At 47.4% G+C, this 57671-nt stretch carries 44 protein-coding genes (2 of these 44 only partly in view); 22 read left to right on the top strand and 22 right to left on the bottom strand.

Annotation, left to right across the window (positions count from 1 at the left end; translation table 11 throughout):
- Positions 1 to 1078: the 3' portion of an OmpP1/FadL family transporter gene (locus ACY2RR_RS09160; RefSeq protein WP_490107830.1), read on the top strand. The gene continues 236 nt to the left of window position 1, outside the view; 1078 of the gene's 1314 nt are visible here — the last part of the coding sequence; its start codon lies beyond the left edge, outside the window; its stop codon occupies positions 1076 to 1078.
- Positions 1079 to 1148: 70 nt separating this feature from the next.
- Here ACY2RR_RS09160 and yaaA read toward each other — a convergent pair whose 3' ends face one another.
- Complete coding sequence (yaaA, locus tag ACY2RR_RS09165; protein ID WP_490107831.1) at positions 1149 to 1925, bottom strand: peroxide stress protein YaaA; 777 nt, start codon at positions 1923 to 1925, stop codon at positions 1149 to 1151.
- A gap of 1240 nt (positions 1926 to 3165) precedes the next feature.
- On the opposite strand from yaaA, the gene ACY2RR_RS09170 reads away from it, so the two are divergent.
- The gene (locus ACY2RR_RS09170) at positions 3166 to 4971 is read left to right on the top strand and encodes an AMP-dependent synthetase/ligase (protein WP_490107832.1); all 1806 of its coding nucleotides are present in this window, start codon (positions 3166 to 3168) and stop codon (positions 4969 to 4971) included.
- 64 nt (positions 4972 to 5035) lie between these two features.
- Here the strand turns inward: ACY2RR_RS09170 and ACY2RR_RS09175 are convergent, their stop codons facing one another.
- The 8 genes from ACY2RR_RS09175 to pyrC all read right to left on the bottom strand — a co-directional run bounded on the left by ACY2RR_RS09175 (position 5036) and on the right by pyrC (position 14896).
- Positions 5036 to 6172: a trypsin-like serine peptidase gene (locus ACY2RR_RS09175; RefSeq protein ID WP_490107833.1), complete on the bottom strand. Its 1137-nt coding sequence runs from the start codon at positions 6170 to 6172 to the stop codon at positions 5036 to 5038.
- 113 nt (positions 6173 to 6285) lie between these two features.
- Entirely contained in the window at positions 6286 to 7689 is a 1404-nt protein-coding gene (locus ACY2RR_RS09180) for a PhoH family protein (RefSeq protein ID WP_490107834.1), read from the bottom strand.
- A 338-nt stretch (positions 7690 to 8027) separates the two neighbouring features.
- Complete coding sequence (locus ACY2RR_RS09185; RefSeq protein WP_490107835.1) at positions 8028 to 9569, bottom strand: ShET2/EspL2 family type III secretion system effector toxin; 1542 nt, start codon at positions 9567 to 9569, stop codon at positions 8028 to 8030.
- 97 nt (positions 9570 to 9666) lie between these two features.
- Complete coding sequence (locus tag ACY2RR_RS09190) at positions 9667 to 11337, bottom strand: hypothetical protein (protein ID WP_490107836.1); 1671 nt, start codon at positions 11335 to 11337, stop codon at positions 9667 to 9669.
- A 71-nt stretch (positions 11338 to 11408) separates the two neighbouring features.
- Positions 11409 to 12728, bottom strand: coding sequence for a Na+/H+ antiporter family protein (locus ACY2RR_RS09195; protein WP_490107837.1), 1320 nt, complete (start codon positions 12726 to 12728; stop codon positions 11409 to 11411).
- Between the two features lie 181 nt (positions 12729 to 12909).
- Positions 12910 to 13041, bottom strand: a complete 132-nt coding sequence (locus ACY2RR_RS09200; RefSeq protein ID WP_490107838.1) for a hypothetical protein — start codon at positions 13039 to 13041, stop codon at positions 12910 to 12912.
- A 165-nt stretch (positions 13042 to 13206) separates the two neighbouring features.
- The gene (rnt, locus tag ACY2RR_RS09205; protein WP_490107892.1) at positions 13207 to 13809 is read right to left on the bottom strand and encodes a ribonuclease T; all 603 of its coding nucleotides are present in this window, start codon (positions 13807 to 13809) and stop codon (positions 13207 to 13209) included.
- 55 nt (positions 13810 to 13864) lie between these two features.
- A complete protein-coding gene (pyrC, locus tag ACY2RR_RS09210) occupies positions 13865 to 14896 on the bottom strand; it encodes a dihydroorotase (protein WP_490107839.1) in 1032 nt (343 codons plus the stop codon).
- A 188-nt stretch (positions 14897 to 15084) separates the two neighbouring features.
- Between pyrC and ACY2RR_RS09215 the strand changes: the two genes are divergently transcribed.
- The 7 genes from ACY2RR_RS09215 to arsB all read left to right on the top strand — a co-directional run bounded on the left by ACY2RR_RS09215 (position 15085) and on the right by arsB (position 24313).
- A complete protein-coding gene (locus ACY2RR_RS09215) occupies positions 15085 to 16134 on the top strand; it encodes a hypothetical protein (RefSeq protein ID WP_490107840.1) in 1050 nt (349 codons plus the stop codon).
- Positions 16135 to 16282: 148 nt separating this feature from the next.
- Positions 16283 to 17515, top strand: coding sequence for a saccharopine dehydrogenase family protein (locus ACY2RR_RS09220; protein WP_490107841.1), 1233 nt, complete (start codon positions 16283 to 16285; stop codon positions 17513 to 17515).
- 176 nt (positions 17516 to 17691) lie between these two features.
- Positions 17692 to 19008, top strand: a complete 1317-nt coding sequence (locus ACY2RR_RS09225; RefSeq protein WP_490107842.1) for a YopJ family acetyltransferase — start codon at positions 17692 to 17694, stop codon at positions 19006 to 19008.
- Between the two features lie 76 nt (positions 19009 to 19084).
- Positions 19085 to 20632 carry an amidase gene (locus ACY2RR_RS09230; protein WP_490107843.1) on the top strand — a complete coding sequence of 516 codons (1548 nt, stop codon included), beginning with the start codon at positions 19085 to 19087 and terminating at the stop codon, positions 20630 to 20632.
- Positions 20633 to 20693: 61 nt separating this feature from the next.
- Positions 20694 to 22763, top strand: a complete 2070-nt coding sequence (locus ACY2RR_RS09235) for a prolyl oligopeptidase family serine peptidase (RefSeq protein WP_490107844.1) — start codon at positions 20694 to 20696, stop codon at positions 22761 to 22763.
- An 83-nt stretch (positions 22764 to 22846) separates the two neighbouring features.
- Entirely contained in the window at positions 22847 to 23158 is a 312-nt protein-coding gene (locus ACY2RR_RS09240; protein WP_490107845.1) for an ArsR/SmtB family transcription factor, read from the top strand.
- A 132-nt stretch (positions 23159 to 23290) separates the two neighbouring features.
- A complete protein-coding gene (gene arsB / locus ACY2RR_RS09245) occupies positions 23291 to 24313 on the top strand; it encodes an ACR3 family arsenite efflux transporter (protein ID WP_490107846.1) in 1023 nt (340 codons plus the stop codon).
- 63 nt (positions 24314 to 24376) lie between these two features.
- Here the strand turns inward: arsB and ACY2RR_RS09250 are convergent, their stop codons facing one another.
- Together ACY2RR_RS09250 and ACY2RR_RS09255 are read right to left on the bottom strand one after the other, a co-directional pair.
- The gene (locus ACY2RR_RS09250; RefSeq protein WP_490107847.1) at positions 24377 to 25759 is read right to left on the bottom strand and encodes a DUF1501 domain-containing protein; all 1383 of its coding nucleotides are present in this window, start codon (positions 25757 to 25759) and stop codon (positions 24377 to 24379) included.
- Positions 25756 to 27468 carry a DUF1800 domain-containing protein gene (locus ACY2RR_RS09255; protein WP_490107848.1) on the bottom strand — a complete coding sequence of 571 codons (1713 nt, stop codon included), beginning with the start codon at positions 27466 to 27468 and terminating at the stop codon, positions 25756 to 25758. The genes ACY2RR_RS09250 and ACY2RR_RS09255 overlap by 4 nt, the downstream gene beginning before the upstream one ends.
- 160 nt (positions 27469 to 27628) lie before the next feature.
- Here ACY2RR_RS09255 and ACY2RR_RS09260 point away from each other — a divergent pair, with 160 nt between their 5' ends.
- Complete coding sequence (locus ACY2RR_RS09260) at positions 27629 to 28912, top strand: RING finger protein (protein ID WP_490107849.1); 1284 nt, start codon at positions 27629 to 27631, stop codon at positions 28910 to 28912.
- Positions 28913 to 28943: 31 nt separating this feature from the next.
- Here the strand turns inward: ACY2RR_RS09260 and ACY2RR_RS09265 are convergent, their stop codons facing one another.
- From ACY2RR_RS09265 to ACY2RR_RS09275, 3 genes are all read right to left on the bottom strand, one after another.
- Entirely contained in the window at positions 28944 to 29795 is an 852-nt protein-coding gene (locus tag ACY2RR_RS09265) for an ABC transporter ATP-binding protein (RefSeq protein ID WP_490107850.1), read from the bottom strand.
- A 45-nt stretch (positions 29796 to 29840) separates the two neighbouring features.
- Positions 29841 to 30842, bottom strand: coding sequence for an ABC transporter permease (locus ACY2RR_RS09270; protein ID WP_490107851.1), 1002 nt, complete (start codon positions 30840 to 30842; stop codon positions 29841 to 29843).
- Positions 30843 to 30953: 111 nt separating this feature from the next.
- A complete protein-coding gene (locus ACY2RR_RS09275; RefSeq protein ID WP_490107893.1) occupies positions 30954 to 32291 on the bottom strand; it encodes a CmpA/NrtA family ABC transporter substrate-binding protein in 1338 nt (445 codons plus the stop codon).
- Between the two features lie 607 nt (positions 32292 to 32898).
- On the opposite strand from ACY2RR_RS09275, the gene ACY2RR_RS09280 reads away from it, so the two are divergent.
- The gene (locus tag ACY2RR_RS09280) at positions 32899 to 34113 is read left to right on the top strand and encodes an argininosuccinate synthase (protein WP_490107852.1); all 1215 of its coding nucleotides are present in this window, start codon (positions 32899 to 32901) and stop codon (positions 34111 to 34113) included.
- A 145-nt stretch (positions 34114 to 34258) separates the two neighbouring features.
- Complete coding sequence (locus ACY2RR_RS09285) at positions 34259 to 35188, top strand: hypothetical protein (RefSeq protein WP_490107853.1); 930 nt, start codon at positions 34259 to 34261, stop codon at positions 35186 to 35188.
- A gap of 48 nt (positions 35189 to 35236) precedes the next feature.
- On the opposite strand, the gene ACY2RR_RS09290 is transcribed toward ACY2RR_RS09285, so the two are convergent.
- From ACY2RR_RS09290 to ACY2RR_RS09315, 6 genes are all read right to left on the bottom strand, one after another.
- Entirely contained in the window at positions 35237 to 35359 is a 123-nt protein-coding gene (locus tag ACY2RR_RS09290; protein WP_490107854.1) for a hypothetical protein, read from the bottom strand.
- 16 nt (positions 35360 to 35375) lie between these two features.
- The gene (locus ACY2RR_RS09295) at positions 35376 to 36737 is read right to left on the bottom strand and encodes a sensor histidine kinase (protein WP_490107855.1); all 1362 of its coding nucleotides are present in this window, start codon (positions 36735 to 36737) and stop codon (positions 35376 to 35378) included.
- Positions 36724 to 37404 carry a response regulator gene (locus tag ACY2RR_RS09300; protein WP_490107856.1) on the bottom strand — a complete coding sequence of 227 codons (681 nt, stop codon included), beginning with the start codon at positions 37402 to 37404 and terminating at the stop codon, positions 36724 to 36726. The genes ACY2RR_RS09295 and ACY2RR_RS09300 overlap by 14 nt, the downstream gene beginning before the upstream one ends.
- A 147-nt stretch (positions 37405 to 37551) precedes the next feature.
- Positions 37552 to 38199: a MarC family protein gene (locus ACY2RR_RS09305; RefSeq protein WP_490107857.1), complete on the bottom strand. Its 648-nt coding sequence runs from the start codon at positions 38197 to 38199 to the stop codon at positions 37552 to 37554.
- 377 nt (positions 38200 to 38576) lie between these two features.
- On the bottom strand, positions 38577 to 39221 hold the full coding sequence (locus tag ACY2RR_RS09310; RefSeq protein ID WP_490107858.1) for a YfdX family protein: 645 nt from the start codon (positions 39219 to 39221) through the stop codon (positions 38577 to 38579).
- A gap of 371 nt (positions 39222 to 39592) precedes the next feature.
- Positions 39593 to 41218 (bottom strand): FGGY-family carbohydrate kinase, encoded by a 1626-nt coding sequence (locus tag ACY2RR_RS09315; protein WP_490107859.1) that lies wholly within the window; start codon positions 41216 to 41218, stop codon positions 39593 to 39595.
- A gap of 308 nt (positions 41219 to 41526) precedes the next feature.
- Between ACY2RR_RS09315 and ACY2RR_RS09320 the strand changes: the two genes are divergently transcribed.
- On the top strand, positions 41527 to 42072 hold the full coding sequence (locus tag ACY2RR_RS09320; protein WP_490107860.1) for a pilin: 546 nt from the start codon (positions 41527 to 41529) through the stop codon (positions 42070 to 42072).
- A 60-nt stretch (positions 42073 to 42132) separates the two neighbouring features.
- Here ACY2RR_RS09320 and acs read toward each other — a convergent pair whose 3' ends face one another.
- On the bottom strand, positions 42133 to 44106 hold the full coding sequence (acs, locus tag ACY2RR_RS09325) for an acetate--CoA ligase (RefSeq protein WP_490107861.1): 1974 nt from the start codon (positions 44104 to 44106) through the stop codon (positions 42133 to 42135).
- A 194-nt stretch (positions 44107 to 44300) separates the two neighbouring features.
- Here acs and ACY2RR_RS09330 point away from each other — a divergent pair, with 194 nt between their 5' ends.
- Together ACY2RR_RS09330 and ACY2RR_RS09335 are read left to right on the top strand one after the other, a co-directional pair.
- The gene (locus ACY2RR_RS09330) at positions 44301 to 47738 is read left to right on the top strand and encodes a hybrid sensor histidine kinase/response regulator (RefSeq protein ID WP_490107862.1); all 3438 of its coding nucleotides are present in this window, start codon (positions 44301 to 44303) and stop codon (positions 47736 to 47738) included.
- Between the two features lie 85 nt (positions 47739 to 47823).
- Complete coding sequence (locus ACY2RR_RS09335; protein ID WP_490107863.1) at positions 47824 to 48912, top strand: hypothetical protein; 1089 nt, start codon at positions 47824 to 47826, stop codon at positions 48910 to 48912.
- Between the two features lie 23 nt (positions 48913 to 48935).
- Here ACY2RR_RS09335 and ACY2RR_RS09340 read toward each other — a convergent pair whose 3' ends face one another.
- Positions 48936 to 49592, bottom strand: coding sequence for a response regulator transcription factor (locus ACY2RR_RS09340; RefSeq protein WP_490107864.1), 657 nt, complete (start codon positions 49590 to 49592; stop codon positions 48936 to 48938).
- Positions 49593 to 49747: 155 nt separating this feature from the next.
- On the opposite strand from ACY2RR_RS09340, the gene ACY2RR_RS09345 reads away from it, so the two are divergent.
- The 7 genes from ACY2RR_RS09345 to ACY2RR_RS09375 all read left to right on the top strand — a co-directional run.
- A complete protein-coding gene (locus ACY2RR_RS09345) occupies positions 49748 to 50902 on the top strand; it encodes a protein kinase family protein (RefSeq protein WP_490107865.1) in 1155 nt (384 codons plus the stop codon).
- A 183-nt stretch (positions 50903 to 51085) separates the two neighbouring features.
- A complete protein-coding gene (locus ACY2RR_RS09350; RefSeq protein WP_490107866.1) occupies positions 51086 to 52144 on the top strand; it encodes a hypothetical protein in 1059 nt (352 codons plus the stop codon).
- Between the two features lie 153 nt (positions 52145 to 52297).
- Positions 52298 to 52567, top strand: a complete 270-nt coding sequence (locus tag ACY2RR_RS09355; RefSeq protein ID WP_490107867.1) for a DUF4212 domain-containing protein — start codon at positions 52298 to 52300, stop codon at positions 52565 to 52567.
- Positions 52568 to 52569: 2 nt separating this feature from the next.
- Positions 52570 to 54375: a sodium:solute symporter family protein gene (locus tag ACY2RR_RS09360; RefSeq protein WP_490107868.1), complete on the top strand. Its 1806-nt coding sequence runs from the start codon at positions 52570 to 52572 to the stop codon at positions 54373 to 54375.
- 94 nt (positions 54376 to 54469) lie between these two features.
- Complete coding sequence (locus ACY2RR_RS09365) at positions 54470 to 56323, top strand: putative nucleotidyltransferase substrate binding domain-containing protein (protein WP_490107869.1); 1854 nt, start codon at positions 54470 to 54472, stop codon at positions 56321 to 56323.
- A 6-nt stretch (positions 56324 to 56329) separates the two neighbouring features.
- Positions 56330 to 56941 carry a 3'-5' exonuclease gene (locus ACY2RR_RS09370; RefSeq protein WP_490107870.1) on the top strand — a complete coding sequence of 204 codons (612 nt, stop codon included), beginning with the start codon at positions 56330 to 56332 and terminating at the stop codon, positions 56939 to 56941.
- Positions 56942 to 57005: 64 nt separating this feature from the next.
- On the top strand, positions 57006 to 57671 hold the 5' end (the start) of the coding sequence (locus tag ACY2RR_RS09375) for a sensor histidine kinase (RefSeq protein ID WP_490107871.1). The gene runs 1290 nt beyond the window's last position; the window shows 666 of its 1956 coding nt (coding positions 1-666); the start codon lies at positions 57006 to 57008; its stop codon lies off the right edge, out of view.

The raw sequence follows: 57671 nt of genomic DNA on the forward strand, positions 1-57671 counted from the left end.
TCTTGGCGGAGCATTGATTGTTCCTAAGGGGGAGCTGTCGGATTATTCAGCAACCTTGGGGACTAACAGGGTGCCGGGTGATAATGGCGAAGACTTTGTATCTCCTGTCTTTGTTCCCGGGGCTTACTATGCCCATATACTTGATGAAAAGTGGTCATTTGGTGTGGGGGTTTATGTGCCTTTCGGGCTGGTTACTGATTACACCAGGGATTTTGTTGGCCGCTATCTGGCTAACAGGTCGGAGCTCATCAACATCAATATTCAACCTACTGTGAGTTATAAATTTTCTGATCAGCTAAGTGTTGGGGTGGGTGTTTTTGCTTCTCATGTGGATGGAACCCTGACTCAACAGGCTCCTCATCCTGCTATTCCCGGAGCAGAATTGAAATCAACAGTTCAGGGAGATGACTGGCAGGCAGGTATAAAGATTGGTGGCCTGTGGGATAATGGTACAACCAGTGTAGGTGTGGCTTGGACATCTAAAACAGACTTCAAAATGAAAGGCTCCGCGAAACTGGAAGGAACTGGTGTTTATGCGAAGTCTGATGGTCACCTGAAACTGAAGCTGCCAGACATGTTCGAAATTGGTGGTAGCCATAAGCTTACGGAAGATTGGACCATCGTAGCCGGGGCTTTATGGACGGGCTGGAGCAGCTTCAAAGAAATTAAGGTGGTTGCCGATGAGCCTTTCTTAACTGTGCCTAAAGGCGGGACGATAAGCTATGTTCCGGAAAAGTGGGATGATGTCTGGTCGTTCTCAATCGGTGCTCGTTATCAGTTAGACCCACAATGGTTGCTGCGGTTTGGTTATGCCTTTGATGAATCACCTGTTAAAGATGAATATCGTACAGCACGTATTCCGGACACAGACCGTAACTGGTTGACTGTGGGAGCACGCTTTACTCCCAGTGCTCCATGGATTATTGATATGGCTTACGGTTACCTGATTCCTAAAACTGAAAAGGTAAATGAGGTTGCCCACAATGGTGATGGTTCAGAGAACAGAGCACTCACCTATAAAGGTAAGTATAAAATGAGTGCTCATATTGCGATGGCATCGCTGACTTATCAGTACTGATTGCTGCTTTTTAATCTTGCTTCACTCACTGTGCTCTTTGGGTAGTGAGTGAAGCAGGGTTTGATAAAAACTACTCGGCCTCATCTCGAGTGAAAACCCAGTTCTTATCGTCGCTCATATCTGCATTAAAAATATAACCACCGTAGCTAAACTTCTTCAGTGCTGCAGGCTTAGTCACTTTCTTATCAATAATGTAGCGAGTCATAAGACCGCGGGCTTTTTTTGCATAGAAACTGATTATTTTGTACTGACCGTTTTTAAGATCTTTAAAGACTGGAGTAATAATATCGGCCTCCAGTTGTTTGGGTTTTACGCTCTTAAAATATTCATTGGATGCGAGGTTAATTAAGATGTTGTCATTCTGGTTTGATAACTCAGAATTCAGAGCATCAGTAATAGTATCTCCCCAGAAGGTATACAGATCTTTGCCTCGTTTATTGGCAAATTTGGTGCCCATTTCCAACCGGTAGGCCTGCATAAGATCAAGAGGGCGAAGTAATCCGTAAAGCCCGCTCAAAATACGGAGATGGTTCTGGGCAAATTCGAAGCCCTTTTTATCCAAGGTTTCTGCATCCAGCCCAGTATAAACATCGCCTTTAAAGGCCAATACCGCCTGTTTGGCGTTATCTGGGCTGAATGGCGTGCTCCAGGCTTCAAAGCGAGCTGCGTTTAGCCCTGAGATTTTGTCGCTGACGCCCATCAGTTTGCCGATTTGGGCTGGGCTCAAGTCACGAAGCTGTTCTATAAGTTCCTGTGAATGCTCAAGAAAGTCCGGTGTTGTATGAATATCTGTGGCTGGAGCCGTATCGTAATCCAGCGTTTTTGCAGGTGAAATGACTATCAGCACATCAGACTCCCTATAGTCTTAAAAATTGTTATCCCGCTCATAGTATTCCCTGAAGCATTGATTCTCCAGTTATAGGAGCTTGGATATTTTCAAGGGGTATCCAAAGGCTTGTTAGAAATACTAACCGTACTGTTAGTTACTAAAAGCTAACTTTGTTGGATTCTAGTCTCCATAAGAGTTGCTTTAAAGTTGGATGCCCTATGGAAAGCTCGGTAGATGCCAGGAAAAGATTAACAGCACAAAAATCAGCCTCCGCTGGTAACAGCCATAAAAAAAACAGTAAGCCTGCAGGAAAGGCCTTCAGGCGAAGTGTCAGCTGTGAAACGGGCAACGGAAGAACTTCAGAGGTAAAAGCCGATAAAAGCTGGGGTTCATATATCTGGGATTGCGGCGCCCTTGTTCTCCGTAAAATCTGTTCACCTTATAGCTCTTATCAAGCGTCTAAATATTATGCCGAAGGCATGAGGCTGCAGAAAGAAATGCTGATAGCTGCTGATGAAGGGTTCGCGTGTCGTCAGACATGGGGAGCAATAGATGCTTACCGTATGGCCTGGGAGTATAAACACCCTCTCGCAGAGCAGCGTCTTGGCGATATGAATGAATGGCTTATCCAGGATCTGAAAGCTATGTTGAAGCGTTATCGGAGAGCCAAAAGAAGGCGGGATCCTAATGCTCTCCTGTATATACCCTGGGAGAAGATCCAGAGTTACAGAACTGTTTATCAGCCCTCAGACTCAAAAACATCCGCAAGGCTTTCTCGGTGCTTTTTTAAAGTTTCGAAGGCGTATCTTGATGCGTGTCGGGAAACCAGAAATCCTGAGCTAAAGTTTCGCTTGCTGAAGTATGCGCTGAAGTGTGCTGACAAATGCAATCAGTTTCATGGTTTGCATCACGTGAATATAAAGAGAGAAAAAGCAAAGGCATATGAGTTAGCGTCTAAAAAAACAAAATCCCTTACGAGGAAACAAAAGTACCTTCACTCGGCTGTAAACCTGATTGGGGAAGCAAAACACGATATGACTGTTCTTTGTAAAAAAGTGCGGAGGCAGCAGCGAGAGTTGCGTAGTTTATGTGCAAGAGTTAAACACGCATAAAAGGAATCAGTATTTTTGGCAGTCAGGAGCCTTGTCTCCAATTGTTTCTTTTTGTTTCAGCAGGTGACATACCGTATTGACCGCTGCCCCTCACCAATAGAGACTCCTCCTCTACATTTTGGCCAGAAGTAACAAGCGCCTGCTTTATGTCTCAACTTTCCAGTTATCACCTTGTCAGTCTGCTGCGTGAACGTATCAGCAAGTATCAGAACCGTCCTGCTCTTTGTTATGCAAATAGCAGTGATGGACAGGATATCAGCTGGACTGAACTTGGAGTGCAGGTCGAAGAGCTCGCCCTTGCCCTGATAGCTGCAGGGCTTGAGGTGCAGGGTAAAGCTGCCATCTTCTCCCGTAATATGCCGGAGTGGACGATTGCTGACCTTGCCACTCTCTGGTGTCGGGGTGTTTCTGTTCCTATCTATCCAACCAATACGGCCAAGCAGGCGGCTTACATAATTAAGGATGCTGGCGCCCGTATTTTGTTTGTGGGTGAACAGGAACAGTTTGATGCTGCCCTGGAAATCAGTTCCGAGAATTCAGAGTTGGAACGCATCATTGCCATGGATGCCAGCATTGATCTGCGTTCTTGTGACAAAGCCTGCCACTTGCAGGAGTTTGTGAACGCCCACGGAGGTCGTGCAGAAAGAGCTGAGCTGCAGAGTCGCCTTGAAGCCGTGTGTATGGATGATCTCCTGACACTGATCTACACCTCTGGCACAACCGGTGAACCCAAAGGGGTTATGCTGGATTACACCAATATGGCAGCGGGTTTTAAGTCACACGACAGCCGTTTAACGCTGACAGAAGGTGACGTCTCCATCTGCTTCCTGCCTCTGAGCCACGTGTTTGAAAGAGCTTGGACCTATTACGTACTGTATCGCGGTGCGAAGAACGTCTATATGCGGGATCAAACTGACATCAAAGAAGTGATGGCAAATGTTCGCCCAACAGTTATGTGTGCTGTGCCCCGACTCTACGAGAAAATGCACACAGCTATTCTTGCGAAGGTTGAAACAGCGCCGACCGGAAAGAAAAAACTGTTCAAATGGGCTGTTGGTTGCGCTGAAAAGCGTTTTCTTCTGGAACAACAGGGAAAAACAGCTGGGCCATTCCTAAAACTTTCCTGCGCCATTGGTGAAAAACTGGTTTATTCCAAACTCCGTGCCGCAATGGGCGGGCGGATACGCTACTTCCCATGTGGCGGCGCACGCTTGGCTGATGATATTAACCTGTTTTTCCAGAGTATCGGTATTCACATCAAAATCGGTTACGGCTTGAGTGAAACCACGGCTACAGTTTCCTGCTATGAAGATTCCGGCTTTAAGTTTGGGTCAACCGGTCAGCCACTTCCCGGTGTTGAAATGCGCATTGGTGAAGAAAATGAAATACAGGTAAAAGCAGATACGGTGATGCGTGGCTATTACAACAAGCCAGAAGCCACTGCAGAAGCCTTTACCGAAGACGGCTGGTTCCGTACCGGTGATGCAGGCTTCATTGATGAAGCCGGTAACGTCGTTATGACCGAACGCCTGAAAGATCTGATGAAAACCTCTGGCGGTAAATATATTGCGCCGCAAGTGGTAGAAGGTGCTCTGGTTCGGGATCACTTTGTTGAACAGGTGGCTATTGTTGCCGATGCCCGTAAATATGTGTCTGCCCTGATTGTTCCTGCTTTCGAAGCTTTGGAAGAATACGCGCACTCCATTGGCGTAAAGTTTGAAGACCGTATGGAGCTTCTGCGTCACAGTGATATTCAGGAGATGTTCCATAAGCGACTGGAACAACTGCAAAGTGAACTGGCCCGTTTTGAACAGGTTAAAAAGTTTACTCTGCTAAACCGTGAGTTCTCTTTAGAAAAAGGTGAAATGACGCCGACTCTGAAACTGCGCAGAAAGGTGATTATGGAGCGCTTCCGTAAAGAGATTGAAGCCATGTACCCCGGCCGCCACTAAAACCAAGGCAGGGAACACAGCATAAAAAGGGCTGATTACACTCAGCCCTTTTTATTTGTGAAAACTACTCACAGCCAATGCCGGTAATTTTGTGGGCTTTCAGAAAGCGAGCAAAATTCCCTTCCGAAAGAAAAGCCGGCCCAATCATATTAGTGCTTTTGTCATCATTCATAATCACCCCGGTCAGGCTGCTGCTGACAACCAAACCATCATCGCTGTTACTGTCTGGTGCGCTAAACAGGAAAGGCCCACCACTGGCACCTTCTCCTAACTCCTTGCCGTTGTATACAACAGTCCAGGCTTTGTTTTTTTCTGCCAGAGGATCGGTGTCAAAGGTTACGTCTTCAATAGTCACCGGGGTCATATAGAGTTCATTATTCGCGCCGTAATCAGCGCCGTAACCAATTTGGAATCCATCTCTGGGTTTCCACTCTGTTCCTCCTCTTTTAAAGCAATGCAGAGGATTACCAGAGCCGGTGGCACTGCCAGAAGGAATGCCCAGAAGCACATAATCAAAGCCGGCATCAATGGCATTATCCCTGTCTTGTTCTGAAGGGTGACGAACGCCTGCGGTTCCCAGATCAATGGCCTTTTCATAGTTCTTGTTATGGGCAATCCATACCGGTTTCACTTCATTCAAAAACATGCCCCGGTCAAAAGCCTGGTACCAGGTAATCTGTGAAGCACGATATTCACTGTCAAAACAATGGGCAGCAGTTAATAGCAGCTCTGGGGAGAGAAGGTGTGCAGAGCAGGTAACAACTTCATCACCCTGACGAATGACAAGTTTACCGCTGTGGATAAAAGGTGCTTTGTCGAGTGGAGCTTTTTGTGGGAGCGCGGCATCGGCCTGCTTGCCTTTGTTCCGCTTCCCTTTTTTGTGCTTCATGGCCACAGGCTTGGTTTCTAAAACCTGATGCAGTGCCAGTGCTAACTCGGGATTGTTCTGTTTGCTTTGAGGTAGCCCAACAAAGCTCAGCCCATGTTTATCAAAATGGTCACTCAAGTGTTTGTGCAGATGGTTTTCTTCCAGCGGGTCAATGCCTGTTTGAGAAAGATGGTTGTTCATATCTGCAAGGCTGATATGTCCATCGGCCAGCTTTTGAACCATGGCATTAGGAGTGTCTGCCGGAGCTTGCCCAGACGCTGCCAAGGCCACAGTGGAAGTCGATAGCACTTTTAGAAAACCGAATAACGTCATGATCTTGATCTGCCTTGCCGGGTGACGATTCAGGAGCCTAAGCAAAGATCAAAATGGCAGGAGTGCAAGCGAAGCCGGATACAGGAATTGTATCCGGCCAGTGTTGTCAGTGATTAAAGATTGGCTTCAGCAAAAGCTGCCAAAGCAGAGCGGGGAACGCCTTCGAGCTGAATCATGCCTCCATAGTCGAAGTTGCGGAAACGTTGGGTGAGATAAGTGAGTCCGGAACTGGCCGGGTTAAGATAGGGCGTGTCGATCTGCGCCAGATTACCGAGGCAAATCACCTTACTGCCATAACCTGCACGGGTGATGATGGTTTTCATCTGGTGTGGGGTCAGGTTCTGGCACTCATCAATAATAATCAGACTGTGCTGGAAACTGCGGCCACGAATGTAGTTCAGGGATTTGAACTGAATGGGTACCCGGTCGAGGATGTAATCCACGCTGCTGCGGGTACTTTCATCATCGTTGTGCAGGGCCTCCAGGTTATCGGTAATGGCGCCGAGCCAGGGTTCCATCTTTTCCGCTTCTGTGCCGGGAAGGTAACCAATATCCTCGTCCAGACCTTTGGTACTGCGAGTGGCGATAATCCTGCGGTACTGCTGGTCGGCAACGGTCATCTCGATAGCGGCAGCCAGAGCGAGAATAGTTTTACCGGAACCGGCCGGACCATTCAGGTTCACCAGTTGGATATCTGGATCCAGCAACAGGTGCAATGCCAAAGCCTGATGAATATCTAATGGTTGTAAACCCCAGGCCTTACGGTGCAGGAGTTTCTCCCGATCCATGTGTTCCAGCACCAGTTTATCATCATCGTTGCTGACAACCCGCCCGACAAAGTCCTGCTTGTCGAGAATAAATTCGTTAATGCCAGGATTTCCGAAAACCTCCAGCTTAGGAATAGTGTGAAGAGTTCTGCCGTTATGTTGTGTTGTTTCTACGTTGTTGAGACGATCCCAGAGACTACCGTCTAGCTCCAGGAATCCACGTGGTAAAAGGCTGACATCGGAAATTTGTTGGTCGTTATGATAATCCTCAGCCATCAAGCCGCAGCCACGGGCTTTGAGGCGCATATTGATATCTTTGGTAACCAGCACAAACTCGTCTTCGGGGTGCTGGCGTTGAAGGTGACAGATGTCGTTAATGATGCGGTTATCGTTTAGGTCTGTGGGAAGCATGGTGACATTAGGTGGGGCACTGTTCATCTGTATCGACAGGGCACCTGATGGAGGGCTTTTTTCTCCGCGGGTTATGGGAACTCCTTTCTCAATCTCCTCGGGGGTCGCTGAACCAACAATGCTGTCTATCAGGCGAATGGCTTGACGACAGTCGGCGGCTATTGTCTGTTTTCCGTTCTTGAGTTTGTCCAGTTCCTCCAGAACTGTGATGGGGATGATGACCTGGTGTTCTTCGAAGTTCAGTAGTGAGTTGGGATCATGGATAAGGACATTACTGTCCAGGACGTAAGTAGTACGATGGGGCGACTCGGTTGGTTCCAGCGTCACTGCATCATGCATAGCTGCTCCTTCTTCCCTTAACGTCACCGGCGCCGGCACTTGGATCACAAGCAGGGCCGGTGTTGGTACGTTTGGCCTTGTCAGGGCCACCAGCTCAAATGAGCTTACAGCACTGCCAGACAGCTATGAATTACAGGCAGGCCTGTTTTGATTATGAGTGGTGTTTTTGAAAGATGGCAAGTGCTGACACAGTAAGTTCATTGTTTTTTTCACATTTTATAAAAAATAGTTTTCTGGCTATTGCGGGGTTGAAATTAACTTCATATATTTAAGAGATATGCTCTCAAGTTTCACCCCTTCCATATCGCATTTTGAAGCATCCCCGCTTTCTTTAATTGCTACCCAGACGCTCCCTGAAAGCCTTCATCGACGATTGCGTTGTCGAGAATGTCGACAATATCTTTATGACCACGTTTCTCGGCACTATCCCTTGCAGATAAACCATCGTGCCCTTTTTCGTTGATGAGCTGTTTTTTTATGTCAGTGCTCAAATCGCTTGAGAGTATGGCAGAAACAAGGGCCGCTACGGTTTCTTTGTGGCCCTTAAAGGCTGCGGAATGGAGTGCTGGTGTACATATTTTTGCTTTACCAGACACGAGAGCCATTTTACTCTCGGGGCTTAAAGAGCTGGAGAGTATAGCTGACACATAGACTTTCACGGTTTCGGTATGCCCACGTGTGGCTGCAATGGCGATTGCGGTAGCTCCATTCTTCCTTTCCCCAGTCAGAAGCTTCACCTTATCTTTCTGGTTCATATCGCTGGATAGAATCGCTGAGGCGTAATCTCTTACAGCTTCGGCATGGCCATTCTGAGTGGCTAGAGAGAGGGCAGGGGCATCCATGCTATTTTTGGCAGCAAGCCACTCAGGGTTGCATTTCCAGTTAATCATTTCGGAAGCATTGCTTCTGTAGTGCCCACGCTGCATGAGTAAGTGAATCATCCCTTGGTCAGGGAGGCCAAAGTACGCAACTTCGAAATCATCTTGCGTATTATTATGGCGGAATGCGCACATTGAATTATGGCTATCATCGAAATAATAAAACTGATGGTAGAGCGGAATAAGGTAGCTAAGCGTTAGCTTTTTCACGCTCTCAAGATCGGAAACGATAATTTTTACGTGTCTGAGAGTGTCGTTAGGATCATAGAAATAGAAGGTGAACCCCTCTACGTATTCCTTGCTTTTTTCAATGCCCAGCGCCATTGCGTGGAGAGGCGTGAAAAAGAAGTAGTTTTCGCGTTCATGCCCCTCAAAGTTACAAGCCAAAGTATAGAGAACACGGGATACCGCGTGGGAACGAAAGTAGATAGCCCTGCGTGCGCATTTCGTGTCAAAAACAGAGCCTTTCTGCGCAGCATCATTAGGGATAATTGAAGGCAGGGCTTTTGAAATAGCAGTCAAGTTTTTCACATGTTCAAACTTCCCTTCCCCTCTACCAATGGTGCCATTGGCATAAGCATTGGCAAGATGTCGACACACCACTGGTTCCTGTTTGCCGTCGAACTCTCGGCAAGCTCGCATATTCAAGCAAACCTTACGCCCTTTAGAGTGATAAGCCAGAATGGTGGGTTTATCGTAGTAACCGAAAAAATCCAGAACTCTGTACCCCGTTGATGATCCGGTTATGTGACGTAAGCGACCTTGCTGTTGCAGAGTTTTAGCTTTACGAGCCATAGGATGAACCGGCTCGTAGCTAACAGAGCGGTAAGGATCACCTGATAAATAGCCAACTGCGCTTTCCAAAGCCCTGTGCAAATAACCTTTAGCTCCAGTAACTTCCAGCGTACGGTTGAGAAAATGTACTGCGCCATTTTTGGACTGACAGCAGGTTGCGGCTGGTCGTTGAACGACATTGTGGATGAGTTGTGTCAGCCCCTTCATTCTTTAGCCTTTCTAAACCGCAAACCTGCAGATTGCCAGAGGTTTCAGGGTAAAGGCCTGACGGGCAGGTCAGCAGAGCTTACAACCCGCCCATACTCTACTGCCTAGAAGCAGGTAAACACATTTCTCCTACTTTGGATTGGAAAAAAGCAGTTAGTAATTCACGGCTGTTACAGAGTGGCTTTGCCTTCCGGGAACCATTTCTAAGGGGATAAACCCTGTGGCTGTTTTGGATCAGCATCCATTGGCTGTAGTTAGCCAGCAGGTTGACCTGCAGTGCGCTGAGTTTCAGCTCTCCCATGGTGGAATAAAATGGAAAGCGTAATCGCTGGCTCATGCATTCTGCATCTTTGCAAAGTGCGGCACTGTAAAGTTCTTTAGCTTCAGGCTTGGTGAATTCGGGTGACTGACTAATGTGATCTCTTAGGGGATAAACCAACTTCTGCCACCAGCTCAGGCTTTGATCCAGATAGACCCACAACACTTTAGCTGTGTAGTTTCCTTTCACTCCCTGATGATCGTTTCGCAGAACCGGTAATTCTTGGTAATACAACCCCGGCAGCCCCTGCATGCGGGCTGTAACTAAATGATCAATCAGGGGTTGATAATCTTCGGAAGGAAACACTTGATTGTGAGCCAACAGACAGATATCCGGACAATAGCCGATCTGGCATGGGTTGCTGCACATGTCTTCGGGTTGATCAGAGTAACGTGAGTTATCAGCTTCTTTTGAACGTAAGTTACCGGTGTAGCCAAAGTACGGGGGGAGTGCCGATGTAATCTCTAATCTGTCGGGGGCATGTGGCCTGATTCCCAATGGTGTATTGATCAGCACCAAAATGTTTTTCACCCCTCGAGCCAGCAAGGGAATAATGCCGGTGAAATCCCGGTAGCCGCCATCACCAAAGGCCTGTGGTGGTGAGTTGTTATCGGATACAACTAAGCCGCTGTATTGCGGAATTAAACTGAAATTGCCCAGAGAGGAAATACCACTCCAGAGTTTCAGGGTATCAATCACCAGAGAAAAGTTAGCGCTGCTGCTGGCCAGAATGTCTGCAGTGTTGGCAGGTTCCTGTGATTGGGGTTGGTTCAAGGTTTGAGTCTGGGCAGGAAGGTTTAAGTGCCCGAATTGATCCTGTAATGAAACATCAGATCTTATGCGAGCCACTCCGTTTACAAACTCGATGGGCGCTATTCCATTCATAGACGAGAAATCCCGTGCCACTGTGGCTCCGGTAATCAGTGTCGGCCATTTTAGCTGTGGATAAGAACGATCTTTGGGAAGGTAAGGCAGAAGAAGAGAGGTTTGGATAAACTCTTTCCAAGGAGAGTAGCTAGTGATTGCACCTGAGATCAGCCAAGCCATATTAAGATAACGGTTAGGCCACCAGTAAAGCTGGGGAAGTTCAGCTATTGAACCAGCCGGAGTCCAGGCAAGGTTGCTGGTGTGTTCATCAGCTTGTGAAGTTGCATAAAGCAATTCTGGTGATGGGGATAATGTTCCCAGCCTCTTTTTTACTTCCTCATGGTTTGGTTGGCGGGTGAGAATTTCTGTCGTCAGAGCTCCCATAGAAACCGCAGAAATATAATCAGCCTGTTGCATCCATCTGTGGTAATACAGCGCTCTCAATTGGCCTATCGCCGCAGATATTGCACGACTGCCACCTCCAGACAAGGCAATGCCAAACTCTGGCGATTCAGCAACTTCTGATTCATCAGCAAATAACAGTTGGGCACAGAAAAAGATCAGAAGCCAGATTCGAACCATGGGAAGCCGCATGCAAAAACAAAACAGGCCGTGATGTTTAGCATGGCCTGTTAAAGTTTGAGTGGTTTTTCTTACAGAACCATCACTGCCAGCCAGCCAAACAGTACCAGTGGAATATTGAAGTGGATAAAGGTAGGCAGAACGGAGTCACGAATGTGGTCGTGCTGTCCATCGGCATTCAATCCGGCAGTGGGGCCTATTGTGGAGTCTGAAGCCGGGGAACCAGCATCTCCCAAAGCACCAGCTGTTCCAACCAGTGCCGCGATAGCCAGAGGAGAAAGTCCCATTTCCATTCCTAAAGGAACGTAGAGTGCGGCAATAATGGGAACAGTAGAGAAAGATGAGCCAATGCCTAGAGTAATCAGTAAGCCAACAACCAGCATCATAAGAATGCCCAAAGCCTGTTGGCCTGCAAACAGTCCGCTGATTGAGCTGACCAGTGTATTAATATCCCCTGTTGCTCGCATCACTTCTGCAAAGCCGGCAGCGCTGATCATGATGAATCCGCAGTAAGACATCATTTTCATACCATCGATAAAGGTATTATCAGCTTCCTGCCACTTAATAACTTTGAAGGCCAGCATGGTTATACAGCCAGCTAAAGCTCCCATGGCCATAGAGCCACTGCCAAGCTGTACCATCAGCGCTACAAGGATGCCGAGAACGATGCCTGCAACCTTGGTCATTGAAAGATCTTCAGAAATCTCGCTTACGGAAACATCCTCATCTTCGGTGCGATAGCTGCGAGGTTTACGATAGGTCCAGAAAACCGCGACAAGCAACCCGAGAAACATGCCGGAGACCGGAATCATCATCGCAGAAGGAATTGCGCTGTTGCTTATTTCAAGGCCATTGGTTCGCAGGTTGCCCGCCAGAATTTCAATCAGGTAGATATTTCCGAAGCCAATGGGCAACAGCATGTAAGTTGCGGTAAGACCGAAGGTCAGGCAACAGGCTATTGCCCGGCGATCCAGCTGAAGTTTGCTTAACAGGCCGAGCAGAGGTGGCACCAGAATAGGAATAAATGCGATGTGAATCGGAATAATATTCTGGGATGCGATGGCCATCAGTATCAGGCACAGCATTAACGCAATGCCAGCGGAGCGCGGGCTGCTTTTGCGATTGTGGATAAAAATAATAATGCGGCCAGCCAGAGCTGCCGGTACACCTGATTTGGAAATTGCCATGGCGAAAGCCCCCAGCAGGGCATAACTCAGGGCGATACTGGCACCATTCGCTAAACCACCGCTGAAGCTGGCCAGCGTATCTGCTATAGGCATACCGCTGGCAATACCGCCGGCAAGAGCGCCTACAAGCAACGCCAGGACAACATTCATACGTGCAAGGCTCATGGCCAGCATGACAAGCACAGCAATAACTACTGCATTCATTGGAAATAAACCCGAATTTTTATGTTCATTGTTCAGCCGGTGAAACTATTCAGACAACCTGAAAAATAGAATGCTTAGAACAAACTATGGCTCAGTTCGGAAAATCCGGCATTTTGTAAAAAGTTTTTGGAGGCTTAGAAGCCGATCACAGATCTTTTGTCAGGGGTGACAAAAATAACAATCAATGATGGTGATGATGCAGGTGGTGCAGATGGGAAGTGTGCAGAGAGGCAGACAGATCGAAAGAGGCTGGCAGGGTATTTGTACCGTATTGTTCGGGTGCCGACAGCACCGCTAAAGGTGGCAAGCTCATGATGTCACTCGTCGTTGAAATAATTCTCTCCTTTTCACAATAACGTTCTTTCGGCTGAAAACGGAAGTAGGTATTTATACTTGTTCCGAGTTTTGTTTTTCCAAAAAAGAAACCCCGGCAGAATAATCGGCCGGGGTTTCCTGAATAGGCGGGATTATGCTCTGATCAGTCGATCCAGCCCCCCAGCTCTTTCCAGCGGTTCACAATGCCGCAGAACAGCTCTGCTGTGCGATCTGTGTCGTAACGGGCAGAGTGAGCTTCTTCCTTGTCGAAAGGGATGCCAGCCACGTCACAAGCCCGTGCCAGCACAGTCTGGCCGTAAGCCAGCCCAGAAAGGCTTGCAGTATCAAAGCATGAGAACGGGTGGAACGGATTCCGCTTGATATCACAACGTTCAACGGCAGCGTTCAGAAAGCCCAGGTCAAAGGAAGCATTGTGGCCAACCAGTACTGCGCGGGTACAGCCATAACGTTTCATAGCTTTGCGCACAGTTTTGAAGATTGTCCCGAGAATTTCCTCCTCTACCGAAGCAATACGCAGAGGGTGGAAGGGGTCAATGCCAATAAACTCGATGGCAGACTTCTCAATATTCGCACCATCAAACGGGACCACATGACTGGACTCACGGGACTCCGGAAAGACAAATCCCTGCTCGTCCATACCGATGGTTACAGCGGCGATCTCCAGAAGCGCGTCGGTTTTGGCGTTGAAACCGCCGGTCTCAACGTCAATAACAACTGGCAGAAAGCCCCGGAAACGTTCGGACATCAGGGTTTTCGGGTCAGAATGGCTCACATCATTGCCTTATTCGGAGTAATTCAATTTAAACAGACCGGGACCATTGTAAATGTTCTCCAGCCTTAAGAGGAACGACCTGGCTTCCGGCAAAGGGAATGGACTCAGGAACCAGTTGCTCTTTTTTCACCAGGGTAATGGTATCTGTGTTTCGCGGAATATCATAGAAATCTGCGCCAAAGTGGCTGGCGAAACCTTCCAGCTTATCCAGAGCATTCTCTTTCTCGAACACTTCTGCGTACAGTTCTATAGCACCAAAGGCAGAGTAGCAGCCAGCACAGCCACAGGATGTTTCTTTGGTATCTTTTGTATGGGGAGCGGAGTCTGTTCCCAAAAAGAATTTGGAATCGCCGCTGGTGGCCGCTTTCACCAGAGCTTGCTGATGCACATTACGCTTCAGAATTGGCAGGCAGTAATAGTGAGGGCGAATGCCACCGACCAGCATATGGTTACGGTTATACATCAGATGTTGCGGTGTAATAGTTGCGGCAACATTCGCACCGGTTTCGCTGACAAAAGCCACAGCATCCACCGTGGTGATATGTTCCAGCACCACCTTTAGCTCTGGGTAGCGGGTAACCAGAGGAATCAGGTGACGATCAATAAAGACTTTTTCCCGATCGAAAATATCAATATCTGCATCGGTCACTTCACCGTGAACCAGCAGAGGTATGCCAGCATCAATCATGGCTTCCAGAGCAGGAAAAACATTCTCCAGTGCTGTTACACCTGAGTCGGAGTTCGTTGTTGCTCCGGCCGGATATAGTTTCAGAGCATGAACATCGCCACCAGTTTTGGCTTCACGGATGATCTCTGGGGAAGTTTGATCCGTCAGGTACAGAGTCATCAGTGGATCAAAACCGGAACCTTCCGGAACATGAGCCATAATCCGTTGTTTGTATTCAGCAGCCTGCGCCGCGGTAGTTACCGGTGGCCTCAGGTTCGGCATTATGATGGCGCGACCAAAAGTGTTGGCTGTGGCGGGAACTGTTGTGGCCAGTGCATCGCCATCTCTGAGATGCAGGTGAAAATCATCAGGGCGGGTGAGGGTGAGCTGCACGACAGAGTTTTCCTTATTGGGTTTTATCAGGCAGGGCAATACTACTCCAGTTCTGTTATTGAGACATAGCTGCGGATTCATGATTGCTTAATCTGATAAGTAACACGCCTGTTACCTGCGGTTCAGAACTCTTTCTATCAGAAGGGTCTTATCTTTGGATGAAATAAAGTTAACCAAAGGTGATAAAAATGAATGTTAGGGGTGATCATGAAGGGTTGGGGCCTGTAAGGGAAGGGCTGGAGCAAAGAGTTGGGCGTAGACGTGCACGTAGAGATGATCGAGCCCCTCTAGGTAACGCTCATCAAGCACAGCATCATGGGAGAGTGGTTGATAATACAGAAGATGACATCAAGTACGGGATATGGTTGACAGGGGCAGCTTTTGCTGTGGGTTATGCATGTGGTGGCCCCCCGATTGCTGTAGGGGCTTCCGCGGTTACAGCTGGCATTTGTGTTAAAAGCATATATCAACGCCGTATAGCTCGTGTACAACGTGAGCGTCAGTGGCAACAACAACAGCAGCGTGAGCGTTTTGAACAGACCTCAGAGGCTCGATTGAAAGTGACTGCCAAGCCAGAGCTGTCTGTTGGAAAAAGAGTTGTTGACGTGAATGTTCAAATTGAACAGTTTTTTGTGGAACTAAAAAAACTATGTGATGAAGATGATATCCCTCTACCAGGTGGTAGTGATGAGATACCGGAATTTTTGATTAATGTTCAGGCCGATGTTCACAAAGACAGAAGCTCGTTACATTTTTTAGGGCGGGGTGTTTCAGATTACCTCGCGATGATAAGCCTTGAAGGTAAGGAGCTTCCGGAAGACTTACCAAAACTTAAAGAAGAGCTGTCCAGCTGCTTTGATAGGTGGAGGAAGAAAACTACACCAAGACATAAAGAGCAGTGCTTAGATGGAATGCTTGCACTCAGAGAGCGGACCAGAGATAGCAGGCCTCTGAGGCGAGAGCACTCCTGTAAAAAGATTTCAGATAATCTTCTTACATGTTGGGAGACAGTGAAAAGCGACTTTATGAACGCCCAGAAAGAGTTTTTTGTAGAAGCTAATACCAAGTTGGAAGAATTTAAGCAGCGGGCTGATACAGCTCAGGATAAGGCAGCTCTTGATACCTTGATTACCGAGTACAGTCATTGGGTTGAAACAGCAGGCGTACAGTTTCAGGTTCCACCGTGTGGTAGAAGGCTAGCCCTTTTTGAGGGGGATCTGGATGATCTGGATTTATAGACAATGATCTGTGATTTGAGAAAAGGCTCTGTTCTAAAGCTTGAATCAGGTTCGATGATAAAACATCAACAGTCCCTAGCGCTCCCCCTGTCTATTTGGCAAGCTGTGCATCTCTTTATGCGTATCAACAATAATAATAGGGAATGCTATGAGTACACAGACCTATGATCTCGTGGTCTTTGGAGCCACCAGCTTTGTTGGACAGATACTGGTAAAGTATCTGGTTACTCACTTCAACGAGCATCCCGAAGACAAAGTGTCCTGGGCTATGGCTGGTCGTTCAGAAGCCAAGCTGGAGCAGGTTCGCTCTGAAGCCGGTGCCAATGATATTCCTCTGCTCATTGCTGATGCAGATAACGAAGCGGCTCTGCAGGCCCTGTGCAAAAAAACCAAGGTAATGATCTCAACCGTTGGCCCTTACGCTTTGTATGGCACCACGCTGGTAAAAGCCTGTGTCGAAAATGGTACGGACTATTGTGATCTCACCGGTGAAACCCAGTGGATCAAGCGCATGGTGGACAGGTTTGAGTCTCAGGCGAAACAAACCGGAGCCCGCATTGTTCACTGTTGCGGCTTTGACTCTATTCCTTCCGACCTTGGTGTGGCTTTCCTGCAAAAAACAGCACAGGAGAAGTTTGGCGCTCCCTGTACCGATGTGAAAATGCGGGTGAAAGCTGCCAAAGGTGGTGCATCTGGAGGAACTATTGCCAGTATTATCAACGTCACCAAGGAGGCGATTGCCAACCCCGCTTTGAGAAAAGAGCTGGCCAACCCTTATTCGCTTTGCCCACCTGATCATTTGTTCACGGCTCGTCAGCGCAATGTGAAATCGGCAGTGTTTGATAAGGACTTCCAGTGCTGGTCGGCACCTTTTGTGATGGCGGCCATTAATACCCGTGTTGTTCATCGTTCCAATGCTTTGTCTGGCAATGCTTATGGTGATGATTTCCGTTATGACGAAGCCATGCTCACCGGTCGTGAATTTAAAGGCCGGATGACCGCCATGACTATGGTGGCAGGTTTGGGTGCTTTCATGCTGGGAGCGGTTATCAAACCTACTCGCTGGCTGATGGAGAGCTATATGCTACCTAAGCCGGGTGAAGGTCCTTCTCCGGAGGCTCAGCGAAAAGGTTATTACGACCTGCGCTTTGTCGGTCGTACCGCTGATGGTAAAAAGCTTCGTACGAAAGTCACTGGCGATCGTGACCCCGGTTATGGTTCTACCAGCAAAATGCTGGGGCAGGCCGGATTAAGCCTTGCGCTGGATATCTCCAAAGAGGAGAAAGCTGGTGGCTTTTGGACAACCGCAACAATCTTTGATGAGCGTATGTTTAAACGCCTGACTGCGCACGCTGGGTTGGGGTTTGAGGTTGTGGAATAACGTAACCGCCTTGTTAGCCCATATTCTTGGCTAACAGTACTGTAAGAGAATTATTGTTTGGGTCTTTGGTCTATTAATCCTTAATAGCTCAAAGGCTCAATTTAATGATCAGAACATCTTCTCGGACTGTAAGACGCCCTCCCGATCGTTATCGAGAAAGGGAGCGTTCACCTCTTATGAAAGTGAGGCATTCCCTGCGAGTCTCTTCACGGTATGAGCGAATTAAAATTTTAAATGAGCTTCGGGATGATCTCTCTATTAAATCGGGCTTCTTTATTTTTAATGGTTTGGCTGGCAGCCAGTTGTCGGTTGATGAACCAAAACGCTCAACATTGTTAGAACAGCGAAAGCTTGCCAATGTAGTTCAACCAGATGTAGAACGAACAGTTATGCGTTGGCATAAACACTTGCCTGAAGCAGAACTGAAAAGAGAAAGGGAGCTGGTACAGGTCACAGAGAATGGCAGTCAGCTAGAGTTTGGTAAGTCCCGCCATGCTGGCTTTGTTTATGAAGGTAGCGAGTGGCCTTTTAATTTGCAGCTTCCAAATTTGAAAGAGGGTGACCGAGGAAAACTCATAACCATTGTTAATAATGCTCCCAGAGAAATTCAATTATGTGCAGGGAAACGAGGGCTAAAACTGGAGCAGGAATCCATTCCACCCGGAGCTAATATCTGTTATCGCTGTATTGAGGCGGATGGAAAGTTGTCGTGGGAAATGGTGTCCTGGGCGCTTCCTGAGAATATAACCTCAGTTCCTATGCCTTTGCTTAGAGAAGACGTGCCAACATCAAAAACAGATTCGCCGGTAACTGGTGAGCCACATCTTACGGCAGCTGAGATAGCTCATGTTTTTAAACAGGAAACGGAAAGAGATGTTCCCTGTTTTTATTCCTTGCCTGATATGGCTAGCCATATGAAGGCCTTGAAAAATAAGGGTAAAGATTTTCAGTGTGAGATGCTGTACGAGACAAAAACCTGCCACTGCATCGCCGTTATTCTCCGTTTTAATGCCAAAGATAAAAAGGTGCGGGTATTTATTAACGAGACCCTGAAGCCTGATGGTGGCGTGGCTAAAAAAACAAGGGAATCATTTCAAAAGGAGATAGGTAAAGCTTTTCCTGATTGTCATGTTTCAGTGATTGCCCCCGGCTTTCTACAACAGAGGGACTATATCGGCTGTGGCATTTTTGCATTACACACATTGCGCTGTATAAACGAGAATAAAGCACTTTTAGATCGTTTATTTGCCTTGTGCCCGGTCACTGGAGAGCGGTTTTTAAAAATTAACGAACTCCCGGCAGTCTTTCTGGAGTTTTTTCAGGGAGACAGAGCATTAATAACTGCTGGAATGAAAAGAAAGAGTGTGGATGGTGGAGTTTCTCTTGGTGGTGCACTTGACCAGCAATCGGTTGATAAGAAAAGTTGTGGTGGTTTATTAGTGAAGGTTAATGCCGCAGCGCTATTGGAACACTATCGACTTATTCAGAAGTAATCTTGGCAGGTGATTGAAGAAAAAAAATAAACAACGTTTAATGTCTACCTCTGGCAGCAAATAAAAAAATATAATTATGTCGTTTAACTCTTCTCTGCAAAATTATGATGCCACCGGGCTTGCTGAACTTATCCGTACTGGTCAGATAAGCAGGGAGGAGGCATTCGATTTCAGTGTTCAGCAAATTGAGCAGCATAACCCGGCCCTGAATGCTGTTATTCGCACCCGCTTTGATAAAGCCCAGGAAGAAATGAAAGCCGTTGATGCGGATGCGCCTTTTGCTGGCGTTCCTTTTCTTACCAAAGATCTTTTGGCGGCTATTGGCGGAGAGCCATTAGGGTTCGGCAGCGGTGCCATGAAGGATTACCGGCCTCCGGTTGATTCTGAGCTGGTGAAACGTTTCCGCAAAGCCGGGCTGGTAATTCTCGGGCAAACCAATACTCCCGAGTTGGGATTGATGGGAATTACAGAGCCAAAAGCTAACGGGCCATCCCGTAACCCCTGGAATACCGATAGAACTCCCGGTGGTTCCAGCGGTGGCACAGCAGCGGCCGTCGCGGCTCGTATTGTTCCTATGGCATCTGGTGGTGATGGTGGTGGCTCTATTCGTATTCCTTCATCCTGCTGTGGGCTGTTCGGTTTAAAGCCAAGCCGTGGTTTGCAACCTATGGGGCCGTATCTTTCTGATGCCTGGAGTGGTGCTGTCAGTGAGCATGTTCTCACGCGATCTGTGCGGGACAGTGCAGCGATGCTGGATATTACCAATGGTATGGATTGCGGTGCTCCTTTTCCGATAAGGCATGAGCAGGGCTTTCTGGCCGCTACAGAAAAAGACCCACAGCCTCTGCGTATAGGTTTTACCTGTAAGAGCCCGACCGGTTCCCCAGTCAGTCAGGAATGTATTGATGGTGTGAATAACACAGTTCAGCTGCTGCAGGATCTTGGGCACCATGTTGAAGAGATTGATCTCGGGCTGGACAGTGAACGACTGGCATCCAGCTTCTTGACCATGTTGCTGGGTAATACGGCTGCTGATGTGGTTAGTCTTTCGGAAATGACGGGTGTCTCTGTTGGCAAGCTGGATATCGAACTGGCAACCCGAGCACTGTATAAGATTGGTAGCCAGGTAAAGGCGCGGGACTTCCTGTTAAGCCAGATTTACTGGAATGAACTGCGTCGCTCTATGGGCGAACTGCATACCCGATTTGATGTGGTCCTTACCCCGACTCTGGCAGATGTTCCCCAGCCTGTCGGTTCTTTGTATCCCTCCAAAGCTGAGCAGCTGTCCATGAGGTTGCTGGCTATTCCCGGAATGAGCTGGCTGAGCCACAAAGCTGGAATTGTGGATAAAATGGCTCGGGAAATGCTGGATAAGCTTCCATTTACACAACTGGCCAATATGACCGGGCAGCCATCCATGTCTGTGCCCCTCCACTGGAGTAAGGAGAACCTTCCAGTAGGGGTTCAGTTTACTGCGGCGATGGGCGAGGATGCCTTGCTGTTCAGTCTGGCCGGGCAGCTGGAACGCGCCCAACCCTGGGCAGATAAAATGCCTGATATGTGTGCTGATACTCAGGCTGGAAACTCTGGTAAGGCGAAAGCTTTAGCAGCAACACCTGCCTGATAGTCTGTTGATCACGGGAGCTGCCGATAGATTGAAAAGAATCTATCAACGGCAGCTTCTGATGACGACACCTTCCCATGACAATATTCAAACAGATAAGAACGCTCAAGATTGTTGGCTCTGGCTGGAGGATATTGAAGGCACCAAAGCCCTTGAATGGGTTAAGCAGCAAAACCAGCTGTCAACAAATCAGCTGCAATCTCACCCCGATTATCAATCTATTTACGATAACAACCTGAAAATTCTGGAAAGCCAGGACAAGATTCCCCATATCAGCCAGCGGGGTGGTTACCTCTATAACTTTTGGCAAGACGATAAACATGTACGGGGAATCTGGCGCAGAACAACCCCGGAGTCATTTCAGGATGCTGAACCTCAATGGGAACTGTTGCTCGATATGGATCAGCTCTGTGAGCAGGAAGGCGAAAGCTGGGTCTGGCAGGGCACTGATTGCCTGTATCCGGATTGTGAGCGCTTCCTGATTTATTTGTCTCGGGGTGGTGCTGATGCCTGTGAAGTCCGTGAGTTTGATATTGTGTCTAAAACGTTTCTCTCTGATGGTTTTTTTATCCCCGAAGCCAAAAGTCAGTGCTGTTGGATAGATATCAATACTTTGCTGGTGGCAACTGATTTTGGCGAGGGCAGCCTCACAGATGCGGGTTTTCCAAGAATCTGCAAGGCGCTGAAAAGGGGAGAATCTTTAGAGAAGGCCGAGCATGTTTACACCATAGAGCCGGAGTTATGCATGCTGGCTCCCTGGAAACTGTACAGTGCCAAGGGCGATGTAGAGTTGGTCAGTGTCTATCCCAGTTTTTTTACTACCCATCACTTTGCCTATACAAACCAAGGGCTAATCAAACTTGACCTACCTGACGATTGTGAAGTTCTGGAATTCATCCACCAGCAACTGATTGTGCGACTGAAAAAAGACTGGAGTGTTGATGGAGAGGTCAGAAAGCAGGGTGCAATCATTGGATTGAGTTATCCCAACCTGCTTCAAGGGCAACATCGGGTACATAGCATTTATACACCGAATCAATACAGCACGGTGGATGAAGAGGGCGTGAGTGCAAGCTGTGATTCATTGTTTATCTGCACGCTTGAAAATGTTGTGTCCAGTGTTTTGCAATTTCAGTTTGCTGATGATGAGTGGCAAAGAGTCGCAAGTTCACTGCCTGAAGGTGGGAAAAGTCATATTGTCAGCAGCGATTGTTTCAGCAGAGAAGTTTACCTTTCCCACGAAGATTTTCTTGAACCAAGTACTCTTTACCTGCTTCAGGATTGCACCTGCCAGCCAATCAAGAAACTGCCAGAGCAGTTCCAGAGTCAGGGGTTGGTCAGTCATCAATATTGGGCGCAGTCCAGAGATGGAACCAATATTCCTTATTTTGTAATCGGGCAGGAAGCTACGTTGGAAAAACTGTCGTCAGGAGAAGATGCTGCTCCAGTACTTCTCTATGGCTATGGTGGCTTTGATATCAGCCTGACACCTTATTATCCCTCTTCAATAGGTAAGAACTGGCTGGAGCGAGGCGGTGTTTTTGCTGTTGCCAATATTCGCGGTGGTGGTGAGTTCGGCCCACAGTGGCATGACTCGGCAAGAAAGCAGAATCGCATGCGCTCCTACGAAGACTTTATTGCTGTGGCTGAGGATTTGATTGAACGACAGATTACCGCACCGGAAAAACTTGGGATCGTTGGTGGAAGTAATGGTGGCTTACTTGTAGGTGCTGTTATGACTCTCCGGCCGGAGCTTTTTAACGCCGTGGTTTGTCAGGTTCCTTTGCTGGATATGCAGCGTTACCACTTGCTGTTGGCTGGAGCCAGTTGGGTTGATGAATATGGCAACCCGGATATTCCGGAAGAGTGGGAGTGGATAAAAGCTTACTCTCCTTATCAGAACCTTTGCGAAAGTAGTCCTTATCCTGAAGCTTTTATTCACACCTCAACCAAAGACGACAGGGTTCACCCAGGGCATGCCCGTAAAATGGCTGCAAAAATGCAGGCACTGGGAAAGCCGGTTTATTACTTCGAAAACATTGAAGGCGGGCATTCTGCTGCTGCCGACCTGAAGCAGAGAGCATTTATCCAGGCTCTGGAATACTGTTACCTCTGGCAACAGTTAGGCTGATAGTAAAGCGTATTCGGCTTGTACTTATATCGAAAGAGAAGCGGCAATCCTATCATTATCGCGATTTAACGATGATGAGTTTTATGGCTAAGAAATGTCTTTGCGATCTCAGCAGTTTTGAGTTTGATGAGAGCGTAGAAAAAGAGCTGGCAGCTTATGCCAAAGCGATTGGTCATCCGGCCAGAGTCCGTTTGCTGAAAATTCTTGCCGCTGGTGGATGTCTGGGATCTGATCTAGTGGATCAGTTAGGGTTGGCACAATCGACCGTTTCTGAGCATTTAAGAATTCTTAAAGAGTCCGGTTTGGTTCTGGCTGAGGTACAACACCCCCGCACCTGCTTCAGCTTGCGACCGGAAGCTTTGCGCCGGGTACAGGAGTTACTCGGAGCTCTTTAAATTAAGGTTGGTAAAACTCAGTTATAGTCTGGCTGTTGTTCGGGAAACATCGGCCTTTTTTTGAAATATTATGATCGTTATTCGGCGATTGACGATTTTGAACGCTGCTATTCGGTCATAAGGGAGTATGTTGTGGGTATTTTTGAGCGGTACTTGAGCGTATGGGTTGGCCTGGCCATGGTGGCAGGACTTCTTGGCGGAACAGCCTTTCCTGACCTTTTTGTTTTTCTGGGAGGGCTGGAGTACGCAAGCATTAACTTTGTTATTGCCGTCCTGATCTGGTTGATGATCTACCCGATGATGATGCAGGTTGATTTTGCTTCGGTAAAAAACGTTCATCGTCGTCCAAAGGGGTTGATTGTTACTTTGACGGTGAACTGGCTGATCAAGCCTTTCACTATGGCACTGCTGGCCGTGTTCTTTATGCGTTATTTGTACAGCGCCTGGATTTCTCCAGAACTGGGTGAGCAATATATCGCCGGTATGATTTTGCTGGGCGTTGCACCCTGTACCGCTATGGTATTTGTCTGGAGTCAGCTGACCAAAGGTGACCCAAACTACACGCTGGTTCAGGTGGCTGTGAATGATCTTATTATGATCGTGGCCTTTGCTCCTATTGCGGCCTTCCTGCTGGGGGTGACAGATGTAACTGTGCCTTGGAGTACACTGCTTCTGTCTGTAGTGCTTTTTGTTGTGATTCCACTGGTGGCAGGATGGTTGACGCGAAAGTCTCTCCGTTCACAACAGTCACTGGATAGTTTAGCTGGAAAGATTAAGCCTCTTTCCACTCTTGGCCTGATTGGAACTGTTGTGTTGCTGTTTGGTTTTCAGGCACCACGGATTATCAGTGCACCGATGGATATTGTTCTGATCGCGATACCGCTGATTATTCAGACTGTCCTGATTTTCGCTATTGCTTATGTATGGATGCGTAAGTGGAAGCAACCCCATGATCTGGCTGCACCAGGTGCAATGATTGGTGCATCTAACTTCTTCGAACTGGCAGTTGCTGTTGCCATTAGCCTGTTTGGCCTGAACTCTGGTGCAGCTCTTGCCACTGTAGTTGGAGTGCTGGTGGAAGTCCCTGTGATGTTGGCTTTGGTAGCTTATGCCAATAAGACACGCTCACAGTTCCCGAAGGTGGCTTCTGCCTAGTTGCAAGCGGAATTAGACAAGCGATGAAGGACTTGCCCTTCATCGCTTTACATAGAGTTCTTATCAACCTTTCATAATCCCAAGCTCCCCTTGAGAGAAATTTCTCAGATTCGGGAACAAGCGATTTAAGTCGTTAGCTTTAACACCAAACCAGAGAGCCAGTTCTGCATACAGTTGATCTGTAGGCGTGGTTGGAATTAACACACCATCTCCGGAATCCAACTCGCCGCCAAGTTCCAACAGCGGATACTTTCCGAAAACCTTTCCTCCCTGTACCTGATTACCCATTACCAGCGTATTACCACCCCAGCCATGATCGGTGCCATTGCCATTAGAGGTCAGAGTTCTGCCGAAGTCTGAACCGGTAAAGGTAACCACACGATCATCAACGCCAAGTTCTTCCAGTGAACTCTGGAATTCTCCCAAACCCTGGCTGACAACCTTGAGCATACGAGCATGGTTGTCCAGCAACTCATCGTGATGATCCCAGCCTATATAACGCAGGAAGAATGTTTGCTGAGGCAGGCCCAGCTGTTTGGACGCTTTGATAGTACGAGCAACCATTTTCAACTGTTGAGACAATGGCGTATCTGAGAAATCGGTGCTGGTATGAACCTTCTTCAAAGCTTTACTGAAACCTTCATGCTGGCTTTGGGCCTGCTGAGTAAACGAGGCATAAGTTTGCTTGAATGGATCCCGGTATTGTTTGCCAAGAATGCTGTCGATACTGGATTGCAGCAGTTGGTCAAAGTCCGATTGTTGATCTTTAAAGATCATCCCAACGCTGCCTTTTTCGGTGATGGCGTAACTGGTACCAACCTGGCCATCCTGCATAATATTGCTGCCAGCCATGGAGATATTCATGGGTATCTGCCCTGCAGCCCGATTAGGTTGCAGAGCATCAGCAAAAGCTCCGAACCAGCCGCGGTTCACTCTTGTTTCCGGGCGGGAAGTTTGCCAATGACGGAACTGATCCGCATGTGACATTAACCCGACAGGTAAACGCACAGAGTTAGCCGCAAATTGTGCTTTGGTGACTGGCTCTATAAGGGGGCCAATATTGGCAACAAAGGAAAGTTTTTCCTTGTTAAACAGCTTTTGAACCTCAGGCATTGAAGGGTGCAAACCAAAGGTCTGACCTTGATCGTCTTTAAAGTTGTTTAGCGGAAGAAGTTCACCCTTTGAGAGCGCAAGGTTGCTGCGGGACTTTTGGTAAACCTTATATTCAGCGTTGGAACGAGGCACCAGCATATTAAAACTGTCGTTTCCTCCATCCAGCATCAGGAACACCAACGCTTTGTTTTGTGGCGTGATATTCAGCGGTTGCCCTGAAGAGTCTCGTAGCATGCTGGCTGCGGAAAACTGTGAGGCCATCAAACTCGAACCAGCAATCACAACACCGGAGTTTTTCAGGAAGTTACGGCGGGATAATTTTTTATGGTTCATGCTGCGCCCTCCAGAATAGCGAACTGTGGTGAAATGGTGATCATGAAAACGACAGTTTGCACAACCCACTCACTTTGATCGGGGTAGTACTGGATGGCATCAAGAATTTCCTGTTCCACAGAGCATTCTTCACTGCCGCACAGAAGAAGGCTGACCTTGGCAATTAATGCTTTGAACTCCTGGCGCTGAGCCATGTTCAGCTCATCAGAAAAGTTCAGGTGAATTCTGTCCCGTGCGTATGTTTCCAGCTTGTCAGGGTCAAGCTCCGGAACATTGTTAACCGTGTTATTAATCTCTGTGGACACCAGTGGGTAGTAGCCACCAAAGAACCAGCTGTACATGGTGTTGATGTAAGCGACAGATGTAGAAGAGTTATGCAGTTCAAACTCTGGCGCTACCTCCCCAGCCTTTTCAATTGGCCCGTGTGGTGTGTAATCCGGCTTATAAAAATTAAATACAGTTGGTGAAGCCATTGGGTGCTGGCCAAGCTGTTCTTTTATATCGTCCCCGGTTAACCACAGTTTTTGGGATTGGTTGTAAGCTTTGAACGCCCGAAGTATTTGAGTGACACGCAGTACAGGTGATTTTAATTTTTTCGGATGACTGGCTTCCGGGTGAGTCAGAATCTCCTGAACCATTGCTTTCATATCACCGTTTGCACCAAATTTTTCTGCCACGGCTTTTATGTATGCAGGTGATGGATTGGAAGTGACCAACTGCTGTATCAGTTTATGGGCGATATAAGGTGCGGTGCTTGGGTGATTTGTCAGAGCCTGAACAGTGTCTTTTATATCTTTAATGGTGCCTTGTCTTGCAGGCAGGTTGATTCGTCCTTTCAGCAGATTTTTGCTGCCCTGATCGTGAAATTTTTCATCAGCAACCATTGGGGAAACCATATCGACGAAAGGTATGGTTTTGTAGGTTTTACTAACGCCATCGGCGAAGGAAATCTTTTCACCGTTATAAGGGAAGAAGTCGGTATCCCATTCATAAAGATATTGAGAGGCTTTTAAACCGGTAAAAATTCGGGCCATCTCCTTAATATCGTTATTGTCATAGGTCGGTATGTCATTACCGGCAGAATCTTTGCGACGGGAGCCATCCTTGTTCAGCTCAAATAAGCCTATGCTGAACAGCTGCATAATTTCCCGGGCATAGTTTTCATCAGGGTGAATATTCTCTGCCGGTACAGCCTTACGGTTGTTCATGTGGGAAAGGTAAAAGCCCATCGCCGGGTGGAGGCTTACCTCGTAAAGCATATTGCTGTAATTGCCAAAGGCGTTGCGATAAAGGATGTCGTAGTAGCTGGCCATGGATACGGCATCCAGCTCAAGTTTGGAGTTCTCTGAGATGACAAGGATCTCACTCAGGGCAAGAGCAACCCTGTGACGAAGAAGAGTTTCAGGGGCAGCATTCAGTGTGCGTTCCCACCAGGCCATCCTGAAATACCAGTTATAAGGCAGAGCCGGATTGTTACCATCGCCGTCCAGAGCTTTAACGCCGTGTGCCTTAATCAGGCGTTTCTTGAAAGATTGCCAGATATCTCGGGTTTTGGCCTCAAATCGATCCTCAGGGTGGAGAGCAGTATTTAGTTGCTGATTCAGCCAGGATGTTTTTCCTGTACTGGTTACGTGATCAAGAGTTTTCTGATCCGCTCCCAAGGTCGCCGCCATAAGGAAGCGGGCGATTTCCTCTTTTCTCTCAGACACAGTGTTTTCCTGATGCTTATAAGTATGAGCAGGAGTGTAAGTGGAGTGTAAGAGAGGGAAGTGTCCGCTGTTGCTATTTTCAGGGGGATATTCAGGAAACATTTGGTTACAGCGAAAGCAAATAGAGCAGGAAAAACTGTGTCTATACTCCTGAACCCGCATGAGTGAAGAGAGTGAAGTGCTAATAACCAGAAGATTGATAGGAGTTCTTTTTTTCTGGCTTTGGAGTGTGGCTTCCGTAGCCGAAAGTGTAGAGCAGGACGATCAAATAACACCTGCAGAGCAATCAGGTTCAGAGTCATCTGGATGGTACGATAGTTGGGCTTCCCTTCTTTTGGGAAAGCCGGATAAAAACTTGCTGACGTTTCGGATGATAGAAGCGTTGACTATTCGAGCATTGGAAGCTCGCTGGTTTGATCATCACACTGGTTTGTTGAGAAGCCTGCAATTGATTGGTGGAATTGCGGGGTTGGCCATGGAATATGAACTTTTTAAAGCAAGCAAGAAGCAGGTTACCGAAACGCCCCCTCCCAAGGAAAATGATTTTATTAGCTCTACGCGGCGCAGTGGCTTGATTGGTTGGGATTTTGGAAGGAGCAAGGACATGCTTCTCAATGTTAATTTAGGATTTTTTGCTGATCCTTATTTTTTGGGTGGAATTGGAGATCGGTTCAAAGCTTTGGGAGTGACTAATCTATACCTGCATCCCATGACGCTATCTGGCAAACCAATTCTTTTGGTTAGAGTTGTGAAACGCGGCGGTCCTGTTGCGCCATTCTGGATTGCCCCTTCTTTTTTTCAACCCAGTCAAGACTTGTTTTGGTTAGAAAATAGTTGCATGGATAAAATGGAAACAGGTGAAAAAGTACCTGTCAGCATATTTTCAGAGGTTATTCTGGAGTCAATCCTTGATCATCTGGAAGGCAATAAGCCCAAAATAAAACATGTAAGCTTCGATAGCTTTGATTATCAAACATTGGATAACCGATCCGCTTTGTCGTTGGGTTTAGAGACAACTGATAAGAAAAAAATCTATGCAATTTGTGATAAAGGTGCTTCATGGTTCAGGTTGGTAGCTTCTGACTTTGAGAGTGCTTCGCTCGTATTGCAAACGGAAGTGAGCGACTTTTATATGCAGATCAATGAATCTGGATATGAGGACATAGAAAACATCGAAGAATCGGCGAGAGTGTTTTTACACAACTCCGCACTGTTTATATCTCGGGAACTATGGCATGCCGCTTTTTTGTTTTTGATTTCAAGAGCGAGTATTCCCTTAAGTGGCGAAAACTGCTGTGTCTGTCAAGGCGGTAGAGGGTCTATTGCTCCAAGGCTTTCCTGCCCGCATGTGCTCTGCTATGGATGTATGTTTAAGTGGACAGCAAGGTGCTGGCTTGGAGGCGGGCGTTTTACTTGCCCGACATGCAGGTCGTATAGCTGGTAAAGAAAAGGAGACTTTGGCTCCTTTCTCCTCTTCAGGCTGCTTCTGTTGTTTTGTTTTTAAGAATATCTTTTTGCTGGTTGGCCTTTGGCTTAATGTCTTCAACCTTTCTTTGTTTCTCGTAAAGAAACTTTAAAACTTCAGAGCGCAGATGGTTATATTCCGGGTCATCTGTCAGTTCCAAACGACTACGGGGTCGCTCCAGTTTTACATCCAGAACTTCTCCAATTGTTGCTGCAGGGCCGTTGGTCATCATCACTATGCGATCTGACAGAAGAACGGCTTCGTCTACATCGTGGGTAATCATAATCACGGTGTTGTTCAGTTCGTTCTGGATCTCCATCAGGGAGTCCTGCATATGGGCGCGGGTCAGGGCATCCAGAGCACCGAAAGGTTCATCCATCAGAAGAACGTCTGGCTGCATAGCCAGAGCTCGGGCGATACCGACGCGCTGTTTCATGCCGCCGGAAATCTCGTCCGGGCGTTTATGCATGGCATGATCCATATGCACCAGCTCAAGGTTATATTCGATCCACACTTTGGTTTCCTGTTTGCTCTTCTTTTTGCCAAACACCTGCTTCACGGCCAGTTCGACATTTTCGTAAGCAGTAAGCCATGGCAGCAGGGAGTGGTTCTGGAACACAACAGCGCGCTCGGGGCCGGGTTCTGAGACTTCCTTGCCGTTAAGTATCACACCGCCTTTGGTGGCCTGGTGCAGTCCGGCAACAATATTCAATACTGTGGATTTACCGCAGCCTGAGTGACCGATCAGGGAGATGAACTCACCTTTGGCAATTTTCAGGCTAACGTCTTTCAGAGCCGTAAAAGGCCCCTTGGGTGTGGGAAACTCCATATCCACATGATCAATATCGAGAATAATGCTCATGGTTTGAGACCTTTTATTGTTTTGAAATTAGTTGAGTTACTTGGTTTATCTCACTTCGCTGGACTTATCCCAGGACACAAACTTTTGCAGCTGCAGCATGCCCCGGTCCAGCAGGAAGCCGATAAAGCCGATCACCAATACTGCGGCCATAATCCGGCTTAAAGATTCCGAGCTGCCGTTCTGGAATTCATCCCATACAAACTTTCCAAGTCCGGGGTTTTGCGCCAGCATCTCGGCAGCGATCAGCACCATCCAGGCGATACCTAACGACAGTCGCATACCGGTAAAGATCATTGGTACCGAGGCTGGCAAAACAATTTTGCGTACATGAGTGAGAGCAGAAAGGCGCAGCACTTTGCTCACGTTCACCAGATCTTTCTCAATGGAAGCTACACCCACGGAGGTGTTGATCAGCATTGGCCACAGGCAGCACAGAGTTACGGTAATGAGTGAGTTTACAAATGATTTGGCGAACATCGGGTCATCTGTCGTATACACCGCACTCACTACCATGGTCACCAGTGGCAGCCAGGCCAGGGGTGAGACTGGCTTAAAGGTTTGAATAATTGGGTTAATTGCGGTGTTCAAGGTTTTGTTCAAACCAACGGCAATACCCAGAGGAATAGCGATCAAAGCAGCCAGGATAAAACCACTGGCCACGGTAATCAGGCTAGTGCCAATCTGGTCGATAAAGGTTTCTTTACCGGTGTACTTACGAATCCTGGGTTGATAGGTGGGGTCAGCTTCAACCCGCTTGGCATTGCGAACTTCCTGTCGTTTATAGAAAGCCGCTTCTTTTTCCCGTTCAGCTGTATGTTCGTTGTAGAGAGACTGGAACTGGCCAGCCACGGCCTGAGGGCCGGGAAAAGCTCCCAGCGATGTATTGATATTACTTGCTGCTGCAGACCAAAACAGCAGGAAAACAAGAATACCAACCAGGGATACAATACCGGTTTTCAGCCAGCTACCAGCCCCTTCAAACAAGCTCTTTAGTTTTTCCTGAAGCTGAGTATGAGATGCTTCTGATGGTGTTGTTATGGTACTCATGAGAATGTTCTCTCTTTTTGTTGGGTTACGCTTTGCTCACCCAACCTACGCAAAGCCGTCGTTGTAGGTTGGGTTAGGCGCTCTGCGCCGTAACCCAACAGGAAGAGCCGGTTACAGCACATCCCCTTTCTTCAAACCAATGGAGAAACTATCGATGTAAGCGTTTGGCGTTTTGCCGTTGTAAATGATGTTGTCGATAAAGTGCTTCTGTGGAGAGCGGAAACCATCTTCAGTAGTGAAGTTCGGGAATTCATCCGCTTTTGCCAGACCTTCCGCAACCAGAGACTTGGCAGCTTTAGCGTAGATATCAGGACGGTAAACCTTCTTCGCCATATCGAAGTACCAAGTGTCTGGTTTGTCTTCGGCAATCTGACCCCAGCGGCGCATCTGAGTCATGTACCAGATAGCATCGGAGTAGTAGGGGTAAGTAGCGTTGTAGCGGAAGAACACGTTGAAGTCCGGTACCTCACGCTTGTCGCCTTTCTCGTACTCGAAGGTGCCTGTCATACTGTTGGCGATAACGTCATAGTCGGCGCCCACATAGTTAGACTGGGACAGAATCTTCACAGCTTCCGGGCGGTTAGCGTTGTCGTTTTCATCCAGCCACTTAGCGGCGCGAATCATGGCGCGAGTCAAACGAACAGTTGTGTTCGGGTACTTTTCAGCAAACTCCTTGGTGATACCAAATACTTTCTCCGGATTGTTCTTCCAGATTTCGTAGTCAGTTACCACCGGAACACCGATATCTTTAAACACCGCCTGCTGGTTCCAGGGTTCGCCCACGCAGTAACCGTAAATAGTGCCGGCTTCCAGAGTGGCAGGCATCTGTGGGGGGGGCGTTACGGACAGGAAAGCATCGGCGTCTATCTGGCCAGAGGTATCACCCTTGTGAGGTGCATAGAAACCGGGGTGAATACCACCAGCGGCCAGCCAGTAACGTAGTTCGTAGTTATGGGTAGAAACCGGGAATACCATGCCCATATTGAAGGGTTTGCCTTCGGCATTGTATTTATCAACAACAGGCTTCAGGGAATCGGCTTTGATCGGGTGAACTGGTTTGCCATCGGCTTGCTTGGGAATATTGACCTTCATCTGTTCCCAGATCTTGTTGGAAACAGTAATACCATTGCCGTTCAGATCCATAGAGAAAGGCGTAATGATCTCAGCCTTGGTACCGTAACCCATGGTGGCAGCGATTGGCTGACCGGCCAGCATATGGGCGCCGTCCAGACGACCATCAATAACGCCATCCAGCAGCACCTTCCAATTGGCTTGCGCTTCAATAGTTACGTACAGGCCTTCATCTTCAAAGAAGCCTTTCTCGTAAGCGATGGCTATTGGAGCCATATCGGTGAGCTTAATAAAGCCGAACTTCAGCTCTTCTTTTTCTGGCCAGCCTAACTTCTGTTCTGCGGTAGCTACCGTTGGCAGGGTAAACGACGCTGCCAGCGTGCAGGCTAAAACAGATGATTTTAGAAACGAACGTCTTGTGCTTTTGCTCACGGTACCACTCCCTTTTTTAGCAATCTTTTATGGTTTTTCTTTATAAATGGGTTTTAGCAACGCCTGTGCCAAGAAAAGATTGAAAGGAGGGAATCGAAGAAAATGACTAATATTTTGCAACTGTGAACTATTGTGGCGCTCCCGATAAGGGAGGAAAATGCTTGTCGCCCGATAAGTGTGCATTGGTATGGGTGTTATTTTGGTGCAGGCCAATCTGCACTGAAAAAATCAGCCTTACTAGCTTTGGCTGAGTCAGGGTGAAAACAAATTATTTTTGCACCTTCTCGAGAGCTCTTCAGGAGAAGAATGTGGATGGATGCTCTGAAAGTGAACATTCTCTGAAAACTCTCAGGGCTTTAATGCATTCGGTCGGTAAAGTATGGAAGTAGCTTTGCTTATGAATCTTTAGAATTATTAAGTGGCTCTAATTTGAGTTGCAGTTACAATACCTAATAATTCAATATTTTCCCGGCTTTTACCCTGCTAAAAAGCGTGCAGGGATAAAAATTACGAACAATAAGAGCTGGTCAATAACAACGGAGTCGCTCTTTTCATGAAAGAAATCAACAAGGTTGTCCTTGCCTACTCTGGTGGGCTGGATACCTCTGTGATCGCCAAATGGCTTGAAGATACCTATCTGTGTGAGGTGGTGACCTTTACTGCTGATCTTGGTCAGGGTGAAGAAGTTGAGCCTGCCCGCGCAAAAGCTCAGGCGTTAGGGATTAAAGAAATCTACATTGAAGATTTGCGAGAAGAGTTCGTCCGAGACTTTGTATTCCCCATGTTCCGAGCCAATACCATCTACGAAGGTGAGTATTTGCTGGGAACATCTATTGCCCGCCCACTGATTGCCAAGCGTCTGGTTGAGATTGCTAACGAAACCGGTGCTGACGCCATTTCTCATGGCGCAACTGGTAAAGGTAACGACCAGGTGCGTTTCGAGCTGGGTGCTTATGCACTGAAGCCTGGCATTCAAGTTATCGCTCCCTGGCGTGAGTGGGATTTGAATTCCCGTGCCAAGCTGCTGGCTTACTGTGATAAGCACGGCATTGAGATTCAGAAGAAGAAAGGTAAGTCTCCTTACTCTATGGATGCCAACCTGCTGCATATTTCCTATGAAGGTGATCTTCTGGAAGATCCATGGAATGAGCCGGAAGATGATATGTGGTTGTGGAGCGTGTCACCGGAAAATGCTCCCGACGAGCCAACCTATATAGAACTGACCTATAAAGGTGGTGACATTACCGCCATCGATGGTGTTGAAATGACTCCGGCGACAGTTCTTGCTCACCTGAATAAGATCGGCGGCGCGAATGGCATCGGCCGGGTCGATATTGTTGAGAACCGTTATGTTGGCATGAAAGCTCGGGGTTGTTACGAAACGCCCGGAGGCACCATTATGCTGAAAGGGCACCGCGCCATTGAGTCCATCACTCTGGATCGTGAAGCGGCGCATCTGAAAGATGAACTAATGCCCCGTTACGCCAAGCTGATCTACAACGGTTACTGGTGGTCCCCCGAGCGTGAGATGCTGCAGACTATGATTGATCAGTCTCAGGTTTACGTGAACGGCCGGGTACGTCTCAAGCTGTACAAAGGCAATGTGACCGTTGTTGGCCGTGAGTCTGACCAGACTCTGTTCGATGAGAGTATCGCTACATTTGAAGATGACGCCGGTGCTTATAATCAGGCCGATGCAGCAGGCTTTATTAAATTGAATGCTTTGCGTCTGCGGCTGGCTGCCCAGAAAGGGCGTAAGCTTTTGTAAGAAAATATTATGTGTGAGAAGAGCCGGGCACTGCCCGGTTTTTTTATATCTGGAATACAAGAGGTAACGAAACCGAACAGAGTTTTACGGAGAACCCTTGGGAGTCGACTAGTTTTAGCTATCGGTATTTACTGAACGCACTCTCATGCATCTAACAAAGAACCTGACCAGAACTCTCTGGTTATTTCTGGTACTACATTCCTTTTCCGCATTCGGGAATGACGCACTCCTTTCGGGCGAGCAGGTTGAGGCATTGAATAAAGGCCTGGCGCAAGGGTATCTGGCGCACATATTCTCTGGAACAGTATCTGGCCAACAAAGAACCGTTGTTCTGTTGGGGGAAACTCATCATAAGGATGGTGGGCAGTCTGAGGTAGGCAAAGGAATCATTCAATTGTTCCCATTACGTGGTTTAGAAACAATCATCCCCAGTAGTTTGTGGGAGCTACCTTGGTGGCTTTTGAACCGTATTAGCGAGAAGGGCTTATTCTTCATGACTGGTCTGGATCAGGCTCACCGATCAACCATTGTTGAGGCCTTTGATTCCGGCCGAGTGTCAAAGCCTGTTCCAGATGGAAATGAAGATGCCTCTGAATCAACCCCCGAGGGAGATGAGAATATTATTCTGGAGTATGGAGCAAGCAGTTTATTGATGGCTTACGACAGTTGTCTAACTTTTGTTAGCACATACGGTGGGCTGATACAGAGCACTGGTATTTTAGCTGCCGCTTTAATTCGTCCCAAATGGGTGATTCCGTTTCTTTTGACAACCGGAAGCGCTCAGATTTATGCCGCATGGCAACAGCGAATGCTGGTGAAGCACACTTTTAAAAGCATGAGCCCAAGCGAAAAGGACCAAAATCAAAAAGAAGCAAGCTGGGGGGATGCTATTGTTTACCCCGAGTTGTATTACGTTCTTGAGTACCGTAATAAGTTAATGATTGATAATTTAATTAAGGCTTTGGAGGTTCGCCCTTCAGAGTCTCAGATTCTGGTAGTGGTAGGAAAGGCTCATATTGTTGGTATGATTCAGCTTCTAAAGAAACAAGGTTTTACAGAGCAGGCTATCCAGTAAATGAAAATCTGCCCCGCAAGAAGTGTTACGGGGCAGAGAACAGTGTGATTAACCCATCATCGCCTGATATTTCTGCTGATCTTCATAAAGCTCCATAAACACTTTGTATTTCGCTTCATAAAAATCAGCGGTTTTATCCATTTTCCAACGAAAAAATACATATAGTTTCATGTGCAGCCAGCTCATACTATAGCTTTTGGGGAAAAGTGGCTTTTACTTCTAACCCAGGGTTCAGGTTACTGAGTCTCAGAGCTCCTCCATGCTGATCAATAATAGCTTTTGCCATAGCTAAGCCCAGCCCATTACCGGGATTGGTACGTGATTCACTGAGCCGAGAAAAGGGTTCTAAAACATAGGACAGTTTTGTCTCTGGTATGCCAGGTCCGTTATCGGTAACCGCGAGTGTAACCTGTTCATTAGAAGAGTGAATTTGAATAATCGCCGTGCAGCCAGCAGAGCAGTGGGTATAGCAGTTTACGATCAAGTTGATCAGCAACTGCTGGATCATTCCCGCGTCACATTCCAGTAGAACAGAAGATGTGGGGAGCTGTACAACCAATGTCAGATGGTGGCTGTTGGCTTCCAGCTCCATCAGTTCAGTCACGTTTTCCACCAGCTTGTTCAGGTCAATTTGTTTGAAGTTACCAGTGGTACCTTTTACCCGGAGCCGTGAAATTCTCAGCACTGTATCAAAGGTTCGATTCAGGTCCTCCAGTTTTTGGATCGCCTGCTCAATCTTATCTCCGGTGTTTTTGTGTTGTTCATTCAGATCACTGGCTTCAAAAAGGGCGATCTGTGCATGAGATAATGGGGTTTTCAGGTCATGGGCTACGGCTGCTGCAGCTGTCTGTATCCCGTTAACAAGATGTGCCAGGTGATCAAGATGATGGTTCATTTGGACGGCAATGTGATCAATCTGGTCGGGCTTTTCTGCTACAGGAATTCTCGTCTGAAAATGTCCGGCGGATATCCGCTGCAGCGCATAGCTGATCCTTTTCAACTTGCTATAGGATCGGTAGCTGAACAAATATCCCAGCAGAAGTATCCCCAATGACAGGATAACCCCTGCCAGGGCCAACCCCATAATGAGGTGTTGCCTCAGTTTTTCCAGACCAGCGGTTGAGCGTCCAATCACAACTGACATGTGACCAATACGAAAAGTTTGGCTGTGGAACAGCTGGTTAGAGAGTGTGGCTCTAACTAAAGAAAGCCTCTTACTATCAAAACCAATCACACTTGGCAAAATGGAAACTGTACCAGCTAGAAATGAATCATCGGCATCAAAGATACCGACTCGTTGCTCAACAAACTGGCTCTGGTTTGAAAGTTCCTGAACAGCTTTCACCAAACCGGCTCTGCCTTCATTGTCATAAATATTGGAAAAGAGTGTGTACTCTTCCAACAAACGGGATTGTACACTCTCTTTGAGTATGGACGTTGCACCGATGACAAAGAGTGCACTGGTGAGAGTAAAGAGAAGAATAAATATCAGGCACAGGCGTAGTGCCAACTTAAAGGGGGAACCAGAAAGAATATTAGCGGGGGGCACGTATGCTGTACCCCATGTTGCGAATCGTATGTATCAAGGGCTGGTCAAAAGGTTTATCAATTTTGATTCTTAGCTTGCTGATATGTGTTTCTACGGCGGTTGTTCCGGGATCGAAGTTGAATCCCCACACGCGCTCGAGAATCATAGTTTTGCTGACAATGCGACCGCTGTTTTTCAGCAACAGCTCCAGCAGTGCAAACTCTTTGTTTTTTAAGGCAATCATTTGCCCTTGGCGCTCTACAGTTCGGGATAACAAATCCAAATACAGGTCATGAACAGACAGCTCAATGACTTCCTTCTTTTTCTCAACAGGCCGGCGTGAAAGAGCATGAATACGTGCCAATAGCTCTGAAAGATGGAAGGGTTTGGCTATATAATCGTCACCTCCGGCCATTAATCCTTCTACCTTGTCGTCAATATCGGCCAGGGCAGTGAGAAAGATAACGGGAGTTGAATTGCCGGTAGCACGCAGTGCTTTGACGACAGTCAGGCCATCCATACCCGGTAACATCCTGTCTGCAATAAACAGATCATAGGCATGATACAGACACTGGTTGAGCGCTTCCCTGCCATCAATGACGCAGTCCACCAGGTGACCGTTCTCTGTTAATCCCCGATTTATATAGTCAGCAGTGATTGAATCATCTTCTGCGAGCAGTATTTTCATAATTCTGAGTAATCAAAAGCATTGCAGAGCTGCAATGTAACGTGAGCAAAGAGGCAGAGCTATAGGGGCATTCAGTAAAATCGTTACTGAATGTTTATATATTGATATCTGCAGGCGTTTTTCACGCAGATACCCAGTCAGAAACTACTAATTCAGCATAGGTATAACATTCTTAAAACCGGTGATGAGCATTTGCATTCCAATCACTGCCAGAATCAGCCCCATGAGGCGTGTCACTATTGATAAGCCACTTTCCCCAATGCCATTTATTATTTTGGAACTGCATAGAAAGCATATGCAGGTAATCACACAGAGGACAGCAAACATCGCGATGGTAATGCTGATGTTAATCCAGTCACCAGCTGCTGAATAGTTCATTGCAGTTGCAATAGTTCCAGGGCCAGCAAGAAGAGGAACAGCAAGAGGGGACACAGCAATATCACTGCCATGTTCTGTTTCATTACTCTGGGTATTATGATCCGAACTCGTATGGGAGTTATGCAGCTTGGAACCACTGCCGTGCAACATGTGATAACCCACCAGAAATACCAGTATTCCACCAGTAAGCCGCAGTGCTGGCAACGTGATACCGAATAAATGAAAGATAGATTTTCCCAGCAGGGCGAATAAAACGATCAGTGTAAAAGTGATAAGTAGAGACTTGAAGGCAATACGGCGTTTTTCGAGTGTACTCTTGTCGGCTGTTAACCCGGCAAAAACCGCTGTATTAGCGATGGGGTTCATGATGGCAAAGAATGCCATGAAAACGACGATGAATTGTCCGGTCATTTGCATGGCTCTTTCCTTATAGATTGATCTGGTTCATGTCTCATGGCCGACAATCCTGGTTAGTTCTCAGAGTTTCGTCAGAGATAGGGGCGATATAACTGATCAGAAAAGCTGGTGTTTATGGCAGGGGTTTGAAATCAGCGTACCAGAGATTGCTGCGAGCAAACCTTGTCCCAGAAGTTTTTCTATCATGAACTCTGTGGTGGGGAGGGGCTCTCTGAACCCTTTATTCAAACCTGTGATGCAGTGACGACTTCTGCTGCAGGGGGAGCAACGTCATCGACAGGGTTTGAACAAGTGTTATCAGTGTCTGTAAGCCAAGTGTGTGTGAAGATTTACAGGCAATGGTAACTTCAGAGGCCCCGAAACGAGTGTAAAGTGGTTTACTGTTCCGAGATTGTTTCCCAGGAGTATCCCTGTTTAGGCGTTTCTACAGCGCCAAAATCTTCGACCACGATGGAGTTTTCAATAGCCTTCAACATCAGGTTTGCTTCATAATAGTTGCCATCCTGTAATTTGTCGTATGCCAGCTGAAGACCTTCAACGGTAGCAACCACAGGTAACATGGAATATTTGAAGTCCAGTTCAACCCCAGCATTCAGCATCTTGGCGTAGGCATCGTGGGTCTTGCCCTTTTGAGCCAGCTCGCCAGCTTTTTCTATTGCTTTTGTGGTTTTAGGAGTTGGTTTGAAGTCTTCAGAAAATGTCACTGAACTGTGGATTGGTACGCCGTAACCCTGATTGTCTTCGAGTTTCAGAGCATATTTGCTGATTCTCTTATCAAACGTTGACTGAGCTTTGTTGATCAAATCATTGGCTGCATCAGTGTAACCTTCAAACAGAGCCAGACGGGCATTGTTGATATCGGACAGGACTGAACGGGCATGCCCTGGAATGGTTACGATATCAACAACGTAAACGGTATCATCGCTTTGTTCAGCCTTGCCGGCAGCCATGGCGGTATTGGTCATCGCTGTGAAGGCAAGGATACCAGAGAATAACAGCGTAGTTGTTTTTGAAGCTTTCATGACTATCTCCCTTTGATGGATGGAGATAGATTAACCAGTGAATCTGTGCACAGCCTTTCATGAACTTTAAAAAAAATTAAAGTTCAAGTTTACCGTTAAAAATCGTGAAGGTCAGAAGATACTGTAGACATTCAGTGAAGTTGTAACTGCCTTTGGCCCATCGGTGGGTGAAGCTTGAGATAGACAAGATCGAAAGAACCATAAGAAGAGTTTCCAAGCTTTAAAGAGTATAGGTTTAGAAATCTTGCAGCAGTGTTCATCCATAGTGTGGTTTTTGAGGGCGGAACGCGTGTATATACTGAGAGTGTTGTTTACTATTTTTGATAATGATGAACCCTCTATAGAGGGTTCATCATTGATAGGAGATAGAATTAAACAAACATCATGGCTTCATACTTCCTATGGTCTTCATAAAGCTCTATAAACACTTTGTATTTCGCTTCATAAAAATTAGCGGTCTTACCGGTTTCAGGTTCAACCTTACGACCCATACGGCTCATCTTTGCCATAGCTGTCGCGATATCAGCGTCATAATCCTGAGCAGCAACAGCACCCAGCATGGCGCTGCCGAGAAGAACACTTTCTTCCTCCTCGGCCATTTGCATCACACAACCAGTAGCGCTGGCATGGGCTTGCAGGAACACAGGGTTCTTGGTTCCTCCTCCGCAGGCCATAATGGTGTTAATCCGGTAACCACTGTCGTTCAGGGCCTCAATAATATGACGAGTCCCCATGGCGATAGCCTGAATCGTTGCCAGATATTGCAGAGCCAGATCATCAGCGGAAGCGGATAATTTCAGGCCAGTCATAATACCAGTTAGATGTGGATTGGCTCGTGGAGAGCGGTTGCCGTGGAAATAGGGGAGCACATGAATATGACGGGTCAGGAATGGAATCTCTTCCTCTGAGCCTGCCTGCGACAACAGTCGTTCATTCAGCAGCTGGTAAATAGATTTCCCTTCTTCTTCACCCTGCTTGAGCAGTTCCGCCGCCGCATGATGTTTGAAGATAATATGATCCACCAGCGCGCCCGTTGCGGACTGCCCACCTTCATTCAGCCACATGCCGGGAATCATTGCTGAGAAATATGGCCCCCAGATGCCAGGAACAAAGCGGGATTCTTTAGCAACAGCCATATGGCAGCTGGACGTACCGCCAATCAGGGCAATACGTTCTTCCAGGTCTGGTGTTATTTCTCCATCGCCAGCACCCAGAACACCAACGCCGCCAGCATGGGCATCAATCATGGAAACTCCAACGGGAATACCTTTAATAAGGCCCAGATCTTCCGCAGCTTTGGCCGTTAATGCACCTGCCTGATCACCGATTGCACGAACGTCTCCACCCAGAGCTTCCTGCTCATTGGTCATCAGGTCACTCAGACCAATAGTGTCAAAATAATCGTGGTCCCAGCGGGATTCATGGCCGAGGTAAGTCCATTTGCAAACCCCGGAACAGGTAGAACGGCTGGTGGAACCAGTGGCACGCCAGGTCAGCCAATCTGGTAATCCCATAAAGTGGCCGTGCTGTTCCCAAATATCCGGGCGGTTTTCTTTCAGCCATAGCAGTTTGGGCGTTTGCATCTCTGGAGAAATCTTGCCGCCCACGTAATCCAGAACTTTATGGCTGGTGGCATTAATACGATCAGCCTGAGCAATCGCGCGGTGATCCATCCAGACAATCACATCCCAGAAACTGTCATTAGTGGGGCTTACTGTCAGTGGCTGGAACTCTTCATCCATAACCGCCATAGAACATGTTGCGTCAAAGCCGATACCGGCAATGCTGTCTTTGGCAATGCCGGACTCTGCCATGGCACTCTGTACAGAGTTACAAACCGCAGCCCAGATGTCCTGGGTGGACTGCTCCACAAAGTCAGCCTGTGGGCGGTTCATGCGAATCGCTTTGCTGGCAGTACCCAGACGCTTGCCATTGCGATCAAAAACTCCGGCTCTGGCACTGCCGGTGCCAACATCAATTCCTATGAAATGTTTCATTATCGTTTCCCGAGATTTTTGATTATTACCGTGAACGGTTGATAGCCATAAATGCGAGCAGGATTCCGCCCCACAAGGAAAGGGTCAGATAGCTGCTAACGCCGAGAAGGTTTAGACCGGATTTAACCAGCTGCAAAATAATCAGGGTAACCAACAGGTTGACACCAAGGGCGCTTTATCGCTCTTGGACTACCATGAGTTACACCGTCTGTATTACCTGTTTCCAGAATCAGACAGGCAACCCCTTAATAATTGGTGGGGATTGTCTACAGTATTTAGATAACTCTCTACTACTGAGAAAAAGAGACATGGACGCCAGAAAACACTCGGCATTTACCTTAATAGAACTGATGATCGTGGTCGCCATTATCGGGATTCTGGCCGCAATCGCTATTCCTGCCTATCAGGATTACACCGCCCGGTCGACCATTGCCGGGGAAGTTATGCCAATGATCAAGAAAGCCTCTGGTGATGCGTCTGAGTATTTCTCTGTGAATAACACTCTGGACGGGTTTTGCGCCTCAGATGTGGGGCAGGACTTTGTCTCAACTGCCAGTGATTATGTGGATAACTTTATCTGTTGGGAAGGTACCGCAGGCTCTCAATCATTCCACATTCAGGCTGATTTGAATGAAGCTAGGTTTCCTGATGATATTCCCAACGGTGGCCGAATTGTGTTTTTCCCCACCTATGATGGCAACAATATTAAGTGGCATTGTGGATATCATGACAATTCTGATTTGAAGGTTCCGGGGAAATATCTGCCAGCCAGTTGTCGTAATAATTATGTGAATGGATCAGCGGCAATATTCGTTGATGGTATAGACGTGACCAGCCAGTCTCTGGGGGGCTAAAAAATAAAAACGCCCGAACAGCTTTGTAAAGCCGTTCGGGCGTTACTGTATCAGCTACCGTCAGGCGCTGACTTCTACCCGATCAGCAATCAACTGATCAACAACACCGGGATCCGCCAGTGTTGAGGTATCTCCAAGGCTTTCACATTCGCCAGCAGCAATTTTGCGCAGGATGCGGCGCATGATTTTGCCGGAACGGGTTTTCGGTAAGCCTGGTGCGTTCTGAATCACATCCGGTGTGGCGATTGGCCCAATCTCATGACGAACCCATTTCTTAAGGTCGGCTGCCAGTTCAAAGGAGTAATCCACATCTTTGTTCAGGGTGACGTACACATAGATACCCTGACCTTTGATATCGTGGGGATAACCAACAACAGCAGCTTCCGCCACATCATGGTGAGCCACCATGGCACTTTCGATTTCTGCTGTGCCCATACGGTGGCCGGATACGTTGATAACATCATCAACCCGGCCGGTGATCCAGTAGTAACCATCTTCATCCCTGCGGGCACCATCACCGGTGGTGTACATGCCTTTGAAGGTGGTGAAGTAAGTCTGCACAAACCGTTCATGGTCACCATAAACAGTACGGGCCTGGCCGGGCCAGCTATCAAGAATCACAAGGTTACCTTCCGCCGGGCCATCAACAATATTACCCATGTTGTCCACCAGTGCTGGCAGCACGCCGAAAAATGGACGGGTGGCTGAACCAGGCTTCAGGGCAGTCGCACCGGGCAGAGGTGTAATCATTGCTGCGCCGGTTTCTGTCTGCCACCAGGTATCTACGATTGGGCAGCGACCTTCACCAACTGTTTGGTGATACCAATGCCATGCCTGTGGGTTAATAGGTTCTCCCACGGTTCCCAGCAGACGCAGACTCTTACGGCTGGTGCCTTCTACAGCTTCATCACCGTAAGCCATTAACGCCCGTATAGCAGTTGGAGCAATATAGAGAATATTAACGTTGTACTTATCAACAATCTGGCTGACCCGGTTAACGGTTGGATAGTTGGGCAGACCTTCATGCATAACAATGCTGGCACCGTTACAGAGCGGGCCGTAAACAACATAGGAGTGACCGGTTACCCAGCCCACATCAGCATTACACCAGAATACTTCACCATCCCGATAATCAAACAGGTATTGGTGAGTCATAGAGGCGTAAACCAGATAACCACCTGTGGTGTGCAGAACACCTTTAGGCTTACCGGTGGAACCCGAGGTATAGAGAATAAACAGCGGATCTTCTGCATTCATCTCACGGGCTTGGCAATGAGGTGAGGAAAGTTGCTGCAGCTCGTGCCACCAGACATCACGATGATTGTGCCAGGGAATATCCGCACCGGTGCGCTTGTAAACAATCACCTTTTCGATGGAGCGAATATCAGGGTGAGTCAGTGCTTCATCAACATTGGCCTTCAGAGGAATCTTCTTTCCGCCACGTACACCTTCGTCGGCAGTAATAACCAGCTTGGCGTTACTGTCGATAATCCGTCCAGCCAGAGCTTCCGGGGAGAAACCTGCGAAAACAATAGAGTGAATGGCGCCGATACGGGTACAGGCCAGCATGGCAACCGCAGCCTCAACGACCATGGGCATGTAAATAGCAACGATATCACCCTGACGGACGCCTTGTGATTTCAGAGCATTGGCAAACCGGCATACATCTTCGTGCAGTTCACCGTAAGTCACTTCCCGCTGTTCACCGGGCTCATCACCTTCCCAGTAAATAGCTACCTGATCCCGACGGGTTTCCAGATGACGGTCCAGGCAGTTATGGGAAACGTTGGTGGTGCCGTCTTCAAACCACTTGATGCTGACATTGTGATCATCAAAAGAGACATCTTTGACTTTGGTGAACGGGGTAAACCAATCGATACGCTGGCCATGTTCACGCCAGAAACCCTGAGGGTTGACGATGGACTGTTGATACATCTGGCGGTATTTGGCGTCGTCTACCAGAGCTTCAGCCGCGAGCTGAGGATCGACTGGAAACAGGGAAGGTGCCTGATCTGTATTATCGGGGGCGCTCATGGGGTCACTCCTGTATTTTTATTATTTTTCAGCCTTGTTGTTAAAAGTTTTTAATTTGGCTGATTTAAGAAAACCACGATGTGGATTCTTACTTTTGTCGCATAACTAGGCCATTAGACCTTGGTATAAACCATTGCCTGATACCTGAAAATTGGCGAACATCCATTCTAGAAGAATAACAATTTGGATGCATCATGAATGGCTGGCTGATAATTCTGGTGTCGCTGATTTATGCTGGCGGGCTGTTTGCTGTGGCCTGGTACGGTGATCATAGTGACCGTTTTCGTAAAGGCCGCTGGCAACCGCTTGTTTACAGTTTAACTCTTGCTGTTTATTGCACTTCCTGGACATTTTTCGGCGCCGTAGGTCAGGCGGCTATGTCTCCGTGGTCGTTTATTCCCATTTATCTTGCCCCTATTGTTGTGATGCTGTTTATGTGGCGATTGCAGGCAAGGATGATCCTGATTGGCAAGCAGGAAAATATTACTTCAATTGCTGATTTCCTGGCTGCCCGATATGGCCGCTCAAGGTTGGTGGCAGTGGTTGCCACAGTCGTAGCCGCATTCGGAGTGATTCCTTACATCGCCTTGCAATTGAAGGCGATTCTTATGGGCTACAGTTTATTGTCAGCCGATCAACTCTATTTCTTTGGTGATGCTACTGCCAGCCAGATGATCTCTGGTGATACAGCGCTGCTTGTGACCCTTGCCCTGGCTGGTTTCAGTATTCTCTTTGGTACCCGTCACCTTGATACAACCGAGCATCACCATGGTGTGATGTTGGCGGTGGCAGTGGAATCCATTCTGAAGCTTCTGGCATTTCTTGCTGTTGGAATATTTGTTATCTGGCAGGCTCCTCAAGGTTGGAGCGGGTTGATCAGTGAAACTCAAACACTAAATGCGCCAGTGAGCAGTGAATGGTTCAGCCTCTCGGTGATGACCCTGATATCTATGGCCGCATACTTCTGCCTGCCCCGACAGTTTCATGTAACCGTTGTTGAAAACACGGATGTAAAACATTTCCAGACGGCCCGAAAGGTTTTCTCTGTTTATCTGTTATTGATGTGCCTGTTTGTGCTGCCGGTTTCTATGCTGGGTAAACAGATACTGGCTCCGGGAGTGTCTCCCGATACATTTGTGATCAGCCTGCCAATGGGAATGGGGTATTTCAGTCTGGCAGTTCTGGCTTATATCGGTGGCGTTTCCGCTGCTATCGGAATGGTGATTGTGTCAGTTATCGCTCTGGCGATTATGTTGGGTAACGAAGCGATTGTGCCGCTTCTTTTGCGAGGAAAGCGATTACCTGACTCTTCCTTTAAAGAATTGCGTGGTCTGCTGCTGAATATACGACGTGGTTTGATAATTGCGATTCTGCTGCTGGCATGGGGATTCTCAAGAGTTATTGATGGGCAATCTTTGGCGGCTTTAGGATTTATGTCTTTTACAGCATTGGCTCAATTAGCGCCGGGATTGATTGGAGGTCTGGTCTGGCGAAACAGTAATCGCAATGGTGTTGTCTTTGGTATTTTTGCCGGAGGTTTGAGCTGGCTGGTATTACTGGTTCTTCCTGCTGCGGGGTTGGAACTACCGATTATTTCTGCGCTAAAAACGGTCGCTCCTGACAATGTGCAAGAGGCTGGCATGTTGATCAGTCTGTTGGTGAATGTTGTTTGCTACTGGTTTGGCTCCCTGTTTTTTGTTCCCCGTTTACAGGAACGCCATCAGGCCGGGCGGTTTATGGATGTGCGAGCCCTAGGACAAAGTGATTTGCCGGTTTCCAATGTACGGGTTGATGAGCTTGAACAGTTAGCGGCCCGATTTGTTGGAGAAGACAAAGCCCGTGAAGCTTTTGAGGCGCAGGCTGGCGAGGAACAAACATGGATGTTCCGGCAGCGCAAAGCGTCTCCCATTCTGCTGGCGATGACGGAACGTTTGTTATCCAGTGTTCTGGGAGCATCCTCGGCTCGTATTGTGATGCGCAGTGCTCTGGATGGACACCGTATGGATTTGACCGATGTTGAAAGCATTGTTGACGAGGCGTCGTCAGTACTTACTTTTAATCGAGAGCTGCTGCAGAGCTCTATTGAAAATATTGAGCAGGGTTTGAGTGTTGTTGATCAGGATCTTCGGCTTGTGGCCTGGAATCAGCAATATCTTGATATGTTCGATTACCCTGAAGGTCTTGTCTGTATCGGGCGGCATATTTCTGAATTGATTCGCTTTAATGCCGAGCGGGGGTTGTGTGGCCCGGGAAGTATTGAAGAGCATGTACGCAAACGAGTGAAATGGATGCAGAGTGGTACAGCCCACCGTTCTGAGCGTACCTATAAAAACGGCACTGTTATTCAGATTCAGGGTAATCCTATGCCCGGTGGCGGCTTTGTTATGAGCTTCACCGATATCACCAGTTTCCGTGGTGTGGAAAATCAACTGAAAGCAGTGAATGAAGAGCTGGAGTTGCGGGTCAAAGAGCGCACTCAAGAGTTGGAGGTTTTAAATCGTGACCTGCTGAAAGCAAAGCAGCAAGCTGAACAGGCAAATGGTTCCCGAAGCCGTTTCTTTGCCGCCATCAGTCATGACCTTATGCAACCTATGCATGCCGCACGATTGTTTACTGCAACCCTAGTGGATGAGTTCAGGGAAGGGCGAGTGGGAGAGCTGGCCGGGCAGCTGGATAGTTCACTGCAGTCGGCTGAAGACCTGCTGAAAGATTTGCAGGAACTATCCCGTTTGGAAACTGGAAGAGTTTCCCGCCATATCGAATCCTTTTCTATTGATGATCTGCTTCAGCCTTTGAAAAATGAATATGGCGTTATGGCAGATAAGTATCAGGTGACATTTCGTCTGGTAGGCAGTGCCAAAGTTGTAAAAAGTGACCGAACTTTATTAAGGCGGGTGCTGCAAAACTTTCTTGCTAATGCCTTTCGATATGCCAAGGGCGGAAAGGTTATGCTGGTATGTCGGCGGTCTGGGCAAGGGTTACGGATTGAAGTTAGAGATAATGGGCCGGGAATTCCTGCCCAGCAGCAGGAAGAGGTTTTCCGGGCTTTTCAACGATTAGATCACAGTGATGCGCAGGGTTTAGGTTTGGGTCTTGCTATCGCTAGAGGTATTGCCGGTGTGCTTAATCATGAACTTGGTTTGCACTCTGTACCCGGTCAGGGTTCTGTGTTTCATATTACTGTTCCAACCAGCGAGTTTTCTCCAAAACAAGTACGTTCGGTTTTATCTGCTGTTGCATCCAATAAACTTGCCGGTGTTCGTGTGTTCTGTATTGATAACGACCCAATGATTCTGGAAGGGCAGAAGGCACTTTTGCAACGCTGGGGCTGTTATGTAGAAACGGCCACTCACCAGAATGAAGTGCTGCAGAAACTGGATTCTTTTGAGCCGGACTTTATTCTTGCGGATTACCATCTGGATGATGGCGCGAAAGGGCTGGACTGTGTTTACGCCATAAGAAACCAAATGGGGTGTGATGTACCAGCCATTATCATTTCCGCTGATGCTTCGTCTCAGCTTAAGACGCAGTTGCGTTCAGAAGAATTGGGCTTTATGCCGAAACCAGTAAAACCGGCCGCATTACGAGCTTATATGAGTCGGTTTATGGAGTTAGAGGAACTAAGCAGTTAGCAGCCCTGACTGAGCAAGGCTGGTTAAGAATCAAGTCAGCCGGGGTATGTCCAAGGGCTTGTCACAACTTTAGTGGAAGGCTCTTATGGAATCGATGGAAAGTAGTCCCGGCTCACCTCCTTCAGCGATCGATTTTCAAAAGATCGTAGAAAATGCCGAGCGACTGAAAAGGAAAGGGAAAAGCTCTTCGGGGATGCTTGTATCTCGCTTATCGTCAACACCGTCGCCAGAGAGAAATATTCGCAGATCACGTTCCAGATCCCGTTCTCCTCAGGGAGATGTTCCAACGCATTCTCATTGCTCGCGAAGGCGGCGAACAATCAGAGAGGTCGGTGATAGTTTTTCTCCACAACCTATCGTTAACCGCCAGCAGGCAGCTGAGCAGATGGCTGCTCGTTCCAGTGGAGTTCTCCAGCAATTGCAGGATATGCAGAGTTTGTTGAAAACCGCCGGAACATTCCCAGCAGATAAAGTTGAAGAGTTAAAGCCTTATATGGTGGATAACGGAAGTGCTTTGCTTATGGATATTCGCGAGCTGCTGGCAATCATGTTGTCTCTGGACCCACGGGATGTTCGTGAGTTGATGGGTTTTAGTGCGGAGTTTGCAGTGCTGGTTTCTGGAGATGAAATTCGAATTATTAATTATCCTGGCGATCTTTTTGGCAGGGCACCGAAAGAACTACGGGTGGATTACCAGAATTATCAGCAAGGGCAGCCGTCTTCTTTGAGAATTAATTACTCCAGAGCTCAACGTTGTGAAAGAAAAGATGTACTGGCAAAAGTGTTCAAGATTTTGCTGGGTTACTCTGATCCGAAGTATGTGGCAAGCGCTCTTAAATGTGATACAGATTCGCTGGGCTGGGTACCTTCAGTATCCGCGAGAGTGACACTCTATTGTTTGAGCCAGTCCCTTGATCTGCTTAACAGAGAGGAAGGGAATATATATTGGGAACTCTGGCCGGAGAATAAAACAGAGTGGCCTTTCTCTGAGGTTGAAACAGTTGAAGCTGTGAAATACCTGAAAGAATACTTCGATCTGCTTAGCGCCTGGAAATTCAAAAAGGCCAAAGCGCATTATCAGAATATGGAGGCAGTTTTAGGACAGAAAGTTGAGCAAATGCTTGGCGGTTTACTAGACGCTATGACCGTTACTGAAGGAACTTCTACGGATTAAACAACAGTCGTAACTGTGCCCGGCTATTCCAAACCGGGCTCGGCTTCAAATTCCATCTGCTGCAGAGCTATTACAGCCTGAGTCCGGTTATTGATTCCCAGTTTGCGAAAAATAGCTGTGACATGAGCTTTAATACAGGCTTCAGAAACCTGTAGTTCCCAGGCAATCTGTTTATTGCGCAAGCCATCACGCAGCATTCCCAGCACTTTAAATTGTTGCGGGGTGAGCGATGCTATTTTTTCGTTGAGCTGATCCTGATCTGTGTCTTCTGCTTCCGCAACTGGTTCTATATCAGGAGGAACCCATACATCACCTTCGAGAACTCTGTTTACCGCAGATGTCAAAATATCCAGTGGCGATGATTTAGGAATAAAGCCACAAGCTCCGTGTTTTAAAGATTGGTGAATCACGCTGGCTTCTTCACGGGCAGAAATGACAGCTACAGGTATTTCCGGGTGGTGGCTTCTCAAATAGATAAGTGCAGAAAAACCATGGGCGCCGGGGATCTGTAAATCCAGAAGAATAAGATCGGGCACTTCTGCATTTTCCAGCTGGCTTTGCAGTTCATCAAAGCTGCTTGCTTCAGAAAGGGATATATCACCCAGCCCTTGAGACAAAGCATTGCTCAGTGCACTGCGAAACAGGGGGTGATCTTCAGTAATAATAATCCGGTAGTTCATGGGCCGGTTTATTGTTGTTGTGATAGAAACAGGGTGCCAGTGGTTGTGGGAGCAGTCAAATCTGCTGACAGCAGTGTTAGAGGGACTGCACAACTTTTGGACTCTCTTGATGCTGTAGTTGTCTGAACAGACTCACATGCATTCAGGGAGGAGTTATGCAAAGGGTACGGAAAGAGCATCGCCAATCACATATACCCACTCGTCAGCTTGGCAGAAGTGAAATGGCTGGGCATCAGTCCGGTACTGGCAGAAAAGTCTCTGCACTTCGACTCACGGATGCTGCGATGAATGAATTGATTGCCCGTCATAAAACCTATGGTTGCCCAGTAGGGCGTGGCCGATTTGGAACGGTATATAAAATCAGCACTCGTATTCCAGTACCTCTTGTCTCTGGTTCTTTGCACAAATCACCTTATCCCGTGATGAGTGAGCGGCTTCCTCAATTTATGGCATTAAAAAAAGCCACGACTATCAAGGAAGAAGAAAGTGGAATGGCTCTGAATGATCTTCGCAACGAGTGGAGCAAACTCAGAGATATTGATCATCCAAATATTGTTGCGGTTCATGGTTTTATTGAAAACACTCAGGGTGCTTTTCTTGCCATGCCATTTTATTACGGTTGCCTGAGAGACTTGATAGAAAATGGTGTACGCCTGAGTTCTATAAAATATTCAGTGGAAGATGCTTTTTCCATTAGCAGGGATATTGCCAGAGGGCTTGAATATCTGGTTGTTGATAATGGAATTTTGCACTGCGACCTGTTCCCCAAAAATATATTGGTTAAATCAGATAACACCGCAGTGATAGCGGATTTTGGTAAAGCGAGGAAGGTTGGCAGCCATTGTGAACGGGTGACATTCCAGGATAACCATAAGGGGACGGTAGCGCCTGAGCTTTATAGCGGTGAGACATTCTTTACCATGCAAACAGAATCATTTGCCTTCGGTCATGTTCTTCTTTGCATTTTGGCTGGTCAGTCACGGGTGCCAGTTTGGCAGATTAAGGAGGGGATGTTTCAAAGTTTAGTCTCTTCATTTTCATATGACTCTTTGGCTTTGAAAAATCCTGTTTTTAAAAATAATCACCAGCCGGAAGCCGTAGGAAAACTTGTTGGTGTTATGGCATCGTGCCTGAAGCTTTCATATAAGTATCGTGGCCAACCGGGCTGCTGGGTTTCAGGGGTAGAAGAAGCGATAAAGGAATTAAGAACGGATGTTGCTCTGGATGAATGCGAAGGTGATATGTCATCTCCTCATTCGGAACCCAATACTGAGGCTAAATCCCAAAAGTCTTGGTGTGTGATCTCCTAGAGTTTCCCTTAATACAAAAGTCGTATGCGCTGAAATGTCCTGTATTTGCAGCGTTTAGTGGCACTTTTCCCCATTAAGACCAAAGCCCTATAGCGGCTGGCTGACACCCAGCCATACTGAGTACACAACACAAAAAACACAGGCCTTTAAAGGCCGAAATAATGACTCAGGGAGAGTTGTACTATGGATAGCACAAGCCTTAATTCATCGTTTTCGTCTGTTCTTTATTTTTCTGGTTCTCGTGAAGAAGAAACCGGTGCGAATAAATCTGGCTATTCCTCTGTTGATAGTGAGGTAAAGCCGCAGGTCACTGCAGGCAGCACAGAAACAACAGAGAAGGATCTTTCTGAATATAAAATCGACAAGTCGACTCGCAGAAAATATCTGGCTGCAGGCATTTGTGGCGGAGCTGTAGCCGGGGCTGGTATCGGTGCAGGTGTAGGTGCTTTGGCAGGACTTTTGGCCGGACCTGTTGGTGCTGCTGTGGGTGCCGTTGTTGGTGGTCTGGTTGGTGGTCTTGCTGGTGGTGTAACAGGTGGCCTTGTCGCATTAAAGCGAGTATTGCGATCTCCTAAAAAAGAAAATGAAGTGCAGATCCGTAAAACGGAAAAGCATCTGAACAAGCTACACAGGAAACACGTTGGTGTCAGTGAAAAGCTTGTTGGTTCATGGGGCAAGCTGACTCAGGAGTTTGGCTTTAAAGACCTGTCAGCCTTTACTGAGACCAAAAAAGAAGAAAACAAAATTGCGCAGACTTTGCGTGCTGAGCTTCGAGAACTGAAAGGCACGTTGAATGAACTGCAGCAAAAAATTGATGAGAAGGAAGTTCACCTTAATTCTTATCGTGAGCAGCTGTCGAGCTTAAAGAGTCAGCGGTCTTCCCTAAGAACTCAGTCTACGTTTTATACATTTAACGAGCAGTATGCATTGGCTTTAGCGTGTGATTTACAGGCTGCAGCGCTTAACGGACCCATTTCTCAAATGGAACGTAATATAGCAACTGAGAAAGTAAGGTTGGGATTAGATAGTGACTATCAAAGCCTCCGTGATCAGCGTTCACAGCAGAGGAAAGAAGTGTCAAGCAAAAGCCGTGAAGTGGATATGCAGGAGGCCAGAGTTAAGCCTTTGAATGACCATCAGGCTCTGCTTGATAAAAAGGCAAGGCTGCTTGCTGAAGAAAAGACAGCTGGCGAAAAACGTGCTCACCATATTAATAACTACACAGGAACGTTGACGGTTTAAACGGAACTCCCTTGAGAAACTTATGCTCCGGTTCAGGGGCATTTTTTTGGATGGCTGTTTATGTCTTATCCCAAAGTCTAAGAGACGAAGGTATAGACGATTGATAGTGTATCTCCGGCACTAATAAAAATAACAAATGCGGGAGAATCCCCTATGAGTGATGGTAAAGCGGCGGCCGCCGCTTACTGGAAAGAGAATATTCGCGTGCTGTTAACACTGCTCTGTGTCTGGTTTGCAGTGTCGTTTGGTTGCGGCATTCTCTTCGTTGATGAGCTGGATAAAATCGTGATCGGTGGGTTCCCACTGGGGTTCTGGTTTGCCCAGCAGGGCTCTATCTATACCTTTGTGGCTCTGATATTTGTTTACGTCTGGCAGATGAATCGTCTGGATCGCAAATACAATGTTGATGAGAAGGGGGCATAAGCATGGATACACAAATGCTCACCTATCTGTTTATCGGTTTATCTTTTGCCTTGTATATTGGCATTGCCATTCGCACGCGTGCCGGTTCAACCGGTGAATATTATGTAGCGGGTGGCGGGGTTCATCCCATAGCCAATGGTATGGCGACAGGGGCAGACTGGATGTCTGCTGCGTCGTTTATCTCTATGGCGGGGATTATCTCATTTGTTGGTCGTGATGGTGCGGTATACCTGATGGGCTGGACCGGTGGTTATGTGCTGCTGGCTATGTGTCTTGCACCTTACCTGCGTAAGTTCGGTAAGTTCACTGTTCCCGATTTTGTTGGTGAACGTTATTACTCACAGCTGGCCCGGGTTGTGGCTGTTGTCTGCGTAATCTTTATCTCGTTCACTTATGTGGCCGGACAAATGCGTGGAGTGGGTATTGTCTTCTCCCGTTACCTGGAAGTGGACATTAACCTGGGCGTGATGATTGGGATGGCGATTGTGTTCTTTTACGCCGTACTTGGTGGTATGAAAGGCATAACCTACACCCAGGTGGCTCAGTACTGCGTGATGATCTTCGCCTTTATGGTGCCAGCTATCTTCATCTCCATGATGATTACCGGTAACCCGATTCCTCAGCTGGGTTTTGGTTCTGATGTGGTTGGAACCAATACATCAGTGCTGGAAAGGCTGAACGGCTTGTCTGCTGAACTTGGTTTTGCTCAATACACCGATGGCAGCAAATCCACTGTTGATATGTTCTTTATCACTATGGCGCTGATGGTGGGTACTGCTGGTCTGCCACACGTAATCGTTCGCTTCTTTACAACCCCGACTGTTCGGGATGCGCGGAAGTCTGCCGGTTATGCGCTGTTGTTTATCGCCATTCTGTACACAACTGCTCCTGCGGTTGCCAGTTTTGCCCGTATCAACCTGTTGAATACTGTAAGTGAAGCGTCGTACAAAGATCTTCCTGAGTGGTTCTCTAACTGGGAGAACTCCGGTCTGATTGCATGGACTGACAAAAACAACGACGGCAAGATTCAGTACCACCCAGGCAAGCCTATTGAAGGCAAGCCCAAGTTTACTGATGAGCGTGGTGCAAGCGGTGAGCGTCTGGTGTCCAACAATGATACAGCTAATAACAATGAGCTGTATGTTGACCGTGACATTATGGTGCTGGCGAACCCAGAAATTGCACAGCTTCCTGGCTGGGTAATCGCTCTGGTTGCAGCTGGTGGTCTGGCTGCAGCGTTGTCGACTGCTGCAGGACTGTTGCTGGTTATCTCAACCTCCATTTCTCATGACCTGCTGAAGCGTAACCTGATGCCAAATATTTCCGACAAGCAGGAGCTTCTGGCTGCCCGTGCGGCGGCTGCAGTGGCGATTGTTATTGCCGGCCTGTTTGGTATCTATCCGCCAGCGTTTGTGGCACAGGTTGTAGCCTTTGCCTTTGGTCTGGCGGCGGCTTCGTTCTTCCCAGCAATTTTGATGGGTATTTTCTACAAGCGCATGAATAAGGAAGGTGCGGTAACCGGCATGATTGTTGGTCTGGTATTTACCTTCAGTTATATCGTGTACTTCAAGTTTGTAAATCCAGGTGCCAACAATGCCGAGAACTGGTTGTTCGGTGTTTCTCCAGAAGGTATTGGTACTGTAGGCATGCTGCTGAACTTTGCGGTGTCTCTGGTGATTTGTCACCTGACCGCTGCGCCGCCTAAGGAAATTCAGGATTTGGTAGAAGACATTCGTGTACCAAGCAGCCGTGGTGTTGCCGGTGCAAGTGTTGAGGAAACTGCAGGTGAACCAGCCAGCGTTTCCTGAGATCAGGGCTTGTTAATTGTTGAAGTAGAAAAGAGCCCTTGGGGGCTCTTTTTGCTTGATCGAAAAAGAAAAAACAGTTGATAAGGGAGTGGTTGTGGACACTGTAAGTCGCCAGTCAGAAAACCGTACCACCAGTTATGAGCAGCGTTTTTATCAACCGCCGTTTGATCTGTTATCGGACGAACAGAGAGGTGCTGTGATTCGTTCGGCAAGCCTGAGCTGGTTTCGCCCCGGTGAAAAATTGATTCGGGCAGGCTGCAAGCCTGAGTCGTTAATGATTGTTCAGCGTGGCGTTATTGAAGAGCGCTCGGCAACTGATAAGCAAAAAATCTATGCCCACTATGCGGAAGATGATCTGTTTGATGCACCGGCCCTGCTGAATGGCGGTGCCAAGCATGAATATATTTGTCTGGAAGAAGCACTGATCCAGGAAATTCCGGCTGAGCTTTTTCTTAATATTTGCAAACAAAACTCTCCCTTTGACGGTGCTCTGAAGGCTGACCTTGGGGAAAAATACCAAAGGCTGCACTCTGAAAGTCGCCCAGCGATGGCTGACTTTCTGTTGAGCCGTATTGAATACAGTCATTGCACCCCCGCCAAGACCATATCCTGTTACACCTCTCTTTCTGATGCAGCCAGAATACTTGAAGAGGAGCATCTGGAAGCTTTGCTTGTGGATTTGGAGGAATCCAGTGTGGATGCATATCCCAATGCAAGGCTTGGTATTGTTACCCGCACAGATCTTCTGCGAGCGATTGCTATTGAAAAACTGCCTTTGGAAACTCGTGTTGGGCGAGTGGCTGTTGCACCTCTGGTAAGGATTTCTTTAGGCGAATATTTGTTTGATGCTTTACTGGTTATGACCCAGAGACGTATTGAGCGAGTTGCTGTATTTCAGGGTGATGAACTGGTTGGATTTCTTGATTTAACCCGTATACTTTCGCTGGCATCCAATCATTCACACCTTCTGGCTATGCGTATCGCCAGAGCGGGTCATATTGCTGAGTTAATAAATTTATCCCCGGAAATTGAGCAGCAGGCACGCAGTTTGTTTAGCAACGGCGTGCGAACCGGCTTTGTTATGAAGTTGGTATCGACTCTTAATGACCAGTTATTGAAACGACTTTTCGAACTGCATTTCCCGGCAGAGATTCATGATCAGATCTCTTTGCTTTCCCTTGGCAGTGAAGGGCGTGGTGAGCAGGTAATAAAAACCGATCAGGACAATGCGCTGATTGTTGCTGATGGCTGTGAATTGCCTTCCCAAAACCTTCTGGAAAGTTTTACTGAGTTGCTGATCGCCTGTGGCTGGCCCAGGTGCAAAGGTGAGGTGATGGTCTGTAACCTTCACTGGGTGATGACGCAAGCTCAATGGCAACAGCGGGCAATGAGCTGGATGGATAATGCTTCCCCGGAACATATGATGGAAATGGCGATGATGGTTGATGCCCGAACTGTGGCGGGTAATCCAAAGTTGCTTGATGAGTTTCGGAATAATCTGCACTCAACTCTTGGGCGCCAGGAATCTTTCCTTGCAACATTTGTGGCCCCTGCGCTGCAGTTTGATACGCGACTGACATTCTTTGGTCGTATTAAAGAAGGAAAGGATCACCGAATGGATATTAAAAAGGCGGGAATATTTCCTCTAGTTCATGGTGTTAGAACTCTTGCTTTGGAGGGGCGGGTTACTGGTTTATCCACCATCGAACGTATCAACGCTTTGAAAGACAACGGAATGATAGATGCGGAACTTGCATCACGTCTGGAAGAAGCGTTTTTAGTACTGAACAGATTGCGCCTGGAGCAGCAGGTTTCAGAGATTTGTGATGGTAATGAACTTGATCTTGAGCAACTGGATTATCGGCGTAGGGATATGCTTCGTCACTGCCTGCATACGGTGAAGAAATTCCATCAATACCTTCGGCATCATTTTCATCTAGGAGGGTAGTTGATTGTGGATACATTGATTCCCGACGGTTTGCGCTATCGCTGGTATGGCATGCAGGCCCGTAACAAGGCGATATTTTCAGAGTTGTTTCCACCACTGGAAGCTCAGGAATATGTCAGCTTGGACCTTGAAACAAGCAGCCTTGATACAGAAACTGCAGAAATCCTGGAAATCGCAGCTGTGCCTGTCAGGCAGGGTAAGGTGTTTCCTGGTGAATCTTTGGTAATAAAAGTAAAACCCTTTGGAAGGCTGGATCCTGATTCTGTTCCTATACATCAGATTAGAAATAAAGATCTTGAAAATGCGGTGAGCCCTGAATATGCATTAAGTCATTTGTTAAAATTTTTAGGAAGAAGGCCTTTGTTGGGATTTAATATTCGTTTTGATCAGTTAATTATTAATCGATACTGCAAAAAGTATTATGGATTTAAGCTTCCTAACCCAGTATTGGAATTGTCGCATGCTTATTATCGATGGGTTTTAAATAAAAAGCCGGAAGGTGTTACTGATCTTAGATTTGAAACAATCTGCAAAGAGCTTGGCGTTCCTGTTTTTGATCGTCACACGGCCAAAGGCGACGCTCTTTCCGTAGCATTGGCGTGGTTGAAGCTGAAATGAAAGTTGATAATTAATCGATAATTTCACACTATTCCCGAGATAATAAAAATATTGTGGGAAGAGTATGAGTGGTAATGGCCTGAGAGGTCTGCTGTATACCCTACTGTCCTGGGTGTTTCTTGTTTTTGCCAGTGCTGTTTTTGCACAAAGTGATGTGAACCGGGCTGTTGAACTTGGGGATCAGTATGAGTATCTGGCTAAGGATCGGGTGCAGCTTTTGAGAGATCCTCAAGGTGTGCTCAAAATTGGCGACATTCGAAAAGCAAAGAATTCATTCCAAAACGTAGATGTTTATCCTGCTCTTGGATATACCCGTGAAGTTGCATGGTTTCATATTCCTGTTGTTCGTAAACAACACGCCCGATCGGAGTGGGTTTTTAAGGTAAGCCCCAGTTACCTTGATTCTGTTGAACTCTGGCTCGAACAGGATGAAAAGCTCCTGACTAACAAAAGTATTGGGCGTCGTGATTATGGTAACTCAGGGCATGTTGTGCCTGATGCGCTTCAAACCCTGTTGGAAATCCCTCCAGGAGCCTCTTCTCTTTATCTGCGAGTAGAAACTGCGACAACGCTGGCAATGCTGCCAGTGTTTATGGCGCCAGATACATTTTTGCAGAAGAGTGAAAAAAACAGTTTTCGTATAGGTATCATCATTGGCGCAATGGTTTTTGTTTTCATTTTTAACTGTGTTTGCTGGTGGATAACAAGGGTTGGGTTATACGGACTTTTT

Source organism: Parendozoicomonas sp. 2304DJ65-17 (assembly GCF_058148445.1).

Excerpts from the sequence above, each read along its gene's own strand:
- ACY2RR_RS09225 (WP_490107842.1), top strand. The coding sequence starts at position 17,692 with ATGAAAGTGAGGCATTCCCTGCGAGTCTCTTCACGGTATGAGCGAATT.
- ACY2RR_RS09360 (WP_490107868.1), top strand. The coding sequence starts at position 52,570 with ATGGATACACAAATGCTCACCTATCTGTTTATCGGTTTATCTTTTGCC.
- ACY2RR_RS09195 (WP_490107837.1), bottom strand. The coding sequence starts at position 12,728 with ATGAATGCAGTAGTTATTGCTGTGCTTGTCATGCTGGCCATGAGCCTT.
- ACY2RR_RS09175 (WP_490107833.1), bottom strand. The coding sequence starts at position 6,172 with ATGACGTTATTCGGTTTTCTAAAAGTGCTATCGACTTCCACTGTGGCC.
- ACY2RR_RS09315 (WP_490107859.1), bottom strand. The coding sequence starts at position 41,218 with ATGAAACATTTCATAGGAATTGATGTTGGCACCGGCAGTGCCAGAGCC.
- ACY2RR_RS09270 (WP_490107851.1), bottom strand. The coding sequence starts at position 30,842 with ATGAGTACCATAACAACACCATCAGAAGCATCTCATACTCAGCTTCAG.
- ACY2RR_RS09355 (WP_490107867.1), top strand. The coding sequence starts at position 52,298 with ATGAGTGATGGTAAAGCGGCGGCCGCCGCTTACTGGAAAGAGAATATT.
- ACY2RR_RS09330 (WP_490107862.1), top strand. The coding sequence starts at position 44,301 with ATGAATGGCTGGCTGATAATTCTGGTGTCGCTGATTTATGCTGGCGGG.
- acs (WP_490107861.1), bottom strand. The coding sequence starts at position 44,106 with ATGAGCGCCCCCGATAATACAGATCAGGCACCTTCCCTGTTTCCAGTC.
- ACY2RR_RS09230 (WP_490107843.1), top strand. The coding sequence starts at position 19,085 with ATGTCGTTTAACTCTTCTCTGCAAAATTATGATGCCACCGGGCTTGCT.
- ACY2RR_RS09180 (WP_490107834.1), bottom strand. The coding sequence starts at position 7,689 with ATGCATGATGCAGTGACGCTGGAACCAACCGAGTCGCCCCATCGTACT.
- ACY2RR_RS09290 (WP_490107854.1), bottom strand. The coding sequence starts at position 35,359 with ATGAAACTATATGTATTTTTTCGTTGGAAAATGGATAAAACCGCTGAT.
- ACY2RR_RS09215 (WP_490107840.1), top strand. The coding sequence starts at position 15,085 with ATGAATGTTAGGGGTGATCATGAAGGGTTGGGGCCTGTAAGGGAAGGG.
- ACY2RR_RS09350 (WP_490107866.1), top strand. The coding sequence starts at position 51,086 with ATGGATAGCACAAGCCTTAATTCATCGTTTTCGTCTGTTCTTTATTTT.
- ACY2RR_RS09335 (WP_490107863.1), top strand. The coding sequence starts at position 47,824 with ATGGAATCGATGGAAAGTAGTCCCGGCTCACCTCCTTCAGCGATCGAT.
- ACY2RR_RS09260 (WP_490107849.1), top strand. The coding sequence starts at position 27,629 with ATGAGTGAAGAGAGTGAAGTGCTAATAACCAGAAGATTGATAGGAGTT.
- ACY2RR_RS09240 (WP_490107845.1), top strand. The coding sequence starts at position 22,847 with ATGGCTAAGAAATGTCTTTGCGATCTCAGCAGTTTTGAGTTTGATGAG.
- ACY2RR_RS09345 (WP_490107865.1), top strand. The coding sequence starts at position 49,748 with ATGCAAAGGGTACGGAAAGAGCATCGCCAATCACATATACCCACTCGT.
- ACY2RR_RS09300 (WP_490107856.1), bottom strand. The coding sequence starts at position 37,404 with ATGAAAATACTGCTCGCAGAAGATGATTCAATCACTGCTGACTATATA.
- ACY2RR_RS09310 (WP_490107858.1), bottom strand. The coding sequence starts at position 39,221 with ATGAAAGCTTCAAAAACAACTACGCTGTTATTCTCTGGTATCCTTGCC.
- ACY2RR_RS09170 (WP_490107832.1), top strand. The coding sequence starts at position 3,166 with ATGTCTCAACTTTCCAGTTATCACCTTGTCAGTCTGCTGCGTGAACGT.
- ACY2RR_RS09200 (WP_490107838.1), bottom strand. The coding sequence starts at position 13,041 with ATGAGCTTGCCACCTTTAGCGGTGCTGTCGGCACCCGAACAATACGGT.
- ACY2RR_RS09185 (WP_490107835.1), bottom strand. The coding sequence starts at position 9,569 with ATGAAGGGGCTGACACAACTCATCCACAATGTCGTTCAACGACCAGCC.
- ACY2RR_RS09250 (WP_490107847.1), bottom strand. The coding sequence starts at position 25,759 with ATGAACCATAAAAAATTATCCCGCCGTAACTTCCTGAAAAACTCCGGT.
- ACY2RR_RS09220 (WP_490107841.1), top strand. The coding sequence starts at position 16,283 with ATGAGTACACAGACCTATGATCTCGTGGTCTTTGGAGCCACCAGCTTT.
- ACY2RR_RS09235 (WP_490107844.1), top strand. The coding sequence starts at position 20,694 with ATGACGACACCTTCCCATGACAATATTCAAACAGATAAGAACGCTCAA.
- ACY2RR_RS09285 (WP_490107853.1), top strand. The coding sequence starts at position 34,259 with ATGCATCTAACAAAGAACCTGACCAGAACTCTCTGGTTATTTCTGGTA.
- ACY2RR_RS09340 (WP_490107864.1), bottom strand. The coding sequence starts at position 49,592 with ATGAACTACCGGATTATTATTACTGAAGATCACCCCCTGTTTCGCAGT.
- ACY2RR_RS09265 (WP_490107850.1), bottom strand. The coding sequence starts at position 29,795 with ATGAGCATTATTCTCGATATTGATCATGTGGATATGGAGTTTCCCACA.
- rnt (WP_490107892.1), bottom strand. The coding sequence starts at position 13,809 with ATGTCCGAACGTTTCCGGGGCTTTCTGCCAGTTGTTATTGACGTTGAG.
- ACY2RR_RS09190 (WP_490107836.1), bottom strand. The coding sequence starts at position 11,337 with ATGGTTCGAATCTGGCTTCTGATCTTTTTCTGTGCCCAACTGTTATTT.
- ACY2RR_RS09320 (WP_490107860.1), top strand. The coding sequence starts at position 41,527 with ATGGACGCCAGAAAACACTCGGCATTTACCTTAATAGAACTGATGATC.
- ACY2RR_RS09280 (WP_490107852.1), top strand. The coding sequence starts at position 32,899 with ATGAAAGAAATCAACAAGGTTGTCCTTGCCTACTCTGGTGGGCTGGAT.
- ACY2RR_RS09305 (WP_490107857.1), bottom strand. The coding sequence starts at position 38,199 with ATGCAAATGACCGGACAATTCATCGTCGTTTTCATGGCATTCTTTGCC.